This window comes from Erythrobacter longus, assembly GCF_000715015.1.
In the GTDB taxonomy this organism is placed as follows: Bacteria; Pseudomonadota; Alphaproteobacteria; order Sphingomonadales; family Sphingomonadaceae; genus Erythrobacter; species Erythrobacter longus.
On the sequence record NZ_JMIW01000003.1, the window covers coordinates 1 to 57,671 of the forward strand.

44 protein-coding genes, 2 pseudogenes and 1 riboswitch (1 of these 47 running past the window's edge) are annotated in these 57,671 nt (G+C 57.0%); of the genes and pseudogenes, 31 read left to right on the forward strand and 15 right to left on the reverse strand.

Going from position 1 to position 57,671, the window contains the following annotated elements:
* Positions 1–65 precede the first annotated feature (65 nt).
* Positions 66–473: a helix-turn-helix domain-containing protein gene (locus EH31_RS07345; protein ID WP_034959517.1), complete on the reverse strand. Its 408-nt coding sequence runs from the start codon at positions 471–473 to the stop codon at positions 66–68.
* Positions 474–653: 180 nt separating this feature from the next.
* Between EH31_RS07345 and EH31_RS18065 the strand changes: the two genes are divergently transcribed.
* From EH31_RS18065 to EH31_RS07360, 3 genes are all read left to right on the forward strand, one after another.
* Positions 654–1,403 (forward strand): helix-turn-helix transcriptional regulator, encoded by a 750-nt coding sequence (locus tag EH31_RS18065; protein WP_277813509.1) that lies wholly within the window; start codon positions 654–656, stop codon positions 1,401–1,403.
* 634 nt (positions 1,404–2,037) lie between these two features.
* Positions 2,038–3,021 (forward strand): tyrosine-type recombinase/integrase, encoded by a 984-nt coding sequence (locus EH31_RS07355; RefSeq protein ID WP_241765859.1) that lies wholly within the window; start codon positions 2,038–2,040, stop codon positions 3,019–3,021.
* Positions 3,022–3,423: 402 nt separating this feature from the next.
* On the forward strand, positions 3,424–3,957 hold the full coding sequence (locus tag EH31_RS07360; protein WP_034959518.1) for a phospholipase D-like domain-containing protein: 534 nt from the start codon (positions 3,424–3,426) through the stop codon (positions 3,955–3,957).
* A gap of 375 nt (positions 3,958–4,332) precedes the next feature.
* On the opposite strand, the gene EH31_RS07365 is transcribed toward EH31_RS07360, so the two are convergent.
* Entirely contained in the window at positions 4,333–5,742 is a 1,410-nt protein-coding gene (locus EH31_RS07365) for a DcaP family trimeric outer membrane transporter (RefSeq protein ID WP_034959519.1), read from the reverse strand.
* Between the two features lie 151 nt (positions 5,743–5,893).
* Between EH31_RS07365 and acs the strand changes: the two are divergent.
* Both acs and EH31_RS07375 read left to right on the forward strand, forming a co-directional pair.
* Positions 5,894–7,760: pseudogene (gene acs / locus EH31_RS07370) on the forward strand (acetate--CoA ligase).
* A 60-nt stretch (positions 7,761–7,820) separates the two neighbouring features.
* Complete coding sequence (locus EH31_RS07375) at positions 7,821–8,453, forward strand: response regulator transcription factor (RefSeq protein ID WP_034959520.1); 633 nt, start codon at positions 7,821–7,823, stop codon at positions 8,451–8,453.
* Here the strand turns inward: EH31_RS07375 and EH31_RS07380 are convergent.
* From EH31_RS07380 to EH31_RS07405, 6 genes and pseudogenes are all read right to left on the reverse strand, one after another.
* On the reverse strand, positions 8,423–11,863 hold the full coding sequence (locus tag EH31_RS07380) for a PAS-domain containing protein (protein WP_034959522.1): 3,441 nt from the start codon (positions 11,861–11,863) through the stop codon (positions 8,423–8,425). The genes EH31_RS07375 and EH31_RS07380 overlap by 31 nt on opposite strands.
* Before the next feature lie 157 nt (positions 11,864–12,020).
* Positions 12,021–13,796, reverse strand: coding sequence for a sodium:solute symporter family protein (locus tag EH31_RS07385; RefSeq protein WP_034959523.1), 1,776 nt, complete (start codon positions 13,794–13,796; stop codon positions 12,021–12,023).
* 14 nt (positions 13,797–13,810) lie between these two features.
* Positions 13,811–14,134, reverse strand: coding sequence for a DUF4212 domain-containing protein (locus tag EH31_RS07390; protein ID WP_199797006.1), 324 nt, complete (start codon positions 14,132–14,134; stop codon positions 13,811–13,813).
* A 132-nt stretch (positions 14,135–14,266) separates the two neighbouring features.
* Positions 14,267–14,929, reverse strand: a complete 663-nt coding sequence (locus EH31_RS07395) for an exonuclease domain-containing protein (protein WP_051699053.1) — start codon at positions 14,927–14,929, stop codon at positions 14,267–14,269.
* 1 nt (position 14,930) lies between these two features.
* Entirely contained in the window at positions 14,931–16,793 is a 1,863-nt protein-coding gene (locus tag EH31_RS07400) for a DUF294 nucleotidyltransferase-like domain-containing protein (protein WP_034959524.1), read from the reverse strand.
* Between the two features lie 95 nt (positions 16,794–16,888).
* A pseudogene (locus EH31_RS07405) lies at positions 16,889–19,237 on the reverse strand (TonB-dependent receptor).
* A 118-nt stretch (positions 19,238–19,355) separates the two neighbouring features.
* Here EH31_RS07405 and EH31_RS07410 point away from each other — a divergent pair.
* From EH31_RS07410 to EH31_RS07440, 7 genes are all read left to right on the forward strand, one after another.
* Positions 19,356–19,994: a TetR/AcrR family transcriptional regulator gene (locus EH31_RS07410; RefSeq protein ID WP_034959525.1), complete on the forward strand. Its 639-nt coding sequence runs from the start codon at positions 19,356–19,358 to the stop codon at positions 19,992–19,994.
* Positions 19,995–20,326: 332 nt separating this feature from the next.
* Positions 20,327–21,433: an ABC transporter ATP-binding protein gene (locus tag EH31_RS07415; RefSeq protein WP_034959527.1), complete on the forward strand. Its 1,107-nt coding sequence runs from the start codon at positions 20,327–20,329 to the stop codon at positions 21,431–21,433.
* A gap of 2 nt (positions 21,434–21,435) precedes the next feature.
* Positions 21,436–22,515 carry an ABC transporter ATP-binding protein gene (locus EH31_RS07420; protein WP_034959528.1) on the forward strand — a complete coding sequence of 360 codons (1,080 nt, stop codon included), beginning with the start codon at positions 21,436–21,438 and terminating at the stop codon, positions 22,513–22,515.
* A complete protein-coding gene (locus tag EH31_RS07425) occupies positions 22,515–23,390 on the forward strand; it encodes a carbohydrate ABC transporter permease (protein ID WP_034959529.1) in 876 nt (291 codons plus the stop codon). Before EH31_RS07420 ends, EH31_RS07425 begins: the two co-directional genes overlap by 1 nt.
* A complete protein-coding gene (locus EH31_RS07430) occupies positions 23,387–24,193 on the forward strand; it encodes a carbohydrate ABC transporter permease (RefSeq protein ID WP_051699054.1) in 807 nt (268 codons plus the stop codon). The genes EH31_RS07425 and EH31_RS07430 overlap by 4 nt, the downstream gene beginning before the upstream one ends.
* A gap of 27 nt (positions 24,194–24,220) precedes the next feature.
* A complete protein-coding gene (locus tag EH31_RS07435) occupies positions 24,221–24,493 on the forward strand; it encodes a DUF2160 domain-containing protein (RefSeq protein ID WP_034959531.1) in 273 nt (90 codons plus the stop codon).
* 34 nt (positions 24,494–24,527) lie between these two features.
* The gene (locus EH31_RS07440; protein ID WP_034959532.1) at positions 24,528–26,261 is read left to right on the forward strand and encodes an ABC transporter substrate-binding protein; all 1,734 of its coding nucleotides are present in this window, start codon (positions 24,528–24,530) and stop codon (positions 26,259–26,261) included.
* 604 nt (positions 26,262–26,865) lie between these two features.
* Here EH31_RS07440 and EH31_RS07445 read toward each other — a convergent pair.
* Both EH31_RS07445 and EH31_RS17530 read right to left on the reverse strand, forming a co-directional pair.
* Positions 26,866–27,339 carry a hypothetical protein gene (locus EH31_RS07445; RefSeq protein ID WP_034959534.1) on the reverse strand — a complete coding sequence of 158 codons (474 nt, stop codon included), beginning with the start codon at positions 27,337–27,339 and terminating at the stop codon, positions 26,866–26,868.
* A 9-nt stretch (positions 27,340–27,348) separates the two neighbouring features.
* The gene (locus EH31_RS17530) at positions 27,349–27,747 is read right to left on the reverse strand and encodes a hypothetical protein (protein WP_152553507.1); all 399 of its coding nucleotides are present in this window, start codon (positions 27,745–27,747) and stop codon (positions 27,349–27,351) included.
* A gap of 53 nt (positions 27,748–27,800) precedes the next feature.
* Here EH31_RS17530 and EH31_RS07450 point away from each other — a divergent pair, with 53 nt between their 5' ends.
* Together EH31_RS07450 and EH31_RS07455 are read left to right on the forward strand one after the other, a co-directional pair.
* Positions 27,801–28,757 (forward strand): SDR family NAD(P)-dependent oxidoreductase, encoded by a 957-nt coding sequence (locus tag EH31_RS07450; RefSeq protein ID WP_081853284.1) that lies wholly within the window; start codon positions 27,801–27,803, stop codon positions 28,755–28,757.
* A gap of 258 nt (positions 28,758–29,015) precedes the next feature.
* On the forward strand, positions 29,016–30,764 hold the full coding sequence (locus EH31_RS07455) for a solute:sodium symporter family transporter (protein ID WP_034959535.1): 1,749 nt from the start codon (positions 29,016–29,018) through the stop codon (positions 30,762–30,764).
* 247 nt (positions 30,765–31,011) lie between these two features.
* On the opposite strand, the gene EH31_RS07460 is transcribed toward EH31_RS07455, so the two are convergent.
* From EH31_RS07460 to EH31_RS07475, 4 genes are read right to left on the reverse strand one after another with little or no spacing between them, the layout of a single operon-like run.
* Positions 31,012–31,947 (reverse strand): TauD/TfdA family dioxygenase, encoded by a 936-nt coding sequence (locus EH31_RS07460; RefSeq protein WP_034959538.1) that lies wholly within the window; start codon positions 31,945–31,947, stop codon positions 31,012–31,014.
* Positions 31,940–32,884, reverse strand: a complete 945-nt coding sequence (locus tag EH31_RS07465) for an aldo/keto reductase (protein ID WP_034959540.1) — start codon at positions 32,882–32,884, stop codon at positions 31,940–31,942. Before EH31_RS07465 ends, EH31_RS07460 begins: the two co-directional genes overlap by 8 nt.
* Positions 32,885–32,899: 15 nt before the next feature.
* Complete coding sequence (locus tag EH31_RS07470; protein ID WP_034959542.1) at positions 32,900–33,973, reverse strand: Gfo/Idh/MocA family protein; 1,074 nt, start codon at positions 33,971–33,973, stop codon at positions 32,900–32,902.
* Between the two features lie 22 nt (positions 33,974–33,995).
* Complete coding sequence (locus EH31_RS07475) at positions 33,996–35,924, reverse strand: beta-galactosidase (RefSeq protein WP_034960029.1); 1,929 nt, start codon at positions 35,922–35,924, stop codon at positions 33,996–33,998.
* A gap of 144 nt (positions 35,925–36,068) precedes the next feature.
* Here EH31_RS07475 and EH31_RS07480 point away from each other — a divergent pair, with 144 nt between their 5' ends.
* The 17 genes from EH31_RS07480 to gcvPB all read left to right on the forward strand — a co-directional run bounded on the left by EH31_RS07480 (position 36,069) and on the right by gcvPB (position 57,633).
* The gene (locus tag EH31_RS07480; protein ID WP_034959543.1) at positions 36,069–37,079 is read left to right on the forward strand and encodes an ArsR/SmtB family transcription factor; all 1,011 of its coding nucleotides are present in this window, start codon (positions 36,069–36,071) and stop codon (positions 37,077–37,079) included.
* Positions 37,076–38,008 (forward strand): methylenetetrahydrofolate reductase [NAD(P)H], encoded by a 933-nt coding sequence (gene metF, locus EH31_RS07485; protein WP_034959545.1) that lies wholly within the window; start codon positions 37,076–37,078, stop codon positions 38,006–38,008. Before EH31_RS07480 ends, metF begins: the two co-directional genes overlap by 4 nt.
* Positions 38,005–39,051, forward strand: a complete 1,047-nt coding sequence (locus tag EH31_RS07490; protein ID WP_034959546.1) for a homocysteine S-methyltransferase family protein — start codon at positions 38,005–38,007, stop codon at positions 39,049–39,051. Before metF ends, EH31_RS07490 begins: the two co-directional genes overlap by 4 nt.
* Positions 39,048–39,614, forward strand: coding sequence for a GNAT family N-acetyltransferase (locus EH31_RS07495; RefSeq protein WP_051699055.1), 567 nt, complete (start codon positions 39,048–39,050; stop codon positions 39,612–39,614). Before EH31_RS07490 ends, EH31_RS07495 begins: the two co-directional genes overlap by 4 nt.
* Positions 39,611–42,253 (forward strand): methionine synthase, encoded by a 2,643-nt coding sequence (gene metH / locus EH31_RS07500; protein WP_034959547.1) that lies wholly within the window; start codon positions 39,611–39,613, stop codon positions 42,251–42,253. The genes EH31_RS07495 and metH overlap by 4 nt, the downstream gene beginning before the upstream one ends.
* Positions 42,254–42,496: 243 nt before the next feature.
* Positions 42,497–42,790: a curli assembly protein CsgF gene (locus tag EH31_RS07505; protein ID WP_241765860.1), complete on the forward strand. Its 294-nt coding sequence runs from the start codon at positions 42,497–42,499 to the stop codon at positions 42,788–42,790.
* A gap of 131 nt (positions 42,791–42,921) precedes the next feature.
* Entirely contained in the window at positions 42,922–43,887 is a 966-nt protein-coding gene (locus EH31_RS07510) for a CsgG/HfaB family protein (protein ID WP_034959548.1), read from the forward strand.
* Between the two features lie 427 nt (positions 43,888–44,314).
* On the forward strand, positions 44,315–46,213 hold the full coding sequence (locus EH31_RS07515; RefSeq protein WP_034959550.1) for a beta strand repeat-containing protein: 1,899 nt from the start codon (positions 44,315–44,317) through the stop codon (positions 46,211–46,213).
* 108 nt (positions 46,214–46,321) lie between these two features.
* Positions 46,322–48,055, forward strand: coding sequence for a beta strand repeat-containing protein (locus tag EH31_RS07520; protein WP_034959551.1), 1,734 nt, complete (start codon positions 46,322–46,324; stop codon positions 48,053–48,055).
* 166 nt (positions 48,056–48,221) lie between these two features.
* Positions 48,222–50,720, forward strand: a complete 2,499-nt coding sequence (locus EH31_RS07525) for a beta strand repeat-containing protein (RefSeq protein ID WP_034959552.1) — start codon at positions 48,222–48,224, stop codon at positions 50,718–50,720.
* A gap of 176 nt (positions 50,721–50,896) precedes the next feature.
* Entirely contained in the window at positions 50,897–51,505 is a 609-nt protein-coding gene (locus tag EH31_RS07530) for a hypothetical protein (protein WP_034959553.1), read from the forward strand.
* 10 nt (positions 51,506–51,515) lie between these two features.
* Positions 51,516–52,310 carry a hypothetical protein gene (locus EH31_RS07535; RefSeq protein WP_034959554.1) on the forward strand — a complete coding sequence of 265 codons (795 nt, stop codon included), beginning with the start codon at positions 51,516–51,518 and terminating at the stop codon, positions 52,308–52,310.
* A 15-nt stretch (positions 52,311–52,325) separates the two neighbouring features.
* Positions 52,326–52,691 carry a hypothetical protein gene (locus tag EH31_RS07540; RefSeq protein WP_034959556.1) on the forward strand — a complete coding sequence of 122 codons (366 nt, stop codon included), beginning with the start codon at positions 52,326–52,328 and terminating at the stop codon, positions 52,689–52,691.
* A 140-nt stretch (positions 52,692–52,831) separates the two neighbouring features.
* Positions 52,832–52,930, forward strand: a riboswitch (glycine riboswitch).
* Between the two features lie 200 nt (positions 52,931–53,130).
* Complete coding sequence (gene gcvT, locus EH31_RS07545; RefSeq protein WP_034959557.1) at positions 53,131–54,267, forward strand: glycine cleavage system aminomethyltransferase GcvT; 1,137 nt, start codon at positions 53,131–53,133, stop codon at positions 54,265–54,267.
* A gap of 3 nt (positions 54,268–54,270) precedes the next feature.
* Positions 54,271–54,642, forward strand: coding sequence for a glycine cleavage system protein GcvH (gene gcvH, locus EH31_RS07550; protein ID WP_034959558.1), 372 nt, complete (start codon positions 54,271–54,273; stop codon positions 54,640–54,642).
* A 34-nt stretch (positions 54,643–54,676) separates the two neighbouring features.
* Positions 54,677–56,053, forward strand: coding sequence for an aminomethyl-transferring glycine dehydrogenase subunit GcvPA (gene gcvPA, locus EH31_RS07555; protein ID WP_034959560.1), 1,377 nt, complete (start codon positions 54,677–54,679; stop codon positions 56,051–56,053).
* Positions 56,050–57,633 (forward strand): aminomethyl-transferring glycine dehydrogenase subunit GcvPB, encoded by a 1,584-nt coding sequence (gcvPB, locus tag EH31_RS07560; protein ID WP_034959561.1) that lies wholly within the window; start codon positions 56,050–56,052, stop codon positions 57,631–57,633. Before gcvPA ends, gcvPB begins: the two co-directional genes overlap by 4 nt.
* A 3-nt stretch (positions 57,634–57,636) precedes the next feature.
* Here the strand turns inward: gcvPB and EH31_RS07565 are convergent, their stop codons facing one another.
* Positions 57,637–57,671 carry the end of a lipopolysaccharide biosynthesis protein gene (locus EH31_RS07565; RefSeq protein ID WP_034959562.1) on the reverse strand. Its footprint extends 1,282 nt past the window's final position, so the window shows 35 of its 1,317 coding nt (coding positions 1,283–1,317); its start codon lies beyond the right edge, outside the window — the gene reads right to left on this strand; it ends in the stop codon at positions 57,637–57,639.

Below are 57,671 nucleotides of genomic sequence, written 5' to 3' on the forward strand. Positions count from 1 at the left end.
CTCCTCAACATGAAGTCTTGAATCAGAACTCGGCCCCTTTGGGAACCCCTTTTTGTCAACACGCCCTAAGCGGTCTGCTTGAAAGATGTTGACGACGCAGAAACCAGAGATGCGATTGCTTGTTCTAAGGCTTTCTTCGCTTCTGGCGTAAGTTCTACGTAGCGCATTCGGTTGTCGCTTTCGTGAGGTATCCGCATCAGCGCACCGTAATTCTCAAGAAGTTCGATATACCTTAGGGTCGTCGTGGGTGCGATGCCATCCAACAGCCCGAGCATAGAAACCGTCAATCGCGTCCCTGTTTTTTCGGCTTCAAACAGCTCGAGCAAAATCGAAACTTCTGGTCTTAAAGAGCAGGGCAGCTCCAATGTGCTGGCGATTGCTCCAGCGAATTGTTTGAAACAGCGAAGGTCGTTGACGATTGTATCGTTTCGAAAGCAAGCATTGCCGGGGTGAGTTTGCCTGAAATATCGCATTAAGTCGCTCCTAACGATCTGTTCGAGGTTCTACTTAACGGAATCCACTTATGTCATGTCCCGTGACTGCGGGACTAGTGACATTACCTAGTCAAGCATGGTCGGTCTGACTTTTGAGAAGGAGCCCACGCGGGCAAGCGTGATGCTCGTTTGTTAACCCTTGGCCTGGAGGCGCGCAACTTGACTGAGACAAAAAGTAGTGGGGATGATCATTGCTCAAGCGATAAGGAGGCAAGCGAGAGCGAAGGGCCAATCGCGCTGAGTCGGCGCCTTCTCAGGGTCGCCCGGTCAAGAGGTGTTATTTCCCTTGTTTATCATTATTCGCACAGGTTCTCGGCATTCCGCTCCAATCTTCCTTACCTTCATTTCGAAACAGGCAAAGTAACAGCACGCCAAGATGTACCGCCCGAGCATGCAGAGGTTCTTACTCGGTGTCACGACTTCATACTCGATCAGGGCAAACCCATCGTCCTTTCAGAATTCTTGCCCGCCTTCGCAGCAGCAGAGCCCGAGTTGACCGAGCAGATTATCACTGAAGCCAACAAAATGGGCGTCTATGACCAGTACATGGTTCCCGTCTTTGGGCCTCACGATGTAAATGGAGTGATCGCTTTCGGCTTTGGCGACCAAATCTCTCCGGAAGACAAACGTACGAAGCAAGAACTTGAGGCTGTAGCCACAGCTCATCATAACAGTCTCGTCCGCTACTTTGGCAAACGCACCGACGATGTCGACTTATCGGCTCGCGAAAACGAAGTTCTGACCTGGATCGCTAGGGGTAAATCCAAGGGCGAGATATCCACCATTTTAGGCATCAGCCCCGGTTCAGTGGACACCTACACAAGGCGCATATTCGAAAAGATGGGGGTTCATGACAGAGTTTCTGCTGCGGTAGCGGGTGTAACAATGGGTCTTGTAAAACCAGACTGAGCGACGCAAGCGCTTAGCTTCAGGTTTCTAGATACGCGGCCCAAGGATGGCACCAAGTTAGCTAAAGCTGGTCACCCGCGTCCGTAGTAAGCCATGACGAAATCCGACCTATGTGCTCCGGACTCAATGAAACTGAGCCGAAATAGACTGATGGCTCAGTGCTTTCAGCTCGTTAAACGTAAACAGTCCACTCCCACCTCAGAAGCGGACATTGATGGCACTGCACAGCAGCTCCAATAACAGCCGCAAGTATGGTTATAGCTGATGTCGCCTTATGAAGCCGAACTGAAGCAAAGCACTTTCGCCTAGAAACAAAAACCAGACAACGTGAACGCACTTTGGGTTCTCTGTGGTTTGGGATAGGGCATAGATTGAACCTAGGGGCTAAGCCTTGGCAAATACCCATATCCCGAAAATCAATCCTCAATTCGTAATGATGGGGGTCACAGGTTCGAATCCTGTAAGCGGCACCAGAGCTTCTTCCTAAATCGTCCCGGAACCGTTGATTTTCAGCGGTTTTTTGGGGTATAACTTTTCGATGCTCCCGCTTTGTCCCGCGCCATGCCCCCACGTCTATCACCATTTGGAGGCATGAAAGGGGGCATAACGCCAGCCAGAAAGGTCATGCCCCCAAATGCCGATCTTAGCTCAGGAAATCCGTAGGTTACGCCCGAAAAGCGTGTCATTTCGGAAAACCGACTCAAAAGGCCTCTATCTGGAGGTGTTTCCGAACGGTTCGAAGCTCTGGCGATACAAGTTTCGCATAGCCGGGAGGGAAAAGCGGATGGCACTGGGAGCTTGGCCAGACATCTCCCTCGCCGATGCGCGCAAGCGCAGGGATGTCGCGCGGCTGAAAGTTCTCGACGGAATCGATCCCACTCTAGAGCGAAAACGGAAGAAGCGTCTGGCGCGCAAGAACGCCGGGAACAGGTTCAAGAGCGTCGCCGAAGACTTCATCAAAGTGCGCATCAGCGGGAAGGCAGAATCAACCATCCGCAAAGCGCGCTGGTATGTCTCGCTACTTGAGCCCGACTTTGGGCGGCGCCCGATCAATGACTCCGAGCCGGTCGAGGTGCGCGAAGCCTTCAAGAAAATTGAACGCAGAGGACACCGCGAAAGCGCCAATCGGACCCGAGCCTTGGCAAGCAGGGTGTTCCGACACGGGATCGCCTGTTCGCTTTGCAAGAGCGACCCTGCAGCCCACTTGGGCGATGCCTTGGCCACCCCGATCGTGACCCATCGTGCGGCCATCCTTGACCCCGACGAGTTTGGTCAGTTGCTGCGCGACATCGACGAGTTCACCGGTACCCCTCTGGTGTGGATTGCCATGCAGATATTACCTCACATCATGACCCGACCTGGCGAAATGCGGATGGGGCAGTGGTCCGAGATCGATTGGGGCCAAAGGATCTGGAACATCCCCGCCGAACGGACGAAGTTGAGGCGGCTTCATGCTGTGCCTTTGTCGGATCAAGTGGTGCTATTGCTACGTGAGCTGCACTGCCACACCAGCGGCTTCGAGAAGATGTTCCCCGCCCAGCAGTCGCACCTGAAGTACATGAGTGATAACTCGATCAATCAGGCCTGCGCCGGATGGGCTACGGTCCCGACGTGGTGACCGCGCACGGCTTCCGATCGACCGTCTCAACGTTCTTGAACGAGAGCGGTAAGTGGCACCCCGACGCGATTGAGCGAGCACTCGCGCACGGCGACAGCAATGCGATCCGAGGCATCTACAATCGCGGCAACTACTGGGAAGAGCGAGTGCAGATGGCGCAGTGGTGGAGTGACTATTTGGATGAGCTAAAGGCGGGAAGTGAAGTGCTGCGATTCCAAGCTAGGTGAGAGCGTGGCTACATCACTGACCGTTCGCTTGGGCTGCCCCAACGCTCGCAAGGGCATAATCGTTTGATCTTCACACTAGAATCTCACCGAAACAGGTTTCTCCAACCGACTTTCTAAGATAGACAACTTACCAAATTTCAACGCGAAAGCTCCGGGGGCAGTTGCAAAGTTGGTCATGAAATCAGGGATTCGCGATAATCGTAGTCGAGGTACGGCGGCTAGCTTTCTTCAAGAGAAGGCCAATGTTGGGAGCGAGCTTTCGGTAGTCTCTGCCTATTTCGCGAGCTTTGCCTATGCTCGACTATCCGATACGTTGAATAAGATTGGTGGCCTTCGTTTTTTGTTCGGCGAACCGCGCTTCATTGACAGCGTCGAAGGCGAAAATCTCTGTCCGCCCGCATTTTCGCTTGATGAGGATGGTCTGGCATTGACTGATGGACTGCGCCAGTCTGGTGCAGCCATCCAATGTGCAAATTGGATCAGACAGAAGGCAGAAATTCGTTCGATCAAACGCGCCGGGCTCATGCATGGTAAGCTGTACCACGTGCACGATGGCAAGCGCGATCATGCACTAGTTGGAAGCTCAAATTTCACGATCAAAGGTTTGGGTCTCACTGACGAGCCAAATATCGAATTGAACCTCGTTGTTGATTCTGACCGTGACCGTGATGATCTATTGCACCTCATCGTTGCGGCGATGACTATATAGAATCAGAGCCAGACTCCTGATGCATGCGCATTCTTGAGAAAAAATCTCTCTGGCGTCTTTCAGATAGCGAAAGTCTCGCTCCGGTGCTTTTGAGGAAATGGGTCCCTGCCTTACGGAGCCTCATTCCTTGCAGGTGCTTGAGACATTCCCTGCTCAGCCTTCAAAAATTCCCTGCTCGGCTCGGCAGGGAAACTCGCGGCTGACACTGGTCCGGCGACAACTGCGTCGCGCACCAGCACTTTCCCGGATTTTAGACTCATGGCGGCCAGCGTTCGATTGCGCACCGCCGCTTCTGATCCGCTACGCGATAACGCCGCGCAGCAGGGCCTAGAAGCAGCGGGGCCTAGAAGCAGCGGGGCTTAGAAGCAGCAGGGCTTAGAAATTATACTTGGTCGAAAACTGTACGCGCTGAAGGTTGCCGTTGCGGCCATCTTCGAGTGTGCGCTCTGCATACATCAGTTCAATACCGATATCGAGCGGTGGAACCGGCGACCAGATGGCATTGGCAAAGGCGTTCCAGCTTTCATCTGTGACTTGATCTGTGGTCAAAAGAACAGGGTTATCCGCCTTGAAATACGAGGCCCCTATGCTTGAGCGCACCTTGTCGCTCCAAACGCGGCGATACGCGCCAAAGCCTGAATAGGTGAAGATCGGATCGAGGTTTCCGGTTCCATCGATCGCTGCATCATTGACGATATTCAGCCCGATGTAACGACCAAGACCATCGCCGGCGGTCGCCATGAACCTAAAGTCGTCTTTTTCGCCAACTTTGAGTTTGCCCGAAAGGCTGAGGCCATAGGCAATTGCAGAATCATCGACACCCATCAAATCGTCAGTAGAGACGTGCAGCTGACGCAGGATTCCAGCAGCGCTAAAGTTACCCCAGTCGCCTGACCAATTGTAACGGCCCACCACATCAGGCAATTGGTCATCACCAGCGAGGACGCGGGCACCCGTGGGTGATGTGATAGCGGTCTCAGGCTGCTCAACTGCGATCTGCAATCCGCCGTTGGTGTACCGGATAAGAGGCTGGCGGTCGAAGACGGTTCCGGGGGTCACGCCGATAAAATCAAGGCTGTCGGGCAGCGCGCCAACGTTCTGGAACGTCGACCAAGTTTGGCCAAAGGTCCAGTTGTCATACGAAATCACCGCTTGGCGAATGCGCGGCACGAAGCTGTTCGAAATCCGTTCATTGCCGCCTTCGGTCACGTTGAAATCCAACTCGATCAGACCAGTCAGCTTGTGTTCGGCGCCAACATCGGTTTCGGTCTTGAACAAGAACCGCGTTTGGCGAGCGCTGAAATCAGTGTCGAAGCCAGAAGCCTCTCCGCCCACAGGAATAGCGACCGGGATCAGAAAATCGCGCAGGATCGAATTGTTTGGTAGCTGTCCGCCGCTGGTGCGTTGGCTGATCGCATCCAGCTTGACGTAACCGTCATAGGTGATGCGCGTTTTACCCACACTAAAGCCATCGCCTGAACCAGCGGGCGAGGATGCAACTTGCTCGGACAGCGTTTGATGATTGGATTGGAGGCGCTGAGTCGCTGCGAGAAGTTGTTCGCTCTGCTCGCGCATGGCGTCTTGCTCAGCGCGCATTGCGGCCTGCGTCTGCTCCGCCTCGCCCTGCTGCGCATCCAGCCGTTCGATCAGGCCCGTTACCAAGGCTTCTAATCGGTCGAGGCGTTCGTCAACGGATTGTTCCTGCGCAAATGCAGGGCTTGCCGTCAGGCAAGTCGCGCTCAGAAGAAGCAGCCGCAAGGGCGCTCGCAATGCCGTGGTTTTCATAAGAGTCTCTCCCCTCAATGGCGTTGATGGGAAGATGTGCCGCTTGAGGCTTGCCAGGGATAGCTAGCGGAAAGTCGTAAGACCTTTGTCTGAGAGGCTTTGCGGCACGCCGCGCTCTATGCTGGCTTCACATCACAAGAGGAGACTCGCCATGATTGAAGCCGTTGTTCGCCCGCACCCCGTCCACGAAACGCACTGTGTCGAAGAGCAATACACCGCCATGTACGAACGCTCGATCACCGATCCCACCGGCTTCTGGCTGGAGCAGGCAGAGCGGCTCGATTGGGCGGTAAAACCCGCAAAGGGCGGAGAGTGGTCTTTTGATAAAGTCGATATTCAATGGTTTGCCGATGGCTCGTTAAACCTGTGCCATAATGCGGTGGACCGCCATTTGGACAAGCGCGGGACACAAACGGCGATCATTTTTGAACCCGACGATCCCGAAACCCCATCGCGCACGCTGACTTATAACGAGCTTCACCGTGAGGTTGTGGCCATGGCCAATGCACTGAAGCGCATGGGCGTTGTCAGAGGCGACCGGGTCACGATCTATATGCCGATGATTGTCGAAGGGCTGACCGCGATGCTGGCCTGCGCACGCATTGGCGCTGTGCACTCTGTGGTCTTTGGCGGGTTTTCGCCCGAGGCGCTCGCCGGGCGGATTGAGGATTGCAAAAGCCGCTTTGTCGTGACCGCCGATCAGGGGTTTCGCGGATCGAAAAAGGTGCCGCTTAAAGCCAATGTCGATGCCGCCTTGCAGATTGATGGCGCGGATGTCGATGCGGTTCTGGTGGTCAAGCACACCGGTGCAGACATCGAAATGCAAGAGGGGCGCGACCATTGGTTTGACGATTTGAGATCGGACGCAGAGTGCCGATGCGAAGTGATTGGGGCAGAAGACCCATTGTTCATCCTTTACACCTCTGGCTCCACCGGCAAACCCAAGGGCGTGCTCCACACAACCGGCGGATACGGAGTTTGGGCGGCGACAACGTTTCACTACATCTTCGACTATAAACAAGGCGAAGTGTTCTGGTGCACGGCCGATATCGGCTGGGTCACGGGGCATTCCTACATCGTTTACGGCCCGCTTTTGAACGGGGCGACACAGGTCATCTTTGAAGGCGTGCCCAACTACCCCGACCATGGCCGTTTCTGGGATGTAGTGGACAAACACAAGGTCAATATCCTCTACACCGCGCCCACCGCGATCCGCGCCTTGATGCGTGAGGGTGATGAGTTTGTGACCGGCCGCGACCGGTCTTCGCTGCGATTGCTGGGCAGTGTAGGTGAACCGATCAATCCCGAAGCATGGCGGTGGTATTTCGATGTCGTGGGCGAGGGGCGCTGCCCGATTATCGACACCTGGTGGCAGACGGAAACGGGCGGCTGCATGATTACAACGCTGCCTGGCGCGCATGATATGAAGCCGGGCTCTGCCGGGCTCCCCATGTTCGGCGTTCGCCCGCAACTGGTCGATAATGAGGGCGCGATCCTTGAAGGGGCAACCGATGGCAATTTGTGCATCACCCATTCATGGCCGGGCCAGGCGCGCAGCGTTTATGGCGACCACGAACGCTTTGAGCAGACCTATTTCAGCACCTATGCTGGCAAATATTTCACTGGCGATGGATGCCGGCGCGATGAGGATGGATATTACTGGATCACAGGCCGCGTTGATGATGTGATCAACGTCTCTGGCCACCGGATGGGCACCGCCGAGGTGGAAAGCGTATTGGTGCTCCACCCCCTCGTCGCCGAAGCCGCCGTGGTTGGCTATCCGCATGATATCAAAGGACAAGGAGCTTCGTGGCCATGTGCGCAAGGAAATCGGCCCGATTGCAACGCCCGATCATATCCAGTTCACCGACGGCCTTCCCAAGACCCGTTCGGGCAAGATCATGCGCCGGATTTTGCGCAAGGTGGCAGAGAACGATTACGGCTCGCTTGGCGATACATCGACGCTTGCTGACCCGAGTTTGGTTGAACGCTTGATCGAAGGGCGGCAAAACCGCTAGTTTCACCCTAAGCCTCAGGCTGGCGTTAGGACTTTGACTTGGTGCTGGGAGACGGGTTTTATGAAGATAGTCATTGCCGATGATCATCCGCTGTTTCGTACAGCGCTCGTCCATGCCGTGTCCAAGGTCTGGCCAGAGGCGCAGGTTGTCGATGCCGATAGCGCTGGAAAAGCGCGCGAGGCCTTGGAAGAGGGGGCGGTAGAGGCGCTTTTGCTGGACCTGCATATGGAAGATTCCAGCGGGCTGTCGGCTTTGATGGACCTTCGGCAAGACTACCCGGCGCTCCCCATTTCCATCGTCTCTGCAAGCGAAGAGGGGCGGGTGATCGCAGCAGCGAGGCAATTGGGTGCGGCCGCCTTCATCCCCAAATCATCAAGCCTTGATGTCATGCGCGAGGCGCTTGGTGCGGTGCGCGAGGGGGATGGTTGGTTTCCCGAAGCGAATGCCGGTGATGACCAGGACCTGGCGATGCTTGCCAGCCTTACCCCTGCGCAGCGGCGCATTTTGAGCGCGATCAACAAAGGGCTCCTCAACAAACAGATCGCCTACGAACTCGATATCAGCGAGGCGACGGTCAAGGCGCATATCACCGCGATTTTCCGCAAGCTTGGCGTGAACAACCGAACGCAGGCCGTCTTGCTCGCTGCGAAACTGGACGTGGATCAACCCGTGGCAGATTGCGCCGCGATTTGAGATTTCATCTCGTTATCGGCGATGCATTTTGAAATAAGCGCACGCAAAGCGGCAGGTGATGAAGGCTTAAGCAGCCGCGTTGCCCCCATCGTTTGAGCGGCAATGTCGGTTTCCTCAGAGGCTTCGGCGGTTAGCAAGATGGCTGGCGGGCGTGTCTGCCAGTATTCGCACAAGGCAAGATACACCCCGTCGCCGCGCTCATCACCATTGAGGCGGTAATCCATCACCACTACATCTGGCGCCGTCGGACAAAGGATTTCGCCCTCTGCCTGTGATGCAGCGCAGGTGACGCCAAGCCCCCATTTTTCAAGCAAAGCCGAAGTCGCGGTGAGGACTGCCGGATCATTGTCAATCACCAGCACATTGGCAGGGGCGAGCCCGTGGCTTTCCACAGGGGTGGCCACAGCGGCGCAAGGAGTGCGCCACGCGATGGGCGTCATGTGCAGGGAAAAGCGGCTTCCTACGCCAAGCTGCGAAGTGGTCTCCACATGGATATCAAGCAGCCGCGCGGTGCGCCTGACAATCGCCAGCCCCAGTCCCAACCCTTCGCGATCGCTTGAGGAACCGCGGTTGAATTCATCAAAAATCGCCGCCCTGTCCTCAGGGGCAATCCCGCGCCCTGTGTCATGGACGCAGACCTGTATCCCGCCGCTCCCTTTTGCGCCCCCTTTTGCGCCCCCTTTTTTGCCCACGCGCCGCACGCCAAGCAGAATGCGCCCCTTTTGGGTGTAGCGGATGGCATTACTGACAAGGTTGCGAACGATGCTGGTGAACAAGGCGCGGTCCGTTTCTACGAACGCGCTGGTGCGCACGCGCCTGAAGTCGAGCGATTTTGCTTTGGCCTGAACCGAAAATTCACCGATGATTTCATCAAACACATGGTCGATGGCCACGCTTTCAAGCCTTGGTTGAACGCCGCCGCTGTCAAGTTTGGAAATGTCCAGCAGCGCGCGGATCAATCGGTCGGCAGAAATGATGGAACCATCAAGGTCTTGCACAAGCTGTTCGAGCTTTTGCCTGCCTGCGACTTCTTCGCCCAAGGCAGAGGCAAACAGGCGCGCCGCATTCAGCGGCTGGATGAGGTCATGGCTTGCCGCTGCAAGGAAGCGTGTCTTTGACCTTGTAGCCTGTTCAAGCGCCTTGTTGGCTTCGCTAAGCTGCTGGGTGCGCTCGCTGACCATTTCTTCAAGCGCTTGTTCAGCGCGGCGGTCGGCGGTGATATCGGTGTAGGATGTGACATACCCACCGCCCGGTGCAGGAGAGCCCACGATCCGCATGGTCCGGCCATCGAATTGTTCGCTTTCGATCCGGTGCTCCTTGCCTGCGCGCATATGGGCAAGGCGGCGTTCGACCTGAGCTTCGACTTCGTCTTGGCCAAGCGCGGTGCGGGCCAGATTAAAGCGGATGAGGCGCGCAATCGGCGTGCCAACGCTGACCAATTCACCGGGCAGATCAAACAGCTCTTGATAGCGCATGTTCCACGCAACCAGGCGCATTTCTGCATCGACCAGAGCGATCCCCTGGTCGATGTTTTCAATCGCGATCTGCAACAATTCACCGCTGAAAGAGAGGCGCTTGTTCGTCTCACCAAACATCGCAACCACTTCGGGCAAAGCAATTGTGTCGCCGCCTGACCACGAATGGATCAGCATACGCGCAGACGAGCTGCCGATGACGCCGGAAATGGTTCGCTCTGCCATTTCGATCATGGCCTGGTCGGCAAGGTGATTGTCCAGATGCTCTCCCGGCATCGCCAATATGGCGTCATTGGCCCGGCGTTGTCCGACAAATTGGGCAAGAAGCAAGCGGATGTCCGCAACGGTTTTGTTGGTGGCAAGACGCGGTTTTGACCCCGGACTTGGTGTACCTGCGAACGCGGCTGCTTGCGAGGCGTCAATAAGGCTGGGCGGATAAAGAAAGGAGGCCATCCAATAGGTGAGCGTGTTCGCGCCAAGGCTCAACAGAACGCCGGAAACCAGCGGATCGGCATGGATGGCAAACGGGGCAGGCGTTGCAAGCGCAAGCGGCATGATGAGCAGCACGAGCCACAGCACAAATCCGATCATCAGACCTGCGATCATGCCCACCTTGTTTCCCGCTTCGCTTATCATGCCAAGAACAAGGCCCGGCGCGAACTGTGCAGCGGCCGCAAAGGCAAGAGTGCCAAGACCAGCCAGCGTTTCAAGCGTCCCAAAGCCCAGATAAAAAAGATACACAAACAGCAAAAGGCCACCGATTACCAACCGGCGCGTCATCAACACGCGTTCAGCAATGCGTGTCCGGTCGCCTTGTCCGGTGAGCTCGCTCTTAAACAAAACGGGGGCGATCAGATCATTGGTTATCATCGTCGAAAGCGCGACGCTGGCGACGACGATCATGCCAGCGGACGCAGAAAACCCCCCGATAAACACCAACAAGGCCAGCGCATCCATGCCTTGTGAAAGTGGCAGCGCCAGCACGATCATATCGGGGTTCGTTGCCTTTGGCAGAACGCTCAAACCGGCAAGGACGATGGGTATGATGACAAGGGCAATCGCCAGCAGGTATAGCGGGAATGCCCAGTGCATCGGCCCATCGGGCCTCTCGCTGCTGGCCTCGATGAAGGTCATATGAAACTGGCGCGGCAGGCACAGCGCCGCGCACCCTGCGATTAAAGTGAGCGTCCAGAAACGCGCATCAATCTGGCTCCATGCAAAGACCTGGCCCGCCTCGAGAGCCGTATCGCCAGCACCTGAAAGCAGCACAACGGCAAGCGCTGCGACTGCGAACAGGGCTACAAGTTTGACCGCCGATTCCACCGCAATGGTGAGAACCATCCCTGTGTTTTGCCCCGGATGATCAGCACGCCGCGCGCCGAACAGGATGGCAAACAATGCCATCAAGCCGGTAATGAGCAGCACCAGTTCATTGGTCGCAACCTCGCCCGCCAGACCAGGGCTAAGCACAAGCATAGAGGTTCCGACCGATCGCAGTTGCAGCGCCATATAGGGCAGGGACCCGGCGGTCGCGATGATCGCCACCAGTGCCGCGACACCGGCGCTTTTGCCATAGCGCGCCGACAGGAAGTCAGCGATTGAGGTGGAATGCTGTGCTTTGGACTGGGCCAGGATTTTGCGAACCAGCCCAAATCCAAGGGTGAAAACCAAAATGGGGCCAAGATAGATCGGTAAAAAATCGAGCCCCGCGCTCGCCGCTGTTCCAACGCCGCCAAAGAATGTCCAACTGGTGCAATAAACACCAAGGCTGAGGCCAAAAATAATACCGGAGCGCCGTTTGAGCCAAGCCGCTACTTGACCCCCGCTTGGGCCAACACCGCTCCCATTAACGCTTACGCGGTCCTGCCAGTGGGCAAGCCAGAACAAAAACCCAAGATATGCTGTCGCAGCCGCTATGGCTGCCCCAAACATCATGATCCCAATCCTCTCCCGGTGAAATGCTACGCTGTTTTATTCAGAGTGCAAGGTTGGCCAATTGTTGGCAGCGGTTGGATCAGCACACGAAAAGGGCGGCGCTCTTTTCGAACGCCGCCCTTTTTGGTTTGGGCCGGAACCCTGATGGCCCGCTCTATCAGTGAGCGTGCGCGTCGCCTGCACCGCGCGGTACGCGGATGGAATCGACCAGCTTGCGAATGTGCGCTGGGGTCGATTTGGTCATGCTGGCAACCGCAATCGCAATCCCGAAGTTGATCAGCATACCGATCACTCCGATGCCTTCGGGTGAAATCCCAAACAGCCAGTTTTCTGCCGAGTTCAGATCCGGCGCAACAAACTTGAAATACAAGATGTAGCCGAAAGTGAACACCAGCCCTGAGATCATGCCCGAGATCGCGCCTTCCTTGTTCATCCCCTTGAAGAAGATGCCCATGAAGATCGCCGGGAACAGGCTTGATGCGGCAAGGCCAAAGGCAAAGGCCACAACCTGCGCCACCCATCCCGGAGGATAGATACCCAGATACCCTGCCACAAGGATTGCGCAAGTCGCCGCGATGCGCGCTGCAAACAGCTCTCCCTTGCCCGATATATTGGGCGCAAAAGTGCTTTTTAACAGATCGTGGCTGACCGAGCTGGAAATCACCAGCAAGAGCCCTGCTGCGGTGGAAAGCGCGGCCGCAAGCCCGCCTGCTGCCATCAAGGCAACCACCCAACCGGGAAGGTTTGCAATCTCAGGATTGGCAAGAACCAGCGTGTCGCGGTCGACATAGACCTCATTCTCGCTGTCTGCGTTTGGCGTATTGGCCACAAGCCTTTCACCAGAAGGTCCCGTTTCGCCGGTAAATTCGGGCTTGCCTTCAAAGGCGGCACCGGGGCGATATTGCATCACGCCGTCACCGTTCTTGTCCTGGAAGGCGTAAAGCCCTGCGTTTTCCCAGCTGGTGAAGAACGGTTCCACTTCCGAATAGGCGACATCGTCGACCTTGTTTAAAAGGTTGTACATCCCAAACGCGCCAACAGCCGGGGCCGTGGTGTAAAGAAGCGCGATGAAGAACAGCGCCCAGCCTGCTGATTTGCGCGCATCCGATGCCTTTGGTACGGTGAAGAAGCGCACAATCACGTGAGGCAGGCCAGCGGTGCCAACCATCAAAGCCATCGTGATGCAGAACATATCGATCATGCTCTTGGACCCGGCGGTGTATTGGTTGAACCCAAGCTCAACCAGCACATTATCGAGCTTTTGCAAGACCGACACGCCCGATCCATCGTTCAGTTCAGACCCCAGCCCCATTTGCGGAAGCGGGTTATCGGTGAGCATGAAGCTGATGAAGAAGGCAGGCACCATATAGGCACAGATCAGAACGCAATATTGCGCGACTTGCGTATAGGTGATGCCCTTCATCCCGCCCATCACGGCGTAGATAAAGACGATGCCCATGCCGATGATGACGCCCATGGTGATGTCGACTTGAAGGAATTGCGAGAACACAATCCCAACGCCGCGCATCTGCCCTGCGATATAGGTGAAGCTTATGAAGATAAGGCAGACCACCGCGACCACCCGGGCCGTTTTGGAATAATACCGCGTGCCGATGAAATCGGGCACAGTGAACTGGCCAAATTTGCGCAAATATGGCGCCAGCAACAAGGCAAGCATCACAAAACCGCCGGTCCACCCCATCAGGTAAACGCTCGCGTCATAGCCCATGAAGGCGATCAGGCCTGCCATTGAAAGAAAGCTTGCCGCGCTCATCCAGTCAGCAGCTGTGGCCATACCGTTGACAACCGGGTTAACCCCGCCGCCTGCGACATAAAATTCCTTGGTCGAGCCAGCCCGCGTCCAGATCGCGATGCCGATGTAGAGGGCAAAACTTGCTGCGACAAAGATATAGATCAGAGTTTGCGTTTCCATTTGTCCACCCTCCCTTAGTCGTCGAGATCATATTTGCGCTCAATCGCCTTCATACGAACCACGTAGAAGACGATAAGCGCGATGAAGATGTAGATTGAGCCTTGCTGGGCAAACCAGAAACCGAGCGGATAACCGCCAAGATTAAACTGATCGAGGAAGTCCCGGAAAAGGATCCCTGCGCCAAACGAACACGCGAACCAGATCGCCATAAGGCTGCACAAAAGGCGGACGTTTTCGCGCCAATATGCCCCTTCGCTTTCGCTTGTTTGGGAAACCTCTTCGTCCGCGTCAGTGGGCGCTGTGTCCTGCGTCATCCCTGTCATGCTTGTCTCGTCCATGTCTCTCCCCTTTTCAAAAGGTGTGGCCCGATCAAGAGAATCCCCGAGCCTTCCCCAGGAGGCTAGGTGGGTGAGCGGTGATGAGGGAGAGAGACTTTAGTCGTAGGTGTGCAAAACATGCGCGCGGGCAGTTTAGCATTCAAGCTGCGACAAGGTGGTGTCTCGCGGCATCCGGCTAAGCTGTGCCTGAAACAATTCGGCCGCCGCGATTGCATCGGTCAACGCGTCATGCGCCGCATAGGGCGGCAAGCCATAGCGCGCCCGGCAAGGGCCAAGGCGATAGGCATCTGCCCCCACCAAATTGGGATTGAGCCGCCTTTCAAGGGTGAGCGTACAAATCGCCCGGATGGGAAGGTCCGCGCCATAAAGCGTCTTTACCGCCCGCCTCAATGCGTCTCGCTCCATCATTGCAGCGTGGGCGACCAATACCCTGCCCGACAGCGCTGCGATCAATTGGTCGATGACATATCCAAGCTCGCGCCCTGCCGCTGCCCTTTGTTCACCAATCCCGTGAATGACGACGGCCTCGGACTTCAGCCTTGCATCGCTTTTGATGTCAAAGCCGCAAGCGGTTGAAAGGGCAATGCTGCGCGCGTCACATTCCAGCCAACCGGCCTGAAGCAAATGCGCATCCTTGGTGAGGCCATCAAGCTCAAAATCAAGCGCCAGCATCGGTGCGTCAATTGCGGGCATATTGCGCGCAGGCCAATCGCTCGCGGCAAAGGATCGCAATGCCTCATGCGGCGATTTTTGAAGCGCGCCAAGCGCCCGTTCAAACCGCCACTTCTTGATCATCTCAAGCAATCCCACCTGCAAAATTCCGGCGCAGGCCATCCAATCCGTCACGGATCACGCGAAACGCATCCTTGAGGTAATCGCGTTCGAGCGAGGACAGGTCCGCAGGGGTGATTTTGTTATCCGGCTGGATGCCGCGTGCCACCTGTCGCGCCTGATGTGCGATGCGCATTTCATTCACAAGGATCAGCGCATCTTCAAGGCTTTGCGCGTCGTCTGCGTTGATCTTGCCCGCTTGCACAAGCGCTTTCAAACGGTCAATTGTACCCACCTGGGTGAGCCCAGCGGCAAGCGCCTGTGTCCGGGCAGTATCAACGATTGGCATGATCGCCTGCCCCTTGGCGTCAAAGACTTTCTGACCGTCTTCTGATTTTTCGAGGACCAGAGTGCGGAAAATTCCCAGAGGCACCTTTGATCGTTGTGCATCACGGGCAAGGTAGCTGATGAAAAGCGGGTTTTGGCTTGCAAGGTGCGCGGTTTCGTCATGCAGGTGTGCCGACAATTGCGCATCGCCGTGAACGCATCGCATGTCGAAAAAGATCGTCGCGCGCAAAATCGCGTCCTCCGTAGGCCGCGAAATCCAATTGGCATAACGTTCTTGCCACCCTGACACGGTCAAGCGTTGCTGTGGGTTTTTTGCCATGATCCCGCCTTTGCAATGGACAAAGCCGCATTCGTGCAAGAGATCGCAAATCTCAGTTCCGAGCGCCTCAAAATAGGCAAGGTCCGCTGTTGCCGCGCCATCCGAAATGACAAAACCATTGTCCTGATCAGAGCCCACCAGTTGCTCATCACGTGCAAGCGAGCCGAATACGACAAAGGCGTAAGGGCACGGCGGTGGCCCCAACCGGCCCTCTGCCAATTGCGCAGCGCGCCGATGGACCGCTTCGCCAAGGGCAGAGGTGAAGCGCATCGCTTGGCCTGCGTGAACACCGCCCTTTACCATCGCAACAAAGCTTTCAGGGATGCGCCGAGCTGCTTCGACAAGCTCGCCATTATCGCGTGCTTTGGCGATTGCCATGCCGGTATCAATCGCATTGTTGCCAATGGCGGAGAGAATATCGGTCGCGCTCAAAATGCCGGCAAGCGATCCGCTTTCATCGCATAAAGGCACGTGCCTGAACCCTCCGCGCGCCATAAGCGCCATCGCCTCGGATGCGCTTGCGTGGATCGAAAGGGTTGCAGGGGCTGGCGTCATCACGGTGCTGACCGGGTCATCCACAGACCGCCGCGCTCCGACCACGCGAACGCGGATGTCCTTGTCGGTGAAAATGCCAGCGAGTGTGCGGCCCTCAGCTATCGCAAGAGTGCTCACATTCTCATCGCACATGAGTTTGACAGCTTCTGCAATGGTCGCTCCAGGCTCGCACGTGACAGGCGTCGCCCGCCCGATAAGCTTGCCCACTTCGTGCCGGTCAAGGTTGTAATCAGCATCCGCCCGCTTTTGCGCAATTGCATGGGCAAGGCGGCGGGTTTCATCCTTCGCAAAGAAGGCTTTGAACCCGGCATTCGTCGCGCGCAGAGCATGGAATTGCTCTGCCGGAATTGCATAAAGGAGCGTGTCTTCCAAAGCGCAGGTTGTGTTGTGAACTTCCCCTCCACGAAGCAGGGAAGGGTAGGCGAAGGCGCTGCCCGCCTCAAGCCGCGCGCTCAGCTCTTGACCGGCAAGGCGAAGCTCAACCGCGCCTGATCGCACGAGGAAAAGATGCGCGTTGTGGTCGCCCGCTGAAATGATCGCTTCACCCGCACGCACGTAGCGGATTTCGACACGGCGCGAGAGGGCAGCGCGTTCGTCATCGCCAAGCGATTGAAACGCAGTGGTGCCTTTCAAAAACTGCGCGACTTCGGCGATTTCGGTGCTCATGGTTCAGGGCTCATGGCGCGAGAGAGTAACTCAGTCTCCACCCCCGCGCCATGCCACGATAGTCGTATGGGTCCTGACCCTAATACTGTGTGACCCTAGAAGTTGTATTCAGCCGTCACGTAAAAGCGCCGGGGATCACCATAAAACCCGGTGAGCGTCCCTTCGAGGCCCAATGTCGGCGCAAACGGAACACCGTTCGTGCCGCCTGCCACAAAGTTGTATCCGGCAACGATATATTCCTTGTCGAAGATGTTTTTCGCGTGCGCGCCGATGGAAAACCGTCCGCTGTCCTCGGTGTAAACGATGCTGGCATCGACAAGGGTAAAGCCGTCCTGGTCAAGGAAGGGGTTGGGCGTTTCAAACTGGCTCGCATCCGATCGCAGCGATGCAAGGCCGATGAAATCCAGCATCCCTGCTGCCACTGGCAGGCCAAGGTTAAAGCCCATGTGGGCGGTGAAGTCTGGCGTGTTCTGGAACACCCGTTGATCCGCGACATCATTGCCGAAGGCGTCGATGAAGGTGTCAAACCCGGCATCCAGATACCCAAGCGACCAGTTGATTGAAAACCGGCTGCCTTCGCCTGCGAAGTCTTTACCAACAAGCGCTCTGCCTTCAAATTCAAAGCCGTTCACATCCGCGCTTGCTGCGTTGGATGTGATGCCGATGAAGCTGTCGTTGACGCCGTCGCCATTGCTGTCAAGGCCGACCGATCCCGGAATCTGAACATCGTCATATTGGCCAAGGAAGGCCGCCAAAGAGATGTTCACGCGGTTATCGAGCAGCGATGCTTTCCAGCCGATTTCGTAGCTGTCGACCGTTTCAGGGGCAAAGCGCAGGAATTCGAACTGATCATCAAAATCGATGTCGCCGTCGCCATCAAGGTCGGGTGCAGCCGTGGTTTGCCCGCGCGGGTCAAAGCCGCCGCCTTTAAAGCCTTGTGAATAGGTGAAATAGAAGTTGTGATCGGCATTGGGCTGATAGCTGAGGGAGACTCGCGGATTGAAATCCTCAAACGTCTCGCTTCCTTCAAAATCGCTGGTCACCGCAATCGGGATCGCCGCACTGTTAGGCACGAACAGGTTTGAAAAACCGCCGATGAATGTGGTGCGCAAGACCCGGCTGGAGCGTTTGTCATTGGTGTAACGACCGCCCACCGATACGCTCAACGTGTCAGTCAGTTCATAAGTGAAATCGCCAAACACGCTGTAAGTTTCGGTGTCTACATCGCCCAGCGTTTGGGCATTCAGGCCGGGCAGATTGATCAACGCGCCGGTGTTGAACAATGCCACGTCAAAAGCAGTGAAGGCATTGGCGTTGAGGTAATAGACCCCGAACACACCCGACAATCGCTCACCTTCATACAGCAGTTGCAACTCTTGGCTGAATTGATCGTTTTCATAGATCGCAGGGACATCGAGGTCGGCTGCTGGAAGGCTGTCAAAATCAATCGGTGTGGTTGATTTGTCTTCGCGGTAACCGGTGATGGATTTAAGCGTGATCGTATCGGAAAGCTCAATCGCGATGTTGAGCGCGCCGCCATAAGCTTCGACTTCCTGATCCACCACGTTTAGCCCTGCACGTGTGTCAAATACGTCGTCGAGCACCGGTGCGCCGCTGAAAAGGCCCGGGATAAGCCGCGTGCCCTGGCGCGCTTCGCTGTTGTCTTTGACATAGTCGCCTTAAAGCCGGACGAATACGGGGCCATTGTCGAATTCAACCGTGCCGCGCGCAGCCCACACGTCCTTGTTATAATTCTCCGTGCCAAGGTTGAGGTTGTCACCAAATCCGCCGCGCGAAAGGCGCGCGCCGCTGGCCCCGATTTTAAGGTTGTCGGTAATTGGGGTAGAGCCTGTGATGATAAGGTCCGCCTGATCAAAATTGCCCAAAGTCCCGCGCACCGAAAGCGCGGGGTCATCGGGCAGTTTCGCCGTCACATATTTGATCGCGCCGCCAATTGTGTTGCGGCCATACAGCGTGCCTTGCGGCCCGCGCAAAACCTCAATCCGGTCCACATCATAAACATCAAGAACAGCGGCCTGAGGTCGGTTGAGATAAACGTCATCGACATAGACGCCAACGCCCGCTTCAAAGCCAGCGACCGGGTCTTGTTGCCCGACCCCGCGAATAAAAGCGGTAAGAGTGGTGTTTGTGCCACGGCTCACCTCAAGGGTGATATTGGGCACAGTTTGCGCGACCTGTGTGATCTCAAGAACGCCTTGTTGTTCCAGATCATCGCCGGAGATGGCTGTGATCGAAAGCGGCACATCTTGCAGCCGTTCTTCGCGCCGCCTTGCGGTGACGATAATGCCATTGCCTTGGGTCACATCGCTTGCCTCTTCGTTCAAAGGCGCGGTGTCCTGCGCCATTGCGGGCGCGGCGATTCCAGCGATTGCGGCGGAGCTTGAAAGCAGCAGTGCTCTGGTGAAAGTGGACTTTATCGTCATGGGTTCTCTCCGATCCATTTTTATTTGGGATATACCTTATTGAAAGGTGAATCAACTTTCAAGTTATGCTTGTTTGTCTGCCTATCTCAGCCTAGGCTTAAGTGCGAAAGGGTAGCTCATGGATGCGCCGAAGGTTAGTTCGACAAAGGTCGCAAATGCAGAAGCAGGCGACACCAAAACACCGCGTACAGAGCGCGGGCGCCGCACTTTGCGCAAGCTGCTGGATGTGGCAGCGATTGAGTTTGGCGAGAAAGGGTTTCACGAAGCATCGGTTAGCTCGATCACCCGGCGCGCTGGCGTGGCGCTGGGCACGTTTTACACCTATTTTGACACAAAGGACGCGCTATTCAGGGCTCTTGTCAACGACATGAGCGACAACGTGAAATCAAGCGCCCGATCCGCCCTTGATGACGATATGAATGCGCTGGAAACTGAGCGCGCAGCACTGCACGCCTTCCTCGAATTTGCCCGCGACCACAAAGAGATATACCGCATCATCGACGAGGCCGAATTCGTCGATCCGGCGAGCTACCGCGCCCATTACGAAGGGATCGCTCAGCGCATTGAAATGCGCTTGAAATCAGGCGCCGAGGCCGGAGAGTTTCGTCAGGATCTGGGAGAGGTTGAGGCCTGGGCCTTGATGGGCATGAACGTTTTTATCGGCCTTCGATACGCGGTATGGGGCGATGCGAAGAGCGACCTTGAAGATGTCGCTGCCCGTGCAAACAGGCTGCTGTCTGAAGGCATCGCGACCTAGGCTCAGGACCTATTGATCCCACCTTCGAGGTTTGAAGCAAAATGGCCTTGTGCAAGGAGTAAAGGTGCAGGAATACCGGCGGTGCGCACTTTCGCCCGATATGTTCGTCATTCCGGCGCCTCGAAGGCGGGTTTAATAGGTCCTGAGCCTAAGGCGAGGGGCAAACCCGCCGCGCGCCGTTGCATTCTCACCATCGGTGTTGCAGTACCCTTCGCATCGCAGGCGATCACGTCTTTGGTAGGGGAGCAGCCATCATGCCCGGTCATCCATCATTCAAACGCGCTGCGCGTGGGCGGTAAGCTTTTGAGACGTCTTTTTGCAAAGCCTGCCGCATGACCCTTCGCCTGCACGACGTTTCAAAAACCGTCGATGGAAAGCCGCATATCCATCCGGTCAATCTGGAGCTTGAGAAGGGGACAATGAATGTCCTTCTTGGGCCAACATCGGCGGGTAAGACCAGCTTGATGCGGCTTATGGCGGGGCTTGATACACCCGATACAGGCGCGATTTTGTGGGAAGGGCGCGATGTGACAGGCGCGCGCGTTCAAACCCGTGATGTCGCCATGGTGTATCAGCAATTCGTCAATTACCCCGCGATGAGCGTTTATGACAACATTGCATCGCCGCTGAAAATCCAAGGGAAATCGCGCGGCGAAATCGATGCCAAGGTCCGCGAAATGGCGCAGCTGTTAAAGCTCACCGACCTGCTCGACCGGCGCCCTGCAGAGATTTCCGGCGGTCAGCAGCAACGCTGTGCGATTGCGCGGGCTCTGGCAAAGGACGTCGGGCTTGTCTTGATGGACGAGCCACTCGCCAATCTCGACTATAAACTGCGCGAAGAACTGCGCGTGGAAATTCCGCGCCTGTTTGCAGCCTCCGGCGCGATCTTTGTCTATGCCACGACAGAGCCTGAAGAAGCGCTTCTGCTGGGCGGAAATACGGCGACTTTGTGGGAAGGGCGGGTCACGCAATTTGGTCCTTCAATGCAGGTTTACCGTGAGCCGGTGGATGAGATTACAGCGCGGGTGTATTCCGATCCGCCGATGAATTTTGTGACGGTGCGTAAGGACGGCGCAAAGGTGCATTTTCCCGGTGGCCAGTTGGCGCGAGTTGACGCTGGCCCTGCTGATCTGGCTGATCTGGCTGATGGCGAATACCGCGCTGGCTTTCGCGCGCATGACATCGCTTTGGGAGAGGGCGTGGCGGGTGATCTCACCTTTGCCGCCAAGGTCAATTCGACCGAGCTTACCGGGTCAGAAACATTCCTCCATCTCGATGTTCAGGGGGACCGCTGGACCGCTTTGGTGCGCGGGCCGCAGGTCTTGGCGCCGGGTTCTGATTTGCACATCAGCCTTGATCCGGCCCGCATTTTCTACTTCGACACAAACGGCAAACTCGCGCGCGCACCGCAGCGTGAGGCTGCCGGGGCAGGGGTTTAAAATTGGCCTCGATCACGCTTCAAAACCTGGCACACAGCTATGCCCCAAACCCGCAAGGCGAGGCCGATTTTGCGCTCAAAGAGGTGAACCTTAAATGGGGCGATGGGGAGGCCTATGCCCTGCTTGGACCCAGTGGTTGCGGCAAGACTACGCTGCTCAACATCATGTCGGGCCTGCTCACCCCGACGCGCGGGCGCGTGCTGTTTGATGAGCGTGATGTGACAGCGGCACCAACGGCAGAGCGCAACATCGCGCAGGTTTTCCAGTTTCCCGTTGTTTATGACACGATGAGCGTGCGTGAAAACCTGGCCTTTCCCTTGCGCAATCGCGGGGTGGATGCGGGCATAATCGCCGCGCGCGTCGATCGTATCGCAGACATGATTGGCCTGACCCCGCTGCTCGGCAAGAAAGCGCAAGGGCTTGGCGCGGACTTAAAGCAGAAAATCTCGCTCGGGCGCGGAATGGTACGCGATGATGTGAACGCGATCCTGTTTGATGAACCTCTCACCGTGATCGATCCCCATCTGAAGTGGGAATTGAGGACGCAATTGAAGGCGCTCCACCGCGAATTTGGCCACACCATGGTCTATGTGACCCACGACCAGACCGAAGCATTGACCTTCGCTGATAAAGTGGTCGTGATGAACGAGGGCCGCGTGCTTCAGATCGGCACTCCGCAAGAGCTGTTTGAGACGCCTGCTCACCGCTTTGTAGGGTATTTCATCGGCTCGCCGGGGATGAATTTTCTGCCCGCCACGATTGATGGCGCATTTGCGAGCATAGGGGGCGAGAGGGTCGATCTTGGGAAAAGTTATGGCAGCTTGGAAGGCGCTGTTGAAATCGGCATTCGGCCTGAATTTGTGAAGCTGACAAGCAGCAATGGGCTTCCGCTCGAGATCAACCGCATCCAGGATGCAGGGCGTCAGAAGTTCGTGAATGGCAACGTCTTTGGCGCTGAGGTCAACATCGTAATGGACGCAAGTGAAGCGATTGATGCGGGCATGACAAGGCTCGCGATAGAGCCCGCAAAGATCAGCGTTTTTCAAGACGGCTGGCGGGTAGAGCCAAAGGGAGCCGAGTGATGGAAAAGACCACCAATCAACGCGCATGGTTCCTGGTCCTGCCGGTGCTCATCCTGGTCGCTTTCTCGTCGATTATCCCGATGATGACGGTCGTGAATTACTCGTTTCAGGACAGTTTTGGCGGGAATGAATTCTTCTGGGTGGGCCTTGAATGGTACCGCGAACTCTTGCGTTCAGAGCGCTTGTGGGATGCGCTTGGCCGGCAATTGATGTTTTCTTCGATCATCCTTTTGATAGAGATCCCGCTGGGCATTCTGGTCGCGCTTGCCATGCCCAAAAAAGGCTGGCTTGCCTCGCTTTGTCTGGTGCTGATCGCATTGCCGCTGCTTATTCCGTACAATGTGGTTGGCATGATCTGGCAAGTGTTCGCCCGCTCAGACATTGGACTTTTGGGGCGCGTGGTCACCGATTTGGGCTTCTCCTACAACTATACGCAGGACGCTGTGGATGCGTGGGTCACGGTTGTGGCGATGGATGTGTGGCACTGGACTTCGCTTGTCTCACTGCTGTGTTACGCAGGCGTGCGCTCCATCCCCTCTGCCTATTATCAAGCCGCCGAGATCGACCAGGCGAGCCGGTGGAGCGTGTTTCGTTTCATCGAACTCCCCAAAATGCGCGGTGTTCTGATCATCGCGGTGCTGCTGCGATTTATGGACAGTTTCATGATCTATACCGAACCATTCGTGCTCACCGGAGGAGGGCCGGGCAATGCGACGACGTTCCTCTCGATCGACCTTGTGAAGATGGCCTTGGGCCAGTTTGATCTGGGGCCAGCGGCAGCGTTTTCGCTGATGTATTTCCTTGTGATCTTGCTCGTATCCTACGTCTTTTACACGGTGATGATCGCGAGCGATAAAGCGGAGGCGGGCCAGTGACAAAACGCCCCCTGCCATCGCTCATCATGCTCGCTTACCTATTGTTCCTGCTGCTGCCGATCTATTGGCTGGTCATCATGAGCTTCAAGCCCAATTCGGAGATTTTGGGCGCGTTTACGCTGTGGCCGCAGGACTTTACGCTGGGCAATTACCGCACGATCCTGACCGATCCGTCCTGGTATATGGGCTTTGTGAACAGCTTCATTTACGTCGCGATGAACACGGTGATCTCGCTATGTGTGGCGCTGCCCGCTGCCTACGCGTTCAGCCGCTATCGCTTTATGGGTGACAACCATCTGTTCTTCTGGCTGCTGACCAATCGCATGGCACCGCCAGCGGTTTTCGCCCTCCCGTTTTTCCAGCTCTATTCATCCGTCAATCTGTTCGACACACATATCGCGGTGGCGCTTGCCCATTGCCTGTTCAACGTGCCGCTGGCGGTGTGGATTTTGGAAGGATTTATGCGGGGCGTCCCGCGCGAGATTGACGAAACCGCTTTCATCGACGGTTACAGCTTCCCGCGCTTCTTCACCCGCATTTTCATTCCCATGATCGGCCCCGGCATCGGCGTGGCGGCGTTCTTCTGTTTTATGTTCAGTTGGGTTGAACTGCTCTTGAGCCGGACCCTCACCAGTGTCGATGCAAAGCCTATCACCGCGATTATGACGCGCACCGTGTCGGCCTCTGGCCTTGATTGGGGCGTGCTCGCCGCTGCGGGAGTGCTGACGATCATTCCGGGCGCAATCGTGATCTATTTCGTCCGGGGCTATATCGCCAAGGGCTTTGCCCTGGGGCGCGTATAATGGGGCGCGTATAATGGGGCGCGTATAATGGACTGGATGGCCTGGACACTTCCGACGGCGCTTTTCTTCGCGAGCATCGCCACCGCGCTCGCCGTGATGAGTGTGCTTGCAATAAAGCGCCCCAGCACCCCGCGCGTCGGCGTTCTCGGCATTGAAACAGCGCGCGGCGACCGCTTGTTCCTGACCCTTTTGGGCAGCGCCTTTATCAACTTGGCATGGATCGGGCTCACCGATTTACCGCAAACCTTTGCGCTCGGAATATGCGCAGTGTTTGCCTTTGCCACCTTCCGCTGGGTATGACCTTCAAAACACAAAATCATACGGGATGAGAGAGATGAGAATTGCCATTGTGCTCGCTGCGAGCCTTATTGTCGCCGCCTGTTCGGATGAGGCGGGATCGGACTTCGTGGTCCTGAGCGAGGAAGAGCGTAAAGCAGCCGCAAGCACTTTTCTCGACAATGAAATCGGCGATATGTCCGCGCTTTCCCGCGAAGAGCAGATGGCCGAAATCCAATGGTTCATGGACGCAAGCCAGCCTTATCAGGGCATGGAAATCTCTGTCGTCTCGGAAACCATCGCGACCCACGAGTATGAGAGCAAAGTGCTCGCTCCCGCTTTCTCCGCCATCACAGGGATCAAGGTCACGCACGACCTGATCGGCGAAGGGGACGTCGTTGAAAAGCTGCAAACGCAGATGCAGTCGGATGAGAATATCTACGACGCATACGTCAATGATAGCGACCTTATCGGCACCCACTGGCGTTACCAACAGGTGCGCAATCTGACCGATTGGATGGCAGGCGAAGGCGGCGATGTGACAAGCCCCACGCTCGACCTTCCCGATTTCATCGGCACCGATTTCACCACCGGCCCCGATGGCAAGCTTTACCAACTCCCGGATCAGCAATTCGCGAACCTTTACTGGTTCCGCTACGATTGGTTCACCGATCCTGCGATCAAGGCCGACTTCAAGGCGGCCTATGGCTATGACCTTGGCGTTCCCGTCAATTGGTCAGCTTACGAGGATATCGCGGAGTTCTTCACGGGCCGAGAGATCGACGGGCAGACCGTTTACGGCTCGATGGATTACGGCAAGAAAGACCCCTCGCTTGGCTGGCGTTTCACCGATGCGTGGATGTCGATGGCGGGGATGGGGTCCGTGGGTGAACCCAATGGCCTGCCGGTCGATGAATGGGGCATTCGCGTCAACGATGCCTCGCAGCCGGTGGGTTCTTGCGTGGTAAGGGGCGGGGCGACCAACTCGCCCGCTGCCGTTTACGCGCTTGAGAAATATTCCAAATGGCTCAAGGAATATTCGCCACCGTCCGCTGCTGGCATGACCTTTTCAGAGGCCGGTCCCGTACCCGCCCAAGGCGCGATTGCGCAGCAGATTTTCTGGTACACCACTTTCACCGCGAACATGGTTGGTGAAGAGGCCTCAGCGGTTCTTTATGACGATGGCACCCCGCGCTGGCGCATGGCGCCAAGCCCGCATGGCGCCTATTGGGAAGAGGGGATGAAGGTCGGTTATCAGGACGCAGGGTCGTGGACACTGATGAAATCAACCCCCACCGACCGCGCCAAGGCAGCATGGCTTTATGCGCAGTTCGTGACTTCCAAAACGGTGGACGTGAAGAAGGCTCACGTCGGCCTCACCTTCATCCGCGAATCCACCATTCAGCATGATAGTTTTACGCAGCGCGCGCCAAAGCTTGGCGGGCTGGTCGAGTTTTACCGCTCACCTGACCGCACCCGCTGGTCGCCAACCGGCACCAATGTTCCCGACTATCCGCGCCTTGCGCAATTGTGGTGGCAGAACATCGGCGATGCCTCGTCCGGCACCAAGTCTGCGCAAGCGGCACTGGATGCACTGTGCGAACAGCAAGAGCGCGTGTTGGAGCGGCTCGAACGTTCTGGCTTGCAAGGGGATTTGGGGCCGAAGCTTAACGAAGCGCGGACCGCTGAATATTGGCTCAATCAACCGGGTTCGCCCAAGCCCAAGCTTGCCGATGAAGACCCCGCGCCGATCACCATCGAGTATGACAAGCTGATCGAAACCTGGAAGTAAGGGCGCGTCTGGAAACAGGTGGGCGATCATTGGCCTGCGTCATTGGTCGATTTTTGCAGGGGCCGAGTGGTGCGTCGCCATTGCAGGGGCCGTTGGTGGGGTTTGCGGCGCTGGGGTGCTTTGTGGTGCCCAAAGACGTTTAGCGCGCGCCTCTGATTGCCTCTTTTCTGATGTGGCAGGGGGAAGAGCCTTCGCTGCGTGTGGTTTACCAAGCCGAGAGTGTGGCGACGGAGCCCACAAGGCCAGAGCTGCCGCTTCCGGAGTATGATCCTTATTCTGGTGCGCCCTTGCGGCGGGAGTTAGTGGGTGGAGGATCTTCGATCAGAACCTAAGCAGACAGAGGTGCTTAGGAGACTTGCTAATTCCCAATACCCATCTGATCAATGACTGATTTCTCATTGGGAGAACCGGTTGAACGGCTTGCTTGTGGATGTACTGGAGAAAGAGCTGTGGGAAGGCCTTGAGGTAAAGCAGACCGGGACTCTGTCAAGGATGCGCCAAGACGAAAGGGTTTCTTGCTTATGCAGCGAAGGCTCATCAGCAGGTCTATCTCGTATTGCAGCATAAAAACTGAGCGACACAGAATTAGGAGCCTCGAATAAATCTACCTCGGCCTTCGCTTAGAGCTAGATTGGGCAATATGAACAAAGTTATCCGACACTCTATTGTCTGACCGGTTTATCAAAAAAACCAAGGTCTTTACCTGATAGCCCGCAGCTTGGAATTCGATCAGATATGAAGATTCTGATGAAAAAGATCTCTTCAAGGAATAATTTCCAAAACTGAGATCGTCCAGCACATTTTCGACGGTTCGGTATACTCCTAAGGGATTGATAGTTTCAGCAATACACTGCGCATTCTCCACTATTTCGGAGGGCACGCCACCGACGGCAAAACCAGCATGCTTCTGCAAAAAGCCGACTCCATTTTCTTGGCGCCAATCTCGAAGACTATCGAGCGCAATGATTTTGGGGCAGACCTCGTAGGGGCTCGCCTGTGCTGTGCGTGGTCCGCGCATATCGTGACATGATGCGAGAAAAGCCAATAAAACAAAAATGATAAGCGTACTGACTTTCATATCGAGGCCCTACTGTCTTTTCTTTTTGCTAGCATAACGCCTAGTGAACTTCCGAGCCGCTCTTTCTCGCGCATTGTGTGTCCCTTCTAATGTTCCGTTATCGGTCTTATATGCATGATCTCCTAACTCGTGAACCAACTGCTCATCCCTCGTAATTTCAACCGAACGATCATTGCCTCGGAACCCCTGTTCAGTTCTTTGGGGTCGAGAACTGAAATCGATAACAGTTAAGGAATCTGTTCCGACGCCATTGGAAGCGTCTTCGGGATTGCCGAGAGGTATGTTGACACCATTCGGATGACTGCCAAAAAAATCTGTTTGCGCCCCTTCACTGAGGGCACTGACATCTGCAACGGTGTCGACGTTTTCGCTTTCTTCTAGAGCAGTGATGCGCTCCCGCAGGCTCACTGCCTGACCCTTGCCAAATTGACGGCTCGAACCGCGCTGTTAGAGGTAGCGGGGTGAGCATCACGACCACCACCATAGCGCGCAAGAGCATCGCGGTTGCAGGGGCAAGCGGCACGATTGGCCGCGCTGTAGTGCGTGAATGCGTGTCGCGCGGATATGATGTGACGGCCCTCGTGCGCAGCGAGGCGGCTGCGCAATTGCCGGAACTTGAAGGTGCGCAGGTCACGACAGTCGATGTGTCCGATCCAGATGCCCTGGCGCGCGTCTTTAAGGAGGCCGTGCCAGACACCGTGATCTCTTGCATTGCCTCGCGCAGTGGCTCGCCCAAGGATGCAAAAGCCATTGATCTTGACGCCAATCTCAACCTATTATTGGGCGCGCAAGCTGCCCGCACGCAGCATTTCATCTTGCTCTCTGCCATTTGTGTGCAGCGCCCAAGGCTCGCCTTTCAGCGCGCCAAACTGGCTTTTGAAGCGGCGCTGACCGATGCACCGATTGAACACACGATTGTGCGTCCCACAGCGTTCTTCAAATCGCTTTCAGGGCAAGTGGAGCGGGTGCGAGAAGGCAAACCGTTCTTCCTGTTTGGCGATGGTGAGCTGACCGCGTGCAAGCCGATCAGCGATGCTGATCTGGCGCGGTTTATTGTGGCGCAGGCGGATGATCCCAAAGCGTATGGTGCGACCCTTCCCATCGGCGGGCCGGGCCCTGCGATCACGCTAAAACGTCAAGGTGAGATCCTGTTCGAAGCGGCAGGCAGAGAGCCCAGATTTCGCCGCGTTCCCGTGGGTTTGTTCAGCCTGTTTGGCGGGGTCTTTTCGCTGGGCGCATGGGCCTCCGACTGGCTGGCCGAAAAGGCGGAATATGCCCGGATTGCAGAATATTACGCAACGCAAAGCATGCTTGTCTGGGACGATGAGAGACGCGCATATGACGCCGATGCAACCCCCGAATTTGGCAGCGACACCTTGGCAGATCACTACGCCCGGCTTTTGGGCAAAACCAATTGACCACAGATTGGGAATGGCGATTGCAAGGCGGGGGGGGGCTCGCATTTCCTACGCAGCGATTTGGCGGTAAGGCTCGGGTTTGCAAGATTGGGCGCGGATGGCTCAATGATTGCGCATGGCGTTACAGATTGAAAGTTGACACTTGAAACACCTTTTTCCCCCTCAAGCCTCAGATTTTGTGGGCAAAACCGGGAAGAGGATTATTTCATTGCTGTGCACATCGGTGTTGCACAATCCCGCTGACAAACGGGCTGCGCCATGACGGGGGCAAACCTTCTATTCACAGGGGTTTCCTGCGTATTCTTTATGGCACTGGTCGGCTGGATAAGCTGGCTGAAAACGCGCGGTGTAGCGGACACAAAGGACGGGTATTTCCTCGCAGGACGCGGACTTGGCGCGACCTTTATCGCAGGCTCGCTTTTGCTGACCAATTTGTCGGCAGAACAATTGATCGGGCTTAACGGGTCGGCTTACGGGTTCAATATGTCGAGCATGGGATGGGAAGTAACAGCGGCGGTTGCGACCATCGCGATGGCTCTGATATTCCTCCCCAAATATCTTGCGGGAGCCTTCACCACCCTTCCGCAGTTCTTGAACGACCGGTTCGATCCGACGGTGCGCTCTATGTCGGTGCTCCTGTTTATGCTGGGGTATGGCCTCGTGACGATCCCAAGCGTTTTGTACGCCGGATCGCTTGCAGTGATCGCGTTCTTCGACGTGCCAGCGCTGACGGGTCTGGATGATTTCTCATCATTGGTGATGATGGTGATCGTTATCGGTGTAATCGGATCGGTTTACGCGATATTCGGCGGGCTGCGTGCGGTTGCGGTGTCGGACACATTGAACGGCGTGGGCCTGCTTATCATCGGGATCTTGGTACCGGTTTTCGGGCTGATCGCATTGGGGGACGGCAGCTTTGGCGCTGGCCTTGCGACCTTGGGCAGCGAACATACCGAAAAGCTCAACGCCATCGGGGGAAGGGATGACCCCACGCCGTTTGGCACGATCTTCACCGGCATGGTGTTTGCGAACCTGTTTTACTGGTGCACCAACCAATATGTGATCCAGCGCACCCTGGGGGCAAAGTCGCTTGCTGAGGGGCAAAAGGGTGTGCTGCTCTCTGGCTTCTTCAAGGTGCTTGTGCCCTTTATGATGATGATCCCCGGCGTGATCGCATTCCATCTGTATGGGCCAAATCTTGGGGCCATTGATGAGGCTTACCCGCGCCTCATCCGCGATGTCTTGCCGTTATGGATGAGCGGGTTCTTCCTCGCGGTGCTGCTGGGCGCGGTGCTCAGTTCGTTTAACTCGCTCCTGAATTCAGCAGCGACGCTGTTTGCGCTTGATGTCTATGCCCCTGCCAAACAGCGCGCAGGCAAAGGCGAGGTGAGCGATGCCGATCTGGTCCGCATTGCAAAGGTCGCAAGCGTTGTCATCGCGCTGCTTTCATTCGGGATCGCCCCATATTTGTCGCAGGCACCAGAGGGGCTGTTCCAACTGATCCGCAAGTTCACCGGTTTTTACAACATCCCCACAATCGTGATCGTGATGGTCGGCCTTTTCACTACGCGAGTGCCGGCCTTGGGCGCAAAGATCGTAATCGTCTTTCACATCACGGCTTATGCGCTTTTGACATTCGTCTTCGAGGAAGAGGTGAGCTTGCACTTCATCCACCAATACGGCGTTTTGTTCGTGGTCGAGGTCGGCATTATGCTTGCGTGCGGGGCTCTGTGTCCGCGCGCGCAAGGCTGGCAATTCACACCCAATGCGAAGGTCGACATGATGCCGTGGAAGTTTGCAAAGCCATTGGCGGTGACGCTTTTTAGCTGTGTTGTGGCAACCTACTTGCTCTTTTCACCCCTTGGTGTGGCAAGCGTTTCTGGGGTAGGCGCGGTGTTCGGGTGGCTGATCGCGGGGCTTTTGGCGGTCAATGTCGGGATTTGGTGGGCTGCAATGCGCCGGGGCGAAGACAAGATGCGCCCAAGTGAAACTTCAAATCATGAATAGATGCTAGAATAGAAACGGCGGTAATAAACTGAACCGATAGGGTTTGAGATGACAAAAGTTAGCCCCAGTAAACTGAGGTCCGTTAAATTGAGGTCCAGTAATTTGAGGACCAGTAAACCTGCTTGCAAAGAACTTCGCTTGTATGACGCTCCTCACCTCAGATGCTTTGGCAATGTGCGTAACTTAACCGGTGGTAGCGCCACAAGGGCGCGTGATGGAGCGGTTACGCGGTCGCGTTTCTGAAACGCTATGCAATCAGGCTGGCGAGCACTCTGCGCTTGCCTTCATATGGGCGGCGGCCATGCATGACGGTGAAATTGTCGATCAAGGCCACATCGCCTGCTTGCCATTGAAGATCGTGGGTCAGTTCATCTGCAATAGCGACGGCAGGACCCATGTCAGCCGCAGTGATTGCCTCGCCCCTGCCATCGATCCCGCCAAATGTGATCGCTTTGTTGGGATCATTGCGGGCATCGGCCCAGCCCCTGAAGGCGGCGATCAACTGGTTGAAGAAGGTCTTGCGGCCATCGGCAAGCGTTCGCACAGCGGGCAGGGCAGGGGTAGTTGCGCGAAGCGATCCGTCCTCCAACCACTCCCAAGAATAGCCCAGTTCATTGAGCCGGGCTTCGGCTTTGTTCTGGTCGGCAACGCTTAGAGTAGAGCGCCATGATCGCCCTTGCCCAGAGGCGGGATCATCATCGCCGGGCATCACATTGGTGTAGCGCACACCTTCGGCTTCAAGCCGTGCGACGAAACCGGGGGCTTGTTGCGCCAACCGCTCCAGCACCCAATCAGACCGGCACAGCGGGGTCGCGCCGCCTGAACCGGGGGCAATCTGGCAATAGAAGAACAGCTTGGAAGGATAGAGCGGCGTTTGCGCCATCTCATGGTGGAGGAATATCTCGGTCGTGGGCGGCGCTTCATTGGCGGTGAAGACGCGCGGCGTCACATTGGTGCGCACAGCGTTTGAAAGCGAGTCCTCATAGGTGAAGCCCGTCTGGCCATGAGCCTCAATTGCGGCATCGAAGGCGAGCGGATCGGGCACATCAAACCCGCGGAAGAGCAATGCCCCAGCGTCTGCCAGTGCGGCATCGACGGCGGCCTTGTTGGCGCTCAAGAACGCGGCGAGATCGCCGCCACCAGGTATGACGCCGGGAAACTCTGGCACGTGTCTCTTAGTCATAGATCGGGTGAAACCTTCCAAACGCAGCTTCGGCAAAGACCCCGGGATCGTTAAAGCGCCGGTCCTGGTTAAGAGCGCTGATCGCGGCCATTTCGACCGCCGAAAGCTCGAAGTCGTCGATGGCAAGGTTCTCGCGCATCCGCTCAGGCTTGGTGGTTTTGGGAATGATCGAAGTGCCCCGCTGCACACCCCATTTGAGGAGCACTTGCGCTGGCGTCTTCCCATGGGCCTGCGCCGCAACCATAACCGGCGCTGCGCCAAGCAAGCTTTCGCCCGCATCGGCCATGCCAAGTTCAAAATAACTCTGCGCACCCAAGGGCGAGAACGCAGTCACATCAATGCCGTAACCCTTGGCGCAGCGGATCAGCTTCTCCTGCGTCAAGTATGGGTGGCTCTCAATCTGCAAATGGCTGGGCTTCACGCTCGCATAGCTCATCAGATCGTGGATGAGGCCCGTGTTGTAATTGCAAACGCCGATACGGCCCGCGAGGCCTTTCTCGACCAGCGCCTCCATCGCGTGCCACGTCTGGTGGAGCGGCACTTTGGCTGGGCGCATCTCGGGCTCGGCGGCATCGGGATTGAACAGCCATTCTGGCGGATAGCGTTCCTCAATCGGCACGTATTCCAGCGCGATGGGGAAATGGATGAGGTAGAGGTCAAGGCAATCGACTTGCAGGTCGGCAAGCGTCTTGCGGCAGGCTTCCTCGACATGCTCTGCGCTGTGGAAGGTGTTCCAGAGTTTGGAGGTGATCCAAAGCTCTTCGCGGGTCACTAGGCCCTCGGTAATTGCGCGGGCGAACCCTTCGCCGCTCTCTGCCTCATTGCCATAGTCGGCGGCGCTGTCGAAATGGCGATATCCTGCGCGGATCGCTTCAACGACGGCGTTGGCGGTGTCTTCCTTCGGGATTTTCCAGAGGCCGAAACCGACCGGGGGCATGGTGCTGAGCAAGTGTTAGTCCTCGTATTTGATTTCGACCGGTTGTCCGGTGGCGATGCTCTCTTGTGCGGCGGCACCGATTACAACCGAGCGATAGCCATCGCGCGCCGTGATAAGGGGCGGTGTGCCCTTTACCAAGGCTTCGTGAAAGTTGCGCTGTTGGTAATAGGTCGCGCCGTGGTGATCGCCTGCGGCCAAAGCCTCTGGCGGCACGTCAATATGCTCCTTGAACGGCCCGGATTTGTCACGCGGGGACCATGTGACAATGCCCCCGGGAAGCTTCACCTCGAGCTTTCCCTTGGGTCCAACGGCGCTGATCTCTTCCTGCTCCTTTGACCCTTCGGCGAACATGCACAGGTCAAGCACAGCACGCGCGCCGCCTGCAAAGTCGAGCATCACAAAGGCGTTGTCGATGATGTCGGGCGTCTCACCATCATACCGCTCATCAAGGTGGTTCACATCTGCCGCGCCGCTGGCAAAGACGCGCACCGGCTCATCGCGCAGGATATGGCGCATGAGATCGAAGAAATGGCAGCATTTTTCCACCAGAGTGCCGCCGGTGTTGCGGTTGAACCGGTTCCAGTCGCCGACTTTCTCTAGAAAGGGAAAACGGTGTTCGCGAATGGCCAGCATCTTGATGTCACCGGCCTCGCCAGCGTGAACGCGCTCAACGAAACGCGTGACCGGCGGCATATAGCGATATTCGAGGCCGACCCAGAACAGATTGTCGTAGTCTTTGACAGCCTTCGCCAAGGCCAAAGCATCGGCGGGCTCTGTGCACATCGGCTTTTCCAAAAGCACCGCGATCCCTGCCTCCATCACCGGCTTTACCACATCGAAATGGGTGAAATTGGGTGAGGCGATGATGACCGCATCGGGCTTGGCTTGGCTTAGCATTTTGGCCGTGTCCGGGAACATTTCTGGGCTTTGGCCAAGCTGCGCCGCCTTGGCCATCGCCTTTATGCGCGACCCTTCGTCCGGGTCCGCAATCGCGGCCAGCTCAGCGCCGGGCACCAGCGCCAGATTCGCCATATGCTCGCGGCCCATCATGCCGCAGCCGATAATCGCGTACTTACGTGTCTCACTCATGCGGAGGAGCCTTGGGCGGGGTTTAGAGAATTGTCCAGATTACCGTTGCGGCAGGTGCCATGTGCGCTGAGCCCACCACGGGTTCGCCAAGGCCAAGTGCGCTCACGTCAATGTCGTGGGCGGCATAGTTGAAGGCGAAGATATGGCTCGCTGTGCGGCGGATGCGGATGCCCTCGGGTAAGTCCATCAGATCGAGTCCCGCCTCGCCCGCAATCCTCTCAACCAGCAAGTCCAAGAGACTGCGATCTGGCCATGCCGCGCAATAGCGGATGTTGTCTCGCGCAAAGACCACGCCCCGTCCGTCTTTCAACGCTAACTCGGGCGACAGGTCCGTTTCGACCTCTTCGATCCAGCGGCTGATGGTCCAGCCGTCACCTTCGCCCACCACACCATCACGAAGGCTCTCGACCCGCGTGACGGTAATTGGCACGAGCTTGCGCAATTCCCCCGGCGCGAGGCCTTCGGGGATGGTAAGATTGTGTGTTTTGCTGCCGGAACGCGGACCGATAAGGATAGGACAGGTGAGCTCCTCGATATCCTTGATCCAAGCGGGAGAGATGTTTGGCAAAGTGGGCACAAACACCGCGCTATAGCCATCCAGCGCCGCATCTACCGACACGATATCGACGTCCAATCCGCGCCGCCTCAGCGCCGAATACCACTCATAGACGAGCTCCAGATAGCGGAAGCTCTGGCCTTGTGGCTGAATGCCGTACACCCATGCCGCATCATAGGAGAACACCAGCGCGACCTTGGCCTTGGCGATTTCTTGCGGGCCGATCTCACCAATAACATCGGCTACCATCCGCGCTTCATCGGCGGCGGGTGCATCTGCGCTATCGGGCCGCAGCAACCCTGCGTGCATTTGCTCTTGCGCAAAAGGCGCCTGCCGCCACCGGAAATAGCTCACAAACTCCGCCCCATGCGCCATCGCCTCGAGCGTCCACAGCGCGACCATTCCATCAAGCGGGGCAGGATTAAACCGTGCCCAGTTTACGGGCCCTGGCTGCTGCTCAATGATCCCCCAACGGCCATCGGAGCACCCCCGATAAAGGTCGTGGTGGAAGGCAGCGATATCGGGGTGACCTTGGCGCAGATAGGCGGTTTTCTCCTCTTCGGAGAACCAGAACTGCTCCAAAAACCCAAGCGGATAGCTATCCCAAGTCGCCACATCGAGATCGCGCCCAACATCGTGGTGATCGAATTCGGTGAAGAAGCCCATGAAGTTGTGGGTCACATCCCTTCCGGGTGACAAGTCGCGCAAGATCGCCACCTGCGCTGCATTAAAACTCACCACCTGATCAGAGGCAAAGCGGCGGTAATCGAGCCAGTGGGAGGGGTTCGCCTCGGTCACGGTCAGATGCGGCGGGTCAATCTCTGCAAATGAGCGATATTCCATCGACCAGAAGACATTGCCCCATGCCGTGTTCAGCGCCTCCACCGTGCCATATCGCGCCGCACACCAAGCACGAAAGGCCTCAGCCGCCGCATCCGAAAAGCTCAGCACCGTATCATGGCAGCCATATTCGTTATCGGTCTGCCACGCGGTGATGGCGCGGTGCTCGCCATAGCGCTCCGCCAGCGCCCGCGTGATCCGCCGCGATTGCTCACGGTATCCTTGATGCGAGAAACAATAATGCCGCCGCGAACCAAAGCCGCGCGGGCGTCCCTGTTCATCAATCGCGACCATATCAGGCATAGAATCGACCAGCCATTTGGGCGGGGTCGCGGTCGGCGTGCATAGCATGATGGTGAGGCCAGCATCCGCCAATGTTTCAATCGCGCGGTCAAGCCAGCCCCAGTCAAACCGCCCCGGTTCAGGTTCAATCCGGCTCCATGCAAATTCGCCAATGCGCACGAGCGACAAGCCCATCTCGCGCATCCGCCTCGCGTCGTCAGCCCACATTTCCTCGGGCCAATGTTCAGGGAAATAGCAGCAGCCGAGTTTCAAGCGGATGTCTCCAAAGTGGTTTGGTTCCAAGGCACTATCGACTTTGGCAACTTGTGCAAAACATTTGCTTTGCAACGCGCAATAAAGGCCTCCCCCTAGAGCGCGTTTACACATATAAAAATATCTTTATATGATACTCTCACAATGGTCATCGACGCAATTTTCAAGGCCCTGGCGGACCCCACAAGGCTGCGCATTGCCCGGCTCCTATCGACAATGGAGCTGGCGGTGGGCGAGCTTGCCGCTGTGCTGGGGCAAAGCCAGCCGCGTGTGTCGCGCCATGTTGGCATCTTGTGCGATGCAGGTCTTGCTGAACGCAGGCGCGAGGGAAGCTGGGTTTTCCTGCGTGCGGTGAGCGGTGATGGGGCTGATGTGGGTGGCGGTCCAGTTCATTCGGCGCTGGGCCATTTGCTCGCCGTGGCTGAGGCGGAGAATGCGGATTTTGCAAAAACCTGCGCCGATGATCGCCGCAAACTTGCCGCGATCCGCCAATTGCGCGAGGCCAATGCCGAAGAGTATTTCGCGCAGCACGCCAGCGAATGGGACGAATTGCGCGCGATGCACACGCCCGATGCGCAGGTTGAAGAGCAATTGCTAGCCGCGCTTGGCGATGCACCGCTTGGCGCGGTTCTCGATATTGGCACTGGCACAGGCCGTATGGCTGAGCTTTTCGCAGACCATGCACAGCGGATTGCAGCGCTGGATAAGAACGTCGAAATGCTGCGTTTTGCGAGAGCCAAATTGCAGCATCTGCCAGCTGGCAAAGTCGATCTGGTACAAGGGGATTTTGCAAGCCTACCCTTTCCTGATGCGAGCTTTGACACGGTCCTTTTGCATCAAGTGCTCCACTTTGCGCAGGACCCTGCCATTGCGCTTTCAGAAGCGGCGCGGGTGGCGAATTCGGGCGCGCGCATTGCGATTGTCGATTTTGCCGCCCACGACCGCGAATACTTACGCGACCGGCATCAGCATGCGCGCCTCGGCTTTTCCGATGAACAGATGCACGCGCTTTTGCGCAATGCAGGTTTCATCCCGGCTAAGCCATACGCGATGGATGGCGGGGAACTGATCGTAAAAATCTGGATTGGAAAGCGGCAGGACGCTGCCACCGATCCTACGCCAAATATCCCCTTTCAAAAAAGCACAAACCCATGACCTCTGTCCCGTCCCTCAACCAAATGCATGAAGCGCGCACCGCGCTTGATAGCCCGCTGTTCTCCGACCTTCCCGGAGATATCGACATCAGCTTCGAGTTCTTTCCGCCCAAGACGGAGAAGATGGCTCAGACCCTGCAAGAGAGCGTTGCAACGCTGCAGCCTCTCGGCCCGCGTTTTGTGTCGGTGACTTACGGCGCAGGGGGCACCACCCGCGAACGCACCCATGCGGAAGTTGTGCGGGTGCAGAACGAAACCAGGATTCCAGCCGCCGCGCACCTCACCTGTGTCAACGCGACCAAAGATGAAGTGAACGCGGTTGCGCGCCATTATTGGGAAAGCGGCATTCGCCATATCGTGGCGCTGCGCGGCGATGCGCCTGATGGCGGGGCGTACAGCCCTCATCCGGGCGGTTATGCCAATGCGGTGGAGCTTATCGCGGGGCTCAAACAGGTTGCGGATTTTGAAATCTCGGTCGCAGCCTATCCAGAGGTTCACCCTGACAGTCCCGATGCGCAAACCGATATCGACAATCTGAAAGCAAAATTTGACGCAGGCGCCGACCGCGCGATTACGCAGTTTTTCTTCGATCCTGAATGCTTCTTCCGTTTTCGTGACGAAGCGGCGGCGGCCGGGATTGATGCAGAAATTGTTCCCGGTGTGATGCCAGTGATGAGCTTTGCCGCGGTTCAGCGGATGAGCGGGCTTTGCGGAACATCTATCCCCTCGTGGATGGAAGGGCTGTTCGATGGCCTCGATGAACGCCCCGCTGCTCGCCAATTGGTAAGCGCCACTATCGCTGCGGAATTGTGCCGCAAGCTTTATGCAGGCGGCGTGCGCCAGTTTCACTTTTACACACTCAACCGTGCAGAGCTTAGTTATGCAATCTGCCACATGCTTGGGAAACGACCCGTCGGAGTAGCCACATGAACGCGCGCACAAAACTTGAGGCGGCGGCCGCTGAACGAATTCTGATATTCGACGGTGCGTTCGGCACACAGATTCAGAACCGCAAGCTTTCCGAAGAGGATTATGCGGGTGATCTGGGTCTGGGTGCGGATCAGAAGGGCAATAACGATATCCTTGCGCTTACCCGCCCCGATGTGATTGCCGATATCACGCGCAGCTATCTCGATGCAGGCTCTGACGTGATCTCGACCAACACGTTCAGCGCCAATCGCATCAGCCAAGCCGATTATGCCGCCGAGGATCAAGTGGCGGCAATCAATATCGCGTCTGGCAAGATCGCGCGCGAATTGGCGGATGAATATGAGGCGAAAGACGGCAAGCCACGCTTTGTGGCTGGCGCGATTGGGCCGACCAACAAGACGCTTTCGCTGAGCCCCGATGTCGAAGACCCCGGTTACCGTGAAATCGACTTTGATGAGCTGACCGCAGTTTACAAGGAGCAGGCCGCCGCTTTGATCGAAGGCGGCTGCGATTTCATCCTGATCGAGACGGTGTTCGATACACTCAACGCCAAGGCCGGGATCATGGCGGTGAAACAGCTTGAGGCAGAGCTTGGGCAAGAGGTGCCGGTGATGATCTCGATGACGCTCACCGATCTGTCTGGCCGCAATCTCTCAGGGCACACGGTTGAGGCGTTCTGGTATGCGGTGCGCCATGCAAAGCCGCTCACGATTGGCCTTAATTGCAGCTTTGGCGCTGACCAATTGCGCCCGCATGTAAAAGCGCTCTCAGCCCTCGCGGACACGCTCATCATGGCTTATCCCAACGCAGGCCTTCCCAATGAGCTGGGCGAATATGACGAGATGCCGGACACGACCGCTGGTCTTGTGAAGCAGTGGGCGCAAGGGGGACAGGTCAATATTTTGGGCGGGTGCTGCGGGTCGTCGCCTGAACATATCAAGGCGATTGCCGAGGCGGTGAAGGGCCTGCCACCGCGCGAAATTCCGACGCCTGAGACCGCGATGCGCTTGTCGGGTCTTGAAGCCTTCACCTTTGCAGCATGAGCGTGTCCCCCGTTGATAGGCCCCACGCCGATAGAATTGCGGTGCGCGAGGCTGGCGTTGCAGATGCAGAGCGCCTGTCGCTTGTCTCTGATGCGACCTTCCTTGAGACCTTCGCGCATGAAATTCCGGGTGAGGCGATGCTCGCCCATTGCCGGGAAAAACACGCGCCAGAATACCTTTCTGGTCTTCTTGGAAACGGGGCGCGGGCCTGGCTTGCTGAGATTGAGGGAACGCCTATCGGATATGCCCTGCTAATCCCTTCGCCCGAACTCGACGCCGTGGTTGAGGGGGATGTGGAGCTTAAGAAGATCTACGTCCTCTCGCGCTTTCAGGGAACTGGCACAGCGCAGCGCCTTATGGCTGAGGCGGTTAGCGCGGCCCAAGGCAACAAGCGCCTGCTGCTTGGCGTCAAGGACGACAACCACCGCGCGATTAGCTTCTACAAAAGCCAGGGCTTCGAAATCATCGGAACCCGCCAATTCAATGTTGGCGGTCAGCTTTACGACGACTTTGTCTTTGCCCGCGACCTCACCCGAACAGTGATTGGGGAAACCACCACATGACCGGCCAATCCGCCTCCAGTTTCATCAATATCGGTGAGCGCACCAATGTAACCGGTTCAGCCCAGTTCAAGAAGCTCATCATGGCCGATGACTACGCCGCCGCCGTCGAGGTTGCTCGCAGCCAAGTCGAGAACGGCGCGCAGGTGATCGACGTCAATATGGACGAAGGGCTGCTCGATGCGAAACACGCGATGACTACCTTCTTGAAGCTGATTGCAGCTGAGCCTGATATCGCCCGGGTTCCGGTGATGATCGATTCGTCAAAATGGGACGTGATCGAAGCAGGGCTCAAATGCGTATCGGGCAAGCCCATCGTCAATTCGATCAGTATGAAAGAGGGTGAGGAGCAATTCCTCGAACAAGCGCGCAAATGCATGGCGTACGGCGCTGCCGTGGTGGTCATGGCGTTTGATGAAGCGGGCCAAGCCGACACCAAGGAACGCAAGGTCGAGATCTGCAAGCGCGCCTATGACCTGCTCGTCGGGATCGGGTTTCCGCCCGAAGACATCATCTTCGATCCCAATGTCTTTGCCGTCGCGACCGGGATTGAAGACCACGACCGTTATGGACTCGATTTCATCGAAGCCTGCACCGAGATCAAGAAACAATGCCCTCATGTGAAGACCAGCGGAGGGCTTTCCAACCTCTCCTTCTCCTTTCGCGGGAATGAGACTGTGCGCCGGGCAATGCACTCGGTCTTTCTCTATCACGCCATCCCCGCAGGGCTCGACATGGCGATCGTCAATGCGGGCCAGCTTGATGTGTATGACACTATCGACCCCGTTCTTCGCGATGCCTGCGAAGACGTGATCTTGATGCGCCCGGTTGAAGGTGAGGATAGCGCGACAGAACGCCTCATCAATCTAGCGGAAAGCTTCAAGGGCAAGAGCAAGGAAGACGACAAGCAGGCGGCGGAATGGCGCGGCTGGGAGGTCTCCAAACGCCTCGAACACGCGCTCGTCAAAGGGATTGATGCGCATATCGTCGATGACACGGAGATTATGCGCGCGCAGATTTTCGAGGCCGGTGGTCGCCCCATCGAAGTGATCGAAGGCCCGCTGATGGACGGGATGAACGTTGTCGGCGACCTGTTTGGTTCAGGCAAAATGTTCCTGCCCCAAGTGGTCAAATCCGCGCGCGTTATGAAAAAGGCGGTCGGGCACCTCATCCCCTTTATCGAGGCGGAAAAAGAATTGCTGCCAGAGGCCGAGCGCACCTCCAAAGGCACGATCATCATGGCCACCGTCAAAGGCGATGTGCACGATATCGGCAAAAATATCGTTGGCGTGGTCTTGCAGTGCAATGGCTATGAAGTGGTGGACATGGGCGTGATGGTGCCCTGGCAGGACATCCTTAAAGCCGCGAACGATCACAAGGCCGATATGATTGGTCTGTCGGGCCTCATCACTCCATCCTTGGACGAGATGGTGACGGTGGCCGAAGAAATGCAAGCGGCGGGCATGACCATGCCGCTCCTCATCGGCGGAGCAACCACCAGCAGGGTTCACACGGCGCTAAAAATCGATCCGGTTTATGATGGGCCTGTGATCCACGTGCTGGATGCAAGCCGCGCAGTTGGCGTTGCGTCCAAACTGCTCTCCGACACGCTTCGCGATCCTTTCGTTGAAGAAACGTCGAACGAATATGAGAAGGTGCGCGTGGCGCGGGCTGGGAAGAGCGAAAAAGCGCTCCTTCCCCTCAAAGAGGCGCGGGGCAATTTTTACGACGCTTTCCTGAGCGACAAGCCTGCGCCCCCGCTCCAACCGGGTGACCATCTGTTCGAAGAATGGCCATTGGATGATCTGGTCAAGGTGTTCGACTGGACGCCGTTCTTCCGCGCATGGGAATTGCACGGCGTTTATCCGCGCATCCTCGAGGATGAAGTGGTGGGGGAGGCTGCCCGCAACCTTAAAGCGGATGCTGACGCGATGCTGGAAAAGATCATCGCGGAGAAGTGGCTCACTGCCAAAGCCGTCGTTGGCCTGTGGCCGTGCGCGCGCGCTCACGATTGCCGCGATGATGTGATGATCCATTTGAGCGAGGCTAAGCATATCCGGATGCCGTTCCTGCGCCAACAAGTGATCAAAAGCCGCGACCGCGCGAATATGTGCCTCGCCGACTTCATCGACCCTGCTGGCGATTGGATCGGCGGCTTTGTTGTCGGTATTCACGGGATCGAGCCGCATATCGAAGCTTTCCGCGCGGACAAGGACGATTATTCCGACATCCTTCTAAAAGCGCTCGCTGACCGTTTTGCCGAAGCTTTGGCGGAGCGGCTTCACCAACACGTGCGCACCGACCTTTGGGGATATGCGCCCGGTGAACAACTCACCAATGAGGCGCTGATCAAAGAGCAATATCGCGGCATACGACCAGCGCCCGGTTATCCGGCTGTGCCCGATCATTCCTTGAAGCCGATTTTGTTCGACATGCTTAATGCAGAGGCCAAGATCGGGGTGTCGTTAACAGAAAGCTTTGCCATGTTGCCCACGGCTGCTGTCAGCGGGCTTTACTTTGGTCACCCCGAATCGCAGTATTTCGGGGTCGCAAAGATCGGCCAAGACCAGCTTGAAGACTATGCCAAGCGCCGCCTTGTGGACATCGCGGTGGCGGAGCGCTGGCTCAGACCTAACCTCTAAGAGCCTGTCACAGCGGCAAAAACTGTGGTCTTCTGCACAGTTTGCTCAGCAAAAACGCGTATACCTCTCGCAAGGTAAGAGGCGCAGTTCGGCGTGCCCCAGTTCAAGACAACTGGGTCAAAAGGGCTGCAATTGCGCGCCGACACGATACGAAATGGCTCGACAGTTTTGTAAAGATACGTAATAACCAAAGTGTTAATTTTGCCGAGCGTTAGGACTATCCGACGGGTAGAGGGGGATGAAATGATGATTCGCAAATTTGCGGCGGCTTTGGTTTTGGGATGCGCGGTAAGCGCTTCGCCAGCGATGGCACAGGATTTGGTGCACCAGCCAATCAGCCCCACCTTTGGTGGTAACCCTTTCAACTCAAACCACATTCTTGGCATTGCCAATGCTCAGAACAAGACGACCGATCCCAATGCGGTGAACCGCAACGATCAGTCCAGCATATTTGCCCGCCAGCTCGAATCGCGGCTTTTGTCGGCTCTCTCCTCTCAAATCGTTGATGCGATTTTCGGAGATAATCCTCAGGAGTAGGGCACGATCACTTTTGGTGGACAGACAATTGAGTTCTTCCGCAGTCTGGATGAGGTCACGTTGATTATTCGCGATGACAATTCCGGCGAAGAAACACGCATCGTCATTCCTCTGTTCATCGAGGTCAATTGATGCGTTCTTTCGTGAAGCTTGGGCTTGCAGGCCTTTGCGCGCTCTCACTGGGCGGTTGCATGAGTCTGGCGCAGGATGGCCGGGACTTTCTGCCTGAGACGACCAGTCTCGCCTATTTCCCGAAAAAGACACAAACGCAAAATTTGTTGCACCAATTGCCTGCGCCTCAGCGTCAGGTGGCAATCGCGGTGTACGGCTTTAGCGATCAAACGGGTCAGTTTCGTCCGACCAACACGGGGCAGACGCTTTCGCGCGCTGTCACGCAAGGTGCGGGCTCTATCCTGGTAAAAGCTCTGCAAGATGCGGGCAATCGCCAATGGTTTACCGTTGTTGAGCGCGAGCGTCTCGATAATCTCCTGAAAGAGCGTCAGATCATCGGCGAAATGCGCAAGCGTTATCTGGGTGAGCAGCAGGTTGACCCTAATGCGCTTCCTGCGCTGCTGTTTGCAGGTGTCCTGCTTGAAGGCGGGATCATCGGATATGACACCAACACGGTGACAGGCGGCGCTGGTGCAGCGTTTCTTGGTATTGGTGCTCGCACCGAATATCGCCAGGACACGGTAACCGTTTATTTGCGCGCTGTATCGGTTCGCACAGGCGAGGTTCTGACTAACGTTCAGGCCTCGAAGACAATCGCAAGTCAGGCTATCGGCGCGAGCGCCTATCGCTTTGTGGCATTCCGCGAACTGCTTGAAGCTGAGGCGGGGATCACCTCGAACGAGCCTGATCAGGTTGCTTTGCAGCAAGCGATTGAAAAGGCCGTCTATGGTCTTGTGCTCGAAGGCGTGGACCTTGGGCTTTGGCGTTTTGCCGATTCAGATGCATCACAGGCTTTGATGAGCACTTATCGTGCCGAACGCGATGGAATTTACGACGCGGATGATGTTCAGGACGCGGTTGAACGGGCAGGCTCACTTACCGCGCTGAATGTCGTTGATCGCGACGACGATGAAGAAGGTTCTTGATCGGGGGCTTTGGTCCCTGACGAGGAAGAGCGCCCGGAAGAGGCGTGTGAAGAAGGGTTTGTAGAGAGGTGGTGCAATGCGTTTGCTGAGCGAGCGTAGTGCGAGAAGTAAATGGGTGCATTTCGTTTGATTACTGTCCGGGTGGTGCGCCTGGTATCAAGCGAGAGCCGCGCAGAAGGGCGGACTTTAGAATGGGGGATTGCAGGCTTTACGGCGGATTTGCGCTCGCTTTGTTGGCGAATGCGATGCCGTGCCTGCGCCTCTCTGACTTGTCGTTTCTTCGCACAAACCGCTTTTCGGGGGCAATTCGCATAACCCCCTAGAGAACACAGATGCCAGGTGAGCGGGGGTGAACCTTGGTGTCTTTAAAACTTATGTCCCCACACAGATCGTGCCGGTTAGGGCGATCACTTTGGAAGGAAAGAAAATGAGAACAGCAATTTATACAGGTGTTTCTGTACTGGCTCTATCAGCGGCCGCTCCGCTTTTGGCGCAGGCAACAGTGCCCGTGGATTGTGTGGGTGTGACAGGTAATTGCAGTGTTATCGACACGGTTGGCGGTGGTAACACCTCAACTGTCGATCAGGATGGTCCAAGCAATGTCTCTGAAGTCCTGCAAGATGGGGACAATCAGGAAGCGACGGTCACGCAAAGTGGTCCGGCTGGTTCCAACCTTTCAAATGTCGATCAGTCAGGCGCGGATCACACTGCGACGGTAACGCAAGAAGGCTTCGACCTTGGTTCGCCAAACCTTGCGACCAATGAAAGCGACGTTACTCAAGATGGGGGCAATATGACCCTGACTGTAACGCAAGTTGGTGACGCAAACTCTTCGATCGCTGATCAGTCCGGTTTGGACAAACTGGCAACGGTTGTTCAGGGCGGCTTTGATAACAGCTCAAGCGTAGCGCAATCGGGCGGTGATCCGACTGTTGCTGATGTGCTTCAGGATGGCGATGGCAACGACTCGATCGTGTCACAGGCATCTGCGTTGCAATTGCAAACAGCAGACGTGGATCAAACCGGCGATTTCAACTCGTCGGACATCGATATGGCCGCAGGCAGCAGCGGGACAGCGACCGTTGCACAGTCGGGCAATGATAACGTTTCAGACGTTGATTATCTGGCGAACAGCCGCGGTGATGCAACTGTCGATCAAAGCGGTGATGCCAACACATCCAACATCACTCTCGATCGTTTCAGCCTGACCGTGAACGTCGACCAAAGCGGCGACGACAACACCTCTGATGTCTTCATGAGCGGTCCGTTCTCATCGCGCACGACTGTCGACCAGAGCGGTGATCGCAACACCTCAACCGTCAATCAGGGTCTTGCAACCAATGGCGGCGTTGATATCGACAACATCATCTCGCAATCGGGCGACGACAACACTTCGACTGTGACACAGGATAATGTCAGCCGGGCAGACGCAAACGTCGACCAGTCGGGCGACCTCAACACCAGCACCATCAATCAGGAAAGTGGCGGCGACACGATGTTCGCCAACACGACGCAATCGGGCAACGGCAATGACGGGCAAATCGTTCAGACCGGTGACGCAGGCGGTGCTTCGTCCAGCAACTTTGCCGAGCTTGTCCAAGCAGGTGATACAAACTTTGCCGGTATTGAGCAGAGTGGTAATGCCCGCGGTGAAAGTGCCAGTGTTACCCAAGCTGTTGACGTTTCCGACAGCGCTGCTGGCATTTTGCAGACAGGCGATGGCACGCTTGGCGGCTCGGCCAATAGCAATCTCGCTGTGATCAATCAGAGCGCGGGTTCAAACAACTCTTCGTTCATTGAGCAAAGCGGTGTTGGTAATATTGCGGAGAACATCCAAGCAGGTTCACTCCACACATCGCAAATCACTCAGATTGGACTGGGCGGTGTGGTCGCGATTGATCAAATTGGTAGCAACAATGACAGCTCGGTCGAGCAGGCTGGTGATTTCAACCAAGTCTTCATTTCGATGGAAGGTAACGACGGCGTTTCCACCGTGCTGCAATACGGCGGGAGCAGCAACTCCGTAACGCTGACCCAAACGGCTGATGGCAATGAAAGCCAGGTTGAGCAGGGTCTGAACGGTGGGAGCGACAACACCGCGACCATCACGCAGGCAGGACTGGGCAACACCAGCATCATCGCGCAAGGCAACAACCTTCTGAGCGATCTCAACACAGCCACGATTGACCAGCAGGGCGACGGCAACCTCAGCCTTCTGGCTCAGGATGGCACGTCCAACACCGCGACAATCAATCAGCTGACCGGTGGCAATGTGTCGGATGCGACGCAAAATGGCATCGGCAACACAGTGACGGTTACCCAATAACGCGAATGAATATCGCCCCGGGCAGGCCACAGGCTTTCCCGGGGCGCTCAAGTTTCCAATACCCTGCGATCATCGATTGAGCCGCAGGTCAAAACAGGGAAGAAAACAATGAAAACCATCATTTATGCAAGCGCATCACTGCTCGCCATGACAGCGGCAGCTCCAGTATTGGCGCAAGCTACCACTCCGGCGGCTTGTGTCGGTGCGACCGGTAACTGCAGCGTTGTCGATTCTGCGGGTTCAGGCAACAGCGTAAACGTCGATCAGTCCGCTGGTACGGGCAACGTTTCTGACATCGTTCAGGACGGCGAAAACCTCGACGCAACTGTGACGCAGGGCGCCGATGGTAACATCTCGAACATCGATCAGGAAACAGTGGGCGCGACCCCGATCGACACCACCGCAATTGTGAACCAAGTGGGCGGCGGCGATTCCATCATCAGCCAGACCTCTTCAGGCGACAACGCCAGCGGCATTATCGCTGATGTTGACCAGGACGGGGCCAGCACCTCTGACGTTGCTCAAATTTCGAGCGGCGCGGACAGCACGCTGATCAGCACCGTGGTTACGCAAACCGGTGACCTCAACTCCTCGATCGTCACTCAGAACGATGTTGGCAACGCAAACGCCATTCTCGAAGTCGAAGTTGAACAAGACGGTTTTGGCAACATTTCTGATGTTGACCAGTCCGGCACCGACAATCTTGCGACCGTCTTCCAAGGCGCGGATGATGGCGTGGCCATCGTAATCCAGTCGGGTGACCTGCAAGACGCTGATATCCAGCAAACCGGCAATAATAACGGTGCAGGCATCGATCAGTCGGGTTCGGGCAATATCGGCGCTGTGCTTCAGACAGGGACCGACGGTATCGGCACAATCACGCAGACGGGCGAAGATGGCACGGCTAGCATCATTCAGTCGGGCACTTTGAACGATGCCGACATTGTTCAGGCCGGTACGCAGAACGGTGCTACTGTCATTCAAACCGGTACGGATAACGTCGCAACTGTCGATCAGGCCACCGGTGTTGCCCCAACCAACGGCGCAAATAGCGCAAACATTCAACAAGATGGTACAGGCGGTACTGCGACCGTGAACCAGAACGTTGAAGCCGACATCGACTTTGCGCTTGTTCTGCAAGGTGTGGACACGGTCGATAACACCGCGACCGTCAATCAGACCGGAGCAGTCGCTAGCATTTCTCTTAACGAAGCACTGATCGAGCAGATATCGGGTGAAGGCAACGTGTCGACCATCGTCCAAGGTGATACCACCAGCATTGGTGGCGGTGTCGTCAATGGCGTCGGTAGCCTGGCAGAATCGACCCAGGACGGCGACTTCAACGAGTCGCTTATCGGTCAAAGTGGAGCGTTCCAAACGGCATTCGTCGACCAGATTGGCTCTGATAACGTCAGTGAAGTCTATCAGGGCAACTTTGGCGGTGACAACAACAGTGCAACTGTCACGCAAACGGGAACCGGTCTTGGTGTCTCGACCTCGCAGGTCTTCCAGGACGGCAATGGCAACAACGCAACTCTGACACAGGGCGGCGGAGAGCTTAACGCCAGCGTCATCGATCAGGGCCTTGCAGGCGGCGACAACAACACCGCGACCGTCACACAGGACGGTTCAGAGAACGAAAGCGATGTTCTCCAGAACTCATTCGGCTTTGGCGGCGACAATATTGCGACCGTCCTTCAGGAAGGGATCGGCAACGTCAGCCTGATCGAACAAGATGGTGACGTGAACACTGCCACTGTTTCACAGTTCGACGGCAGCGCATCCTCGGTCTTCCAGGATGGCACTGGCAACACTGCAACAGTGACGCAGGGCGCTCCATAAGCGGGAATAATAATCGGCGGGCGGGCCATGATGGTCCGCCCGTTTTCGCTTTGGCGAACAACGAATTTAACTTTGATCACCGGTTAGACGAGGGTGATCACTCATTGAGGTGACGAAACTAAGACGAAGTAAAGTCAGGCTCAATGTTCCATGGGGGGAACGGACAATGAAAAATCTCATTTACGCAGGTGCATCACTTCTCGCAATTGGTGCCGCGTCGCCGATTTTAGCGCAGGCCACCGTTCCACCGGCATGTGCAGGTGCACCCGGCAATTGCAGCGTCGTTGACAGCAGCGGCACGAACAACTCCACAAATGTTGACCAGTCCGGCGGGACCGGCAATGTTTCTGATGTCGCACAGGACGGCGAAAACCTCACCGCAGTCGTGACACAGGGCGCAGACGGGAACATTTCAAACATCGGGCAGGAAACCACTGCCTTGAACCCCCAAGGCATCGTGGCCACAGTCGATCAGACCGGCGGCGCGGATTCCATCATCAACCAGAACTCCTCTGGCGATGACCTCAACGGCATGACCGCCACGGTTACCCAGAACGGTGCCAGCACGTCTGACATTGCGCAGACTTCGATCAACAACAATGGCGCATCGAACATCGATGCGATTGTTGACCAGACAGGGGACCTTAACTCCTCGATCATCACTCAGTCGGACAATGCAGGCGGCAACAATGATGGCGACCTGCTCACGTCCGTCACACAAACCGGCACGGGCAACAGCTCGGACGTGATCCAAGTGAACCGGCAGCAGACAGCGACCATTTTGCAAACTGGCGATAACAACGCGTCAACAGTCGCTCAAACGGCCCGCCGTCAGAACAACGCTACTGTCACCCAATCAGGTAACGACAACGTATCCGATGTCGCGCAAGACAGCCGTTTGAACGATGCGTTTGTGACGCAGACGGGCAATGGCAACCTTGCGGTGGTTGATCAAACCGGGACGGTTGCAGGCGGCGATGGACGCGGCGATGCAACGATCACCCAAGACGGTGAAAACGGCGATGCGTCGATCACACAGACCGGATTTGCGCGTGCGCCTACCGCGACCATCACGCAGGAAGTGGACACTGACCAGGCGTCTGCCTCGATCATACAAACGGGCGACACCGCAACGGGTGGTCCCGCCAACAACAATGTTGCCACGATTACGCAAGTGCGCGGAACCGGCAACACTGCTCTCACTATCCAAGGTGACACCACCCTTGAAGGCGGTGTTGTGACCGGAGGGACCAACAACTTTGCAACCGTACGTCAAGGCGATGACTTCAACGACTCGTTGGTCGTTCAAGGCGGCGACGGGCAGAACGCGGATGTTGAACAATTCTTCGATAACAATGTGAGTCAACTGTTTCAGGGCACGATCGGTGGCTCTGGAAACACGGCTACGATACGCCAAACAGGCAATGGCGGCGCCGACACCACATCGGTTGTTTTTCAAGACAGCGACGGCAACATCGCAAACGTCACGCAAGGCGGCGGTGAGGGCAACAATAGCTTCGTCGAGCAGGGCTTTGTCGGCGGAGCAGGGGTTGGCGGCGACGCAAACACCGCTGATGTCACCCAGAACGGCTCGTTCAACACCAGCGATGTCCTGCAAAACTCGTTTGATCCAGGCAGCGACAATGCGGCGACCGTCGCGCAGACCGGTGATGGAAACTCAAGCGCGGTCGAGCAGGATTTCAGCAATAACACTGCGACCGTTACCCAAGCGGCAAACGGGAACACCTCGGATGTTTTCCAGCTGAGCGATGGCAACACCGCGACCGTGGACCAGCTGGGCGATGACAACATTTCACTTGTCGATCAGTCTTCGGCTCTGAGCGATGTCGCGACCGTGCTGCAAACGGGCGCTGGAAACGGCTCAACCATTACGCAAAGCGGCACCGGCGGGCTGAACACCGCTGATGTTATCCAGCAAGGTGATGACAACACGGCAAGCATCGATCAGTCGGGCGCCGCTGAGTCGAACGGAGCGTTCGTTTTCCAACAGGCAGATGCAACGAATAGCACCGCGACAGTCAATCAGACTGGTGGTCTTTCTATGGCCGCACTGATCGATCAGAGCGGCGGCGATGGGAACGAATCAACGATCAATCAGCCTGGAGGCGATTCCTCGGTTGCTGAAAACGTGCAGATCGGAAATGACAACCTGTCCACAATCACACAGGAAGTCTTTTCAGGGACCGTTTTTGTCGATCAGATTGGCGACAACAATGAGTCCAGCGTGACGCAGGGTCTTGATCTTGCAAACGCGACTTCGGTCACTCAAACCGGGGATGCCAATATCAGCTCGGTCAATCAGGCGGGCATCGGCCTGTCCGGCTTTAACACTGTCACGGTCGCACAAACCGGGAGTGGCAATGAAAGCACTGTCACCCAGGCGACAACCGATACCGTCTTGTTCAACGACGGCAACGAGATCGATGTTCTGCAAGATGGCATGGATAATACCAGCACGATCACCCAGAACGGTGAGCTGAACATTATCGACCTCGATCAAGTGGCTCTGGGTGCGACCAGCACCATCACGCAAAGCGGTTCGCTGAACACTGCCACAGTTGGTCAGTTCAACGACGCTCACAGCTCCACCTTGAGCCAGGTGGGCGACAACAACTCCGCAGTCGTTACGCAAGGGACGCCGTAAGCGGAATATGACTTGCGGGGGCAGGTCCGTGATCGGCCCCCGCGTGTTATTTGCCGCCTTTCATCAAGGTTGCAGCAACAATTGCTGGGCTAGGGTAGTTTTTTGGTATCCGGGCGTATTGCCCAAGGCACCGGAAGACCCTCGCCACAACGGCCACAATCGGTTAGGATGATGCTATGACTCGTACAATTCTTGGTATCGCTGCTTTGATGGCAAGTGCGGCCTTTGCGCCGACAATGGCTTTGGCGCAGGTGACTGCAAATGATACGCGGCCCTTTGATGGGGTGTTTGTCGAACAAATCGGCAATGGCAACTCAGCCAATTTCAGCCAGTCGGCCAATGAACAGAACGCTGAAGTGCGGCAGGATGGCGATGACAACACCGTTGATGTGACGCAAGATGGCGATGGTGACCACTTCGCAGGGGTCGATCAGACCGGCAACAGCAATATCGCCGAGATTACGCAATCGGGGGCTGCGCAAAATGTCGCAATCCTGACCCAAACAGGCGATGCGAACACCGCGCTTCTTTCCCAGAACGATACCGGGCTCACCGGATCAGGCGCAGCGATCACTCAATCGGGCAATGGTAACCTTGCCAATCTTATTCAGAACGGTTCTGCCAATCAGGCAATCCTTACCCAGGCAGGTGACAACAACACCATGACCGCGACCCAGCTTGGCGATGACAATATGCTGGAATGGACGCAAAATGGCACTGGCCTTACCGACATGGAAATCGTCCAGACCGGCGGCGCTGCGGCCATTGTAACGCAGAGCAATTAGAGAGAGTGTCATGAACACAGCGCGCGCATTTGCAAACTCACTGGCCATAAGCGGCGCTGTGTTTGCAATGGGCGTTCCAACGCTTGCCGCCCCCCAACTTGCCGCCCCCCAACTTGTTACAGCGCAGGATGTCGGCGCGCCGTCTGAGCGTGAAGTTCCTGTCGAGGAAAGCGCGTTTGTTAATCAAGCGCCCGACGATGCCTCTTCCAAAGTGTATTTCCCGGACGCGATCACGCCTGAAAGCGTGGCTGAGGCGCGGGCAAGAGCTGCCCTTCAGCAACAGATTGAAGCGGCCGCGGCAAGGCGCGATACGCCTGTCACGCAAGTTTCCAGCCAAGGTGGCGGCAATGAGGTCGCCCAGCTTTCCGATGGACGCTCCAATGAAGCGCTTGCGCAATTGAGCGCGGCCGAACGCCAAGTGCTGCTCGATGCGGTCGAAGGCACTGACATCTGCGATCGGGGAAGCGATATTCCGGCGCTCAAAGCCTTGTGCGAGGCGCGCATCGAAACCCGATCAGAAGAATTTGCACAAAACCGCGTACGATCAGCTGAAGACAGCCTGCTTGGCGGCGGGCTTGATGCTGGACGTGTCGCAACCCTTGAAGCAGCGATTGCGCGGCTTGCAGGGGCCGATGCCAATCCGGGCAATTTCGATAACCAGGTCGTTGCCTCTGTCGCCTTGAACAATCAGTCTTTGAACGATGCGCAGGCAACCAATTCAGAGGGTGATCCTACCGCTGAGCTCAGCCAGGAAACACAGGCTCTTGTTGGGGCAATCATCCAACAACTTGGTGGCGGCAATTAAAAGGAGGCCTCACTCATGGCCCACAGATTTGCCAAACTCGCTCTTTTTGGGCCCGTTCTTGCGGTCGCAGCAGGATGCAGCGCAGTGAGCGCGTCCAATGACACCCGCGCCATATCGCTCAACGTTGTCGAAGGCGCTGATAGCGTAGAGATTCAGGTGATCGCCAATTCCACTGTGACCCAGCAGATTGAATTCAAGGCAGAGCTTACCGGTGCATCGAACTCGCGCCATAATAGCAGCAGCACAGTTGCAGCAGGCGACAAGCAAGTTTTGTCGCGCATGAAAATCTCCTCGGGTGATGGCTGGTGCGCAAAGGTGGATGTGACCGAGGCAAGCGGTGCCAAATACACCCTGACCGCGGGCGATTGTGGCCTTCTGTAAGGCGCGGTGAGCTTCCCGCATTTGAATAATGCGCGCGCTCCTGTCCTTTTCGCACAATTAATTCGCCGCTGACGCTTCGCCCCGATTGACGCGGGCCTTCGCATCCGCAACATGGAATGTGCCTGTCAGGAGTGATTCTGGCGTCTTTCGCGGGAGAGACTTGGTTCCATGTAATGGAGCACGGCGCCGAAGGAGCAACCGCCCCGGAAACTCTCAGGCAAATGGACCGCGAATTGGCATAGGCACTCTGGAAAGCGTGGGATGCGCAGCGTTTGCGCAAGTTCCACCACCGAAGGGGAAGGCTGAAGCGCCCTTACGAGCGCCCGGCTAAGCTCTCAGGTTTTCCCGACAGAGGGGGCAGGAACTACGTCTTGTTTGGGGCGTTTTTGAACCTGTTCTCGGGGATACAATTTTGAGCGATCAACCAATACAAGATGACATGCCGGAAGAGGTCGTAGAGCTGGGCAAGCTGCCGCTCGACGCCTGGCACCGCGCTGCGGGCGCTCGCATGGTCCCGTTTGCGGGCTATGAAATGCCGATCCAGTATGCCGGACCTGGGGGGGGGATTGTTGCCGAACACGAATGGACGCGTTCCAGTGCGAGCCTGTTCGACGTCTCCCACATGGGCCAGCTCACCGTCCATTCGCCCGAGGATGACCCCGAACTTGCCGCGCGCGAGCTGGAAAATCTGCTTCCCGGCCTGATCACCTCATTGAAGCCGGGCAAAATGCGCTATTCGATGCTGCTGACCGAGGAAGGCGGCGTGATCGATGATCTGATGGTGACGAACACCGGCCCGCATCTGGCACTGGTCGTAAACGGCGCGTGCAAGTGGGACGATATCGCGCACCTTCGCGAGCATCTGGCGGATGAAGTGACGCTCAACCACCATGACGATTTTGCGCTCCTCGCGCTGCAAGGGCCAAAGGCGGGCGAGGTTCTGGAAGAGCTGATCCCTGGCACAGGCGCGCTCACATTCATGACCGCCGGCCTGTTTGAATATGACGGCGGATACATATGGGTCAGCCGCGCTGGTTATACCGGAGAGGACGGCTTCGAGATTTCGGTTCCCGAGGGTTCGGTCCAAAAGCTCGCCGATGCTCTGGTTGCTGACGACCGCGTAAAGCCAGCAGGGCTGGGCGCAAGAGACAGTCTGCGGCTTGAGGCAGGGCTCCCGCTATATGGCCACGATCTGACGCTGGATATTGATCCGGTGAGCGCTGATCTCACCTTCGCCCTGTCAAAGAAGCGCCGCGAGGGTGGGGGATACCTTGGCCACGGGCCGGTGATGGAAGCCTTCAACAATGGGCCAGTGACCAAGCGCGTCGGCCTTAAAATCGAAGGCCGGATGCCCGCGCGCGAAGGTGCCGAGGTCTTCGCTGGCGATACGAAAATTGGCACCGTCACCAGCGGCGGCTTCTCGCCCACATTGGGTCAGCCCATCGCCATGGCCTATGTCGATGCCGCTTATGCGGATGAAGGCACGCAGCTCACCTGCAAAGTCCGCAGCCGGGAGCTGCCCGCAACCGTTTCACCCATGCCTTTTGTGGCTCACAAATATTTCAGAGGGAACTGATCAATGCCGCGTTATTTCACCGATGAACACGAATGGATCGACGTCGAAGGCGAAAGCGCCACAGTCGGCATTACGGATTACGCGCAGGAGCAATTGGGCGACATCGTCTTTGTCGAACTGCCATCCGTTGGCACTATGCTCGACAAGGGCGGCGATGCGGCTGTGGTCGAAAGTGTGAAAGCGGCAAGCGACGTTTACGCCCCCATCAGCGGCGAAGTGACCGAAGGCAATGACGCGCTCGAAGAAGAGCCTGCGCTGGTCAATTCCTCACCCGAAGAAGAAGGCTGGTTCTTCCGCATGACCATCGGCGACAAGGCCGAGCTCGAAGGTCTGATGGACGACAAAGGCTACAAGGCGTTTGTCGACAATCTCTAAAATTTTCCAAGCTCCTCTCACTTAGGAAAACCCCATGCGTTACCTCCCCCTGACCGATACCGATCGCGGCGATATGCTGGCCAAGATTGGCGCTGATAATATCGATGATCTGTTCGTCGATGTGCCCGAAGTGGCGCGGCTTGATGGGCCCATTCGCGGCCTTCCCATGCACGCATCCGAAATGGCGGTTGAGCGCCATATGAAGCGCCTTGCGGGCAAGAATACGGTGGCAGGTGATGTGCCGTTTTTCCTGGGCGCAGGGGCGTATCGCCACCATGTGCCAGCATCCGTGGACACAGTGATCCAGCGCGGCGAGTTTCTGACGGCCTACACGCCCTATCAGCCGGAGATCGCGCAAGGCACGCTGCAAATGCTGTTTGAATTTCAAACGCAGGTTGCGAATTTGTACGGCTGCGCTGTGGCCAATGCCTCGCTTTACGACGGCTCGACCGCGTGCTGGGAAGCGGTCGCGATGGCGACGCGTGTGACCAAGAAGAACCGCGCGGTTCTCTCCGGCGCGCTTCACCCGCATTATTCCGAAGTTGTCAAAACCATGGCGCAGTTTACCGGCGACGTGATCGCCGACAGCGCGCCAGCCATTCAGGCAGAGCCCGACCTTGAGGGCCTGACCTCGCGCATTGACGAAGAAACCGCCTGCGTTGTGGTGCAATATCCCGATATTCTTGGGCGGATCAGTGATTTGAGCGCGGTTGCCGAAGCGGCGCACGCAAAGGGCGCTTTGCTGGTTGTGGTCAACACCGAGCCAGTGGCCTTGGGTGCGATCAAGTCGCCGGGTGAAATGGGCGCGGATATCGTTGTGGGCGAGGGCCAGTCGATTGGCGTCGGCCTGCAATTTGGCGGGCCTTACCTCGGCCTTTTCGCCGTGCGCGATCCCAAGCATGTGCGCCAAATGCCGGGTCGTCTGTGCGGCGAAACCGTCGATGCGGAAGGAAAGCGCGGCTTCGTCCTGACGCTGTCCACGCGCGAACAACACATCCGGCGCGAGAAGGCGACCTCGAACATCTGCACCAATTCCGGCCTGTGTGCCCTCGCATTCAGCGTCCATATGACGCTGCTGGGTGAGAAGGGGATGCGGGAGCTTGCAGCAGAAAACCACCGCCTTGCCTGCATTGCCGCGGATCGTTTGGCCAAGGTGCCGGGCGTTTCGCTCCTCAACAATGCGTTCTTCAACGAATTCACGATCATGCTGGACGGCAAACCTGCGCGCGACGTCGTGCGCGCGCTAGCGGATCGCGGCGTCTTGGGCGGTGTTTCGCTCGGGCGGCTGTACCCCGGTGTCGAGCGTTTGCAGCAGGCGCTGCTTGTCGCTGTCACCGAGACCACCACCGAAGACGATATCGAGACGCTCGCCACAGAGCTTGAGGCTCTAATCAAGGAGGATGCGCAATGAACGCTCCCAACAAATCCGGGTGGAAGCCGCAAATGGAAGTCGCCGACGCTACGGGCGAGCATGTGACAACCACAGGCAACCGAGCGCTGATGCTGGAAGAGCCGTTGCTGTTCGAGATCGGCCATGCGGAGACGACCGGCGTCGATCTTCCCGAAGTGGACCCGAATGCGGCCACCCGCCTTGGTAGCCTGAAGCGCGAGGAGCCTATCGGTCTTGTCGGCCTGACCGAGCCCGAGACCGTGCGCCACTACACCCGCCTCAGCCGCCAGAACTATGGCATTGATCTGGGCTTTTTCCCGCTTGGTTCGTGCACGATGAAGCACAATCCGCGTCTGAACGAGAAGATGGCGCGCCTGCCCGGCTTTGCCGATGTGCACCCGCTGCAACCGGTCTCCACCATTCAGGGCGCGCTCGAAGTGATGAACGAGCTTGCCCATTGGCTGATCGATCTGACCGGCATGCATTCGGTCGCGATGAGCCCCAAGGCGGGCGCGCATGGCGAATTGTGCGGTATCCTCTCGATCCGCGCAGCATTGGAGGCACGCGGCGATGCCCGCGAAGTGGTGCTGGTGCCCGAGAGTGCGCATGGCACCAACCCGGCAACGGCAGCTTTCGCCAATTACCGCGTCGAGAATATCCCCGCGACCCCGCAAGGCCGAGTGGACCTGGAAGCGTTGAAAGCGCGCCTTGGCCCCGATGTCGCAGCGGTGATGATCACCAATCCCAACACTTGCGGGCTGTTTGAACCTGACCTTCGCGAAATCAGCGACGCGGTCCACGCTGCGGGCGGCTTCGTTTATTGCGACGGGGCAAACTTCAACGCCATCGTCGGCAAAGTGCGCCCTGGCGACCTTGGCGTCGATGCGATGCACATCAATTTGCACAAGACCTTCTCCACCCCGCATGGCGGCGGTGGCCCGGGTTCTGGCCCAGTGGTGCTTTCCGAAGCGCTCGCGCCTTTCGCACCGCTTCCCTACACAGCGCGCACGGCGGATGGCGTGGTGCACCTTATCGAAGAAGAGCAGGCCGACGAGTTTGCCCGCGAGCACTTTGGCGGGGAGCTTTCCAGCTTTGGCCGGATGACCGCCTTCCACGGGCAAATGGGCATGTTCACCAGAGCGCTGACCTATATGCTCAGCCACGGCGCGGATGGTCTGAAACAGGTCGCCGAAGACGCCGTTCTCAACGCCAATTACATCCTGCGCAGCCTCGAAGACGTGCTCCACGCACCCTTCGCTGACAGCGGCCCGTGTATGCACGAGGCATTGTTTGGCGATAAGGATTTTGGGGGCGGCCTGACCACGCTCGACCTTGCCAAAGGCATGATTGATGAAGGCTTCCACCCGATGACGGTCTACTTCCCGCTGGTGGTCCACGGTGCAATGCTGGTCGAGCCAACAGAGACGGAAAGCAAGGCGAGCATCGACCAGTTCATCACCGCCTTCCGCTCACTCGCAGAGCGCGCAATTGCGGGCGACGAAAGCCTGAAACAAGCGCCATACTTCGCGCCCCGCAGGCGTCTCGATGAAACGGCAGCAGCGCGTAAGCCTAAGCTTAAGTGGGAGCCGCAAGAGGTTTGAGCCTTAAGTGCGCGGGGGTTCCGGCGGAGCCTCTGCGT

Bases quoted from the DNA above. Each gene is read 5' to 3' on its own strand.
- EH31_RS07530 (WP_034959553.1), top strand. From the start codon at position 50,897: ATGACTCGTACAATTCTTGGTATCGCTGCTTTGATGGCAAGTGCGGCC.
- gcvPB (WP_034959561.1), top strand. From the start codon at position 56,050: ATGAACGCTCCCAACAAATCCGGGTGGAAGCCGCAAATGGAAGTCGCC.
- EH31_RS07385 (WP_034959523.1), bottom strand. From the start codon at position 13,796: ATGGAAACGCAAACTCTGATCTATATCTTTGTCGCAGCAAGTTTTGCC.
- EH31_RS07515 (WP_034959550.1), top strand. From the start codon at position 44,315: ATGAGAACAGCAATTTATACAGGTGTTTCTGTACTGGCTCTATCAGCG.
- EH31_RS07455 (WP_034959535.1), top strand. From the start codon at position 29,016: ATGACGGGGGCAAACCTTCTATTCACAGGGGTTTCCTGCGTATTCTTT.
- EH31_RS07520 (WP_034959551.1), top strand. From the start codon at position 46,322: ATGAAAACCATCATTTATGCAAGCGCATCACTGCTCGCCATGACAGCG.
- EH31_RS07395 (WP_051699053.1), bottom strand. From the start codon at position 14,929: ATGATCAAGAAGTGGCGGTTTGAACGGGCGCTTGGCGCGCTTCAAAAA.
- EH31_RS07435 (WP_034959531.1), top strand. From the start codon at position 24,221: ATGGACTGGATGGCCTGGACACTTCCGACGGCGCTTTTCTTCGCGAGC.
- EH31_RS07525 (WP_034959552.1), top strand. From the start codon at position 48,222: ATGAAAAATCTCATTTACGCAGGTGCATCACTTCTCGCAATTGGTGCC.
- EH31_RS07495 (WP_051699055.1), top strand. From the start codon at position 39,048: ATGAGCGTGTCCCCCGTTGATAGGCCCCACGCCGATAGAATTGCGGTG.
- EH31_RS07375 (WP_034959520.1), top strand. From the start codon at position 7,821: ATGAAGATAGTCATTGCCGATGATCATCCGCTGTTTCGTACAGCGCTC.
- EH31_RS07470 (WP_034959542.1), bottom strand. From the start codon at position 33,973: ATGAGTGAGACACGTAAGTACGCGATTATCGGCTGCGGCATGATGGGC.
- EH31_RS07390 (WP_199797006.1), bottom strand. From the start codon at position 14,134: ATGGACGAGACAAGCATGACAGGGATGACGCAGGACACAGCGCCCACT.
- EH31_RS07410 (WP_034959525.1), top strand. From the start codon at position 19,356: ATGGATGCGCCGAAGGTTAGTTCGACAAAGGTCGCAAATGCAGAAGCA.
- EH31_RS07345 (WP_034959517.1), bottom strand. From the start codon at position 473: ATGCGATATTTCAGGCAAACTCACCCCGGCAATGCTTGCTTTCGAAAC.
- EH31_RS07465 (WP_034959540.1), bottom strand. From the start codon at position 32,884: ATGCCCCCGGTCGGTTTCGGCCTCTGGAAAATCCCGAAGGAAGACACC.
- EH31_RS07440 (WP_034959532.1), top strand. From the start codon at position 24,528: ATGAGAATTGCCATTGTGCTCGCTGCGAGCCTTATTGTCGCCGCCTGT.
- EH31_RS07480 (WP_034959543.1), top strand. From the start codon at position 36,069: ATGGTCATCGACGCAATTTTCAAGGCCCTGGCGGACCCCACAAGGCTG.
- EH31_RS07505 (WP_241765860.1), top strand. From the start codon at position 42,497: ATGATGATTCGCAAATTTGCGGCGGCTTTGGTTTTGGGATGCGCGGTA.
- EH31_RS07400 (WP_034959524.1), bottom strand. From the start codon at position 16,793: ATGAGCACCGAAATCGCCGAAGTCGCGCAGTTTTTGAAAGGCACCACT.
- EH31_RS07425 (WP_034959529.1), top strand. From the start codon at position 22,515: ATGGAAAAGACCACCAATCAACGCGCATGGTTCCTGGTCCTGCCGGTG.
- EH31_RS07360 (WP_034959518.1), top strand. From the start codon at position 3,424: ATGAAATCAGGGATTCGCGATAATCGTAGTCGAGGTACGGCGGCTAGC.
- EH31_RS07460 (WP_034959538.1), bottom strand. From the start codon at position 31,947: ATGACTAAGAGACACGTGCCAGAGTTTCCCGGCGTCATACCTGGTGGC.
- EH31_RS07540 (WP_034959556.1), top strand. From the start codon at position 52,326: ATGGCCCACAGATTTGCCAAACTCGCTCTTTTTGGGCCCGTTCTTGCG.
- metF (WP_034959545.1), top strand. From the start codon at position 37,076: ATGACCTCTGTCCCGTCCCTCAACCAAATGCATGAAGCGCGCACCGCG.
- EH31_RS07380 (WP_034959522.1), bottom strand. From the start codon at position 11,863: ATGATGTTTGGGGCAGCCATAGCGGCTGCGACAGCATATCTTGGGTTT.
- metH (WP_034959547.1), top strand. From the start codon at position 39,611: ATGACCGGCCAATCCGCCTCCAGTTTCATCAATATCGGTGAGCGCACC.
- EH31_RS07535 (WP_034959554.1), top strand. From the start codon at position 51,516: ATGAACACAGCGCGCGCATTTGCAAACTCACTGGCCATAAGCGGCGCT.
- EH31_RS07510 (WP_034959548.1), top strand. From the start codon at position 42,922: ATGCGTTCTTTCGTGAAGCTTGGGCTTGCAGGCCTTTGCGCGCTCTCA.
- EH31_RS07445 (WP_034959534.1), bottom strand. From the start codon at position 27,339: ATGAAAGTCAGTACGCTTATCATTTTTGTTTTATTGGCTTTTCTCGCA.
- EH31_RS07415 (WP_034959527.1), top strand. From the start codon at position 20,327: ATGACCCTTCGCCTGCACGACGTTTCAAAAACCGTCGATGGAAAGCCG.
- EH31_RS07490 (WP_034959546.1), top strand. From the start codon at position 38,005: ATGAACGCGCGCACAAAACTTGAGGCGGCGGCCGCTGAACGAATTCTG.
- gcvPA (WP_034959560.1), top strand. From the start codon at position 54,677: ATGCGTTACCTCCCCCTGACCGATACCGATCGCGGCGATATGCTGGCC.
- EH31_RS07365 (WP_034959519.1), bottom strand. From the start codon at position 5,742: ATGAAAACCACGGCATTGCGAGCGCCCTTGCGGCTGCTTCTTCTGAGC.
- gcvT (WP_034959557.1), top strand. From the start codon at position 53,131: ATGCCGGAAGAGGTCGTAGAGCTGGGCAAGCTGCCGCTCGACGCCTGG.
- gcvH (WP_034959558.1), top strand. From the start codon at position 54,271: ATGCCGCGTTATTTCACCGATGAACACGAATGGATCGACGTCGAAGGC.
- EH31_RS07355 (WP_241765859.1), top strand. From the start codon at position 2,038: ATGCCGATCTTAGCTCAGGAAATCCGTAGGTTACGCCCGAAAAGCGTG.